The sequence below is a fragment of the Glutamicibacter sp. BW80 genome (assembly GCF_002332385.1).
GTDB lineage: Bacteria > Actinomycetota > Actinomycetes > Actinomycetales > Micrococcaceae > Glutamicibacter.
Map to the genome: position 1 here is coordinate 57,672 of NZ_NRGV01000032.1, position 55,938 is coordinate 113,609.

Here is a 55,938-nt window from a genome sequence, read left to right on the forward strand (position 1 = left end):
TCGAGAAGTAGCCGCACCCCACTGGGCGAGCAGCTGATTCGACGTAAATCAATCCACTCCATGACAACCGAGGCCGCAAATAACGCCGGTCTCGGGCAGCTCAAGCGCAGCTTCGGGGTGCTGCAGCTGACCATGATCTCCGTCGGCGCCACGCTGGGAACCGGCATCCTGGTGATCCTTGGCGATTCGGTACCCGTTGCCGGTCCGGCCATCTGGATCGCGTTCGTGCTCGCAGGCGTGACCGCGCTGCTTTCGGCGGTGTCCTATGCGGAAATGGCCGGCATGGTCCCGGTCTCCGGTTCCAGCTATTCCTATTCCTACGCCACCATGGGCGAAGGGGTGGCATGGATCTGCGGTTGGTGCCTGATCCTTGAGTACGCGGTATCCGCGGCCGCCGTGGCCGTGGGCGCTGGTTCCTATGTGAACCAGACGCTGGAGATCTTCGGCATGCAGCTGCCAGCTTCGCTGGCCAGCGGTCCGGTAGACGGCGGCGTCATCAACCTGCCTGCACTGATCACGGTGGTCCTGGCCACCCTGCTCTTGGCGCGGGGCGCCCGCGAATCGGCCCTGGCCAACACCGCCATGGTGATAGTCAAGATCGCGATCCTGGTGTTCTTCTCCATCGTCGCGTTCACCGCCTTCGACGCGGGGAACTTCGCTCCGCTATTGCCTATGGGCGCAGCCGGAGTGAGCGCCGCCGCCTCGATGGTGTTCTTCTCCTACATCGGCTTTGACGCCGCATCCACCGCAGGCGAAGAGGCAAAGAACCCGCAACGCGATATGCCGCGCTCAATCATCATCTCCATGGTTCTGGTGACCACCGTGTACGTATTGGTGGCGGTGGCCGCGGTAGGCGCACGCAACTGGCAGTGGTTTGAAGGTGCCCAAGCAGCACTGGTGATGATCGTTTCCGAGGTGACCGGGCAACGCTGGCTGGTGCTGCTCTTCGCCCTGGCCTCGGTGATCGCGATCATCTCGGTGGTGCTGACCACGCTGTACGGGCAGACTCGCATCCTGCTGACCATGGGGCGCGACGGACTGGTACCGAAGGCCTTCGCCAAGGTGTCCCCGAGGACCCACACCCCGGTGATCGGTACGCTCATCGTCGGCAGCGCGGTGGCAATTACCGCCTCGCTGATCCCGTTGGGCGAGCTGGCCGAAGCCACGAGCATCGGAACCCTCTTCGCGTTCGCGTTGGTAGGGGTCGCGGTCATCTTCCTGCGGCGGACCCAGCCGGACGCGCCACGTACCTTCAAGGTGCCGTTCTACCCGGTGACCCCGATCCTCGGAATCGCCGCGTGCTTGTTCCTGATGTTCAATCTCGGCACGAACACCTGGGCGGTTTTTGGCATTTGGATGATCGTCGGTTTTATCGTGTACCTCAGCTACGGCCGCAAGCATTCCCGCTTGGGGGCGCTGCACACCGATTCATATCGCGAGACACTGAAGTCGAAATAATTCTGCGGCGAGTTAGGCTGTGAGTTGTACCAGATTCTAGCCCTCATCGACCAGGAGCAACCATGCAGCAAGAAGCGATCAGCACCGCGGATCTCTACGACGAATTTGAAGAGCAGATCCAGTCGATTTCACTGCAGTTCCAGTCGTTCGGCGCCCGCGAAAGCTTTTCGGGCCCTGCAAAAACGATCAAGTGCTTTGAAGACAATGTGCTGATCAAATCCACGTTGAATACCCCCGGCGAAGGCCAGGTGCTGGTCGTAGACGGCGGCGGGTCGCTGCGCTTCGCACTTATGGGAGACATGATCGCCCAGGCGGCGGTGGATAACGGCTGGGCCGGAGTCATCATCAACGGCGCGGTGCGCGACCGCGTTGAGCTGGCAAAGATGGACCTTGGCATCAAGGCGTTGGGGAGCAACCCACGCAAAACCGTGAAACGCGGCGGCGGATTCAGCGATCTGAACCTCGAAATTGACGCGGTCACCATCCGCCCCGGCGCCATGGTGTACGCCGACGCGGACGGTGTGCTGGTCGAGCGCTAGGCGCCGGCCCTATTCCGAGAGGTGCTTTCCGCCTCCCGTATTTCCTTGGCCCCACTCTTCAACGAACTCAGCGGTGCTCAACTCCTCCAGATCCTTGCGAATCTGAACGATCAAGCGTTCGGCTTCTTCAAGGTTGGAGGTTTGCATGCGCAGCAGAATTGCATCATTTTTCAAGGAATGAACGACTACCTCGGCTCCGCGCGCTTCAAATTCCGCATCGCCGAGCGTTGCGGAGGCGATAGCTGCGGCCCACCGGCCGGCTGCCTTCAGCGGGGAATCCGCGCTGGCTTCAAGGCGTGCCTCATATTCTTCGGATGCGTGTGCTTCACCGGTCATGATCTGGCCTTTCGACTGCAACGACAGGATGCTCCTGTTATCCAATCATCTTAGGGTCGAAGCGATGGATAACGCGACTTATTTAGGCGTCAGTCTTTCGCTTTTCGTGCCCGGTATGCGCGAACATGCTCACGGTTGGCGCAGTTGCCGGTGTCGCAATACAATTTCGAGCGGTTGCGAGACAGGTCAAGCAGGGCGGCGCCGCAGTCGGTGGAGGCGCAGATGCGCAAGCGCTTGCGCCCGCCGGAGCGGATCACCTCGGCCAAGGCCATGGCTGCGTCCACCGCCATGCGGTCGTAGAGCGGGGCCCTGGTGGTGGTCGCGTGCAGGTGGTAACCCCATTTTTCGCTTTTGATGAGTTGCGGCTGGGCGTTGACGTTGCGCAGTATCTGATTGACTTTGAACACCGCGTCATCCTCATCGGTGGTCCAGATGCCTTTGAGCTGGGCACGCAGCTGGCGGATGGAACGCAGCTCGGACTGGTCCTGGGCATGGGGACCGCTGAAGTTCTCGGTGCGCAGGAACTGATCCAAATCCGGCACCGTGGAAAGCAAATCGACGAACGAGACCTCGGTGTTCAGCAGGTTCACGATGGTGTGCAGCGACGCTTCAATATCTGGCGCAAAGGTCATAAATCATTCCCGGGATGTTCGTGGATTGACGCGAGTTCAAGCGGATCCGTATTGTCATGATCATATAATCTTTTGCTCCTGAATCAGCTGCGTGTTCCTGTACCGCATGTCGTTCAGGAGCATTCGCAGCAAAGGCCTACCCGCTCATGTCACAGCCCCAAAAGCCACCAGTTTCCACGGCGTCGACGCTGAGCTCGCCGCGCGCTCACGGACAGCTGGCAGGAATCTGGATCGCGTTGGCTTCCTCGGCCGCATTCGGCCTGTCCGGCTCATTCGCCAAAGGGCTGTTCGAGGCCGGCTGGACCCCGGCGGCCGCGGTGGCGGTGCGCATGGCCGGCGCCGCCTTGGTGCTCGCGGTCCCTGCGCTTCTGGCGATGCGCGGACGCTGGACCTTGCTGCGCACCAACTGGGTTTCGATCCTGCTGTTCGGGTTCTTCGGGGTCGGCGCCTGCCAGCTGTGCTATTTTCTGGCGGTGGAACGACTCGATGTGGGTGTGGCACTGCTCCTTGAATACTTGGCGCCGGTGTTGATTGTGCTGGTGCTCTGGATGCGCCATAAGAAGCGCCCCTCGGCCGCGACCATTGGCGGCACCATGCTCGCTCTCGCCGGTTTGGTTGCGGTGCTGGACCTGAACGGAGCCTCTTCGCTGGATCCGATTGGAATTTTGTGGGGGCTTGGGGCTGCGGTCGGCTTGACCGTGTATTTCTTTGTCAGCGCCCGCGTTGACGGTGCATTGCCGCCGATTATCCTGTCGGCCGGGGGCATGCTCGTCGGTGCGCTTTCGCTGGCACTGGTGGGCTTATTCGGCATTCTGCCAATGCGTGCCGAATTCGGCAGTGGTTCCTTCGCCGGGATGCAGGTTCCGTGGTGGGTTGCCCTGCTGGGATTGATCTTGATAGCCACGGTGCTCTCCTACACCACCGGAGTGATGGCCGCCCGTGCGCTGGGCTCCAAGGTAGCTTCCTTCATTTCCTTGACCGAAGTGCTCTTCGCGGTGCTCTGGGCGTGGCTCTTGCTCTCCGAGCTGCCCGGAACGATCCAGCTTTTCGGCGGACTGCTGATCGTGCTGGGCGTGGTGCTGGTGCGCATCGACGAGTTGCGCTCCGCACGAATCCGCCGCTGAGGCTGACCGTCCGCTTCTTGGACTCGGATTTACACCATGGAAGATCCTCGGGGAATCGCACGCCAAGGAAAAGTGTGCGTGCGCTGCTGCCTCGCGGATTCACCCGTCCGGTGCCATAACTGGACCTCACCGAATGACTCTACGGCTCACGCTTCGCACGCAAAGACAAGGTCAGTGCACGCGATGACAAGAACCTGGCAGGCCCGCGACGCAGACTGGAAGAAAGTAGCGCGTATGCGTGATCGCGGTCACCGAGGATCGGTCCTGCGCATTGATATAGGAGAGCTCATGGACAATAAATCCGTCGTCGTGGTTGGAGCAGGTTCTGCAGGATCCGTGGTCGCTCGTCGGTTAGTGGACGCCGGCGCCAAGGTGACCTTGTTCGAAGCCGGGGGAGAAGACACCAACCCTGCGATTCATGACCTGTCCCGCATGGGTGAACTGTGGCATAGCCCAGATGACTGGGATTACCACACGGCTCCTATGCAAGGCGCCGCAAATAAGCCAATGCACCTGCCGCGCGGCAAGGTGCTGGGCGGATCCCACGCGCTCAACGCGACCATCTGGGTGCGCTGCGCGCCGCAGGACTTCGACGGCTGGGCCGAAGACTGCGGGGAACACTGGTCTTGGCGCAATGTTCTGCCCATCTACAAGTCCATTGAAAGCTTCTCCGGCGGCGCTGGCGAATTCCATGGCTCCGAGGGATTGGTTCCGGTGGACAACGACTATGAACTGGATCCGATCCAGCTCTCGATTATCGACGCTGCCGTGCAGACCGGGGTCGAATTCAATCCTGACTACAACGGCGAAAGTCTCGAAGGTGTCTCCAAAGAGCAGGTCAATATCGTTGACGGGGAACGCATCAATACCTGGAAGGCTTACCTGTTGCCGGTGCGCGAGCAGCTGGAAATCATCACCAACGCCGAGGTGCACTCGGTAATAGTCCAGGACGGTGCTGCCGTTGGCATTCGATACCAGCAAGATGGCCAGTTCAAAGAGCTTCTGGCAGATGAGGTGGTGCTGAGCGCCGGGGCGCTCGGCTCTCCGCAGATCCTGCTGCGTTCGGGCATCGGCCCAGGCGAAGAACTTGAACAGGTAGGCGTGAAACCGGTGCTGGAATCTCCGCAGGTGGGAAAGAACCTCCACGACCACCTGCTCGCACCGGTCATCGCCCAAACCACTACCCGGGATATTGACCCGCCACGAACCGGGGTCTCGGTGTCGCAGAGCCATCTGTTCGCCAGATCGCGGGCGGAACTGGAAATGCCGGACACCCAGCCGATTTTCTTCTCGGTTCCCATGTACTCGCCGGGGATGGACGCGATCGACGGAACCGCGCTGACCCTGCATTCCGGGATTGTCACGCCGGCCAGCCGAGGCGCGGTAACGCTGAGCGGACCGAATCTCGAAGACCCGGTAGTCATCGATTTGAATGCCCTGGACGATCCGCAGGATATGGAGTCCTTCTTGTTCTCCATCAAGCAGTGCCGGGAAATTGTGAAGCAGCCGGCGCTCGCGGAGGACTGGGGTGCCGTCGAGGTCTATCCGGGTCCCAAGGTGCAAAGCGATGCGGAGCTGGAAGCGTATATTCGCGAAAACGTGGTCACCTACCATCATCAGGTGGGTACCTGCCGGATGGGCAGCGACGACCAGGCCGTGCTCGACCCGCGACTCAAGCTCAACGGGCTGAGCGGATTGCGGGTGATCGATGCGTCGATCATGCCGACAATCACCACCGGCAACACCAACGCGCCGGCGATTCTGATCGGCGAGCTCGGAGCGCAGTTCCTCCTGGAGGATCTGGGGCTTGAGCCGCGCTAAAGCGTTCTAGCGGGGCTGCTGCTGGGCGCGTAATTCGCGGGCGATTGCGGCTAATCCGATGGTCAGCGAGCGCAGCTCATCGGCCGATATGCGGTAGAGGATTTCATCGGCGAGCTCTGGGCGATTCGCCACGAGTTCGCCGATGACCTCGCGGCCAAGACTGGTTGCCTTGATCCGCCGAATGCGCTGGTCCTTGGGATCGACGGTGCGTTCGGCGACACCGTGCGTGACCAAACGGTCCAGCATGCCCGACATGGAGGCCATGCTGACGTTGAAAAGCCTTGACAGCGATTGCACCGTCCCGCCCTCAAGGGTGGTGACCAGTATCGTGAGGACCTTCACCTGCTGTGCGGTGAGGTCCAGTTCCAGCAGCGGGATCACCGAGGCGGGAAGCGACACCGTGGAGATGTCTTCGGTCAGTGAGCGCAGTTCGTGGATTAGGCGCCGGTGCTCGCTGGCGTCATTCGTTTCGCTGGGCATGCTCTTATCGTAGTGCGGTTGGAAAGAAACCTTGATCTCTGATGGTTGCTCGGCGGTGGCCATTTGCCCTCCGATCCGTTGAATATAGCGCGCAGAATAGCCGATCAACCAGCGAGAATGCTGTTTTGAATAATTACTTAGGGTCAGGCTAAGCTTTTTGGTGGAAGGATCGACAGAGAGCAACCGAGAACCATGCAGGCGCGGATGATGGGGATCCCGCACCGGCACATCTTTCCCTGATGCATTTCTGGCGCAGGTCCTTCCGCCTAGTTCCCAAATCTGTTCAGGAAGACGAGGACCGCCCCGTGGGTCAAGTTCCATCCGCTCCCCAAATCAACGAATCCGAAATCGACGTCGAAGCGCTCCGCGCCAAGTATGCGCAAGAACGCCGGCGCCGCCTCCGCGAAGACGGCGCGGCCCAGTACCGAAAAGCTGCCGGAGAATTCGGCTACTACGCCAAGGATCCTTACACGCCGTTTGCCGCACGCGCACCGTTGGCCGATCGTGTTGAAGCTCTGGTCATCGGTGGCGGATTTGGCGGCCTGCTCACCGGAGCCAACCTGCGCAAAGCCGGCGTTGAATCGATCCGCATGCTCGATGAAGCAGGAGATTTCGGCGGAACCTGGTACTGGAACCGCTATCCAGGAATCCACTGCGATATCGAGTCCTATGTCTACATGCCTCTGCTCGAAGAGGTCGGCTACATGCCCACCCGGCGCTACGCACCAGGCGAAGAGATCCGCCAGCATGCGGTAGCCATCGCCAAGAAGTTTGACCTCTATGCCGATACCGCCTTCCATACCCGAGTCACCTCGCTGACTTGGGATGAGGAGTGCTCGGAATGGATCATCGAAACCGACCGCAATGACAAGATGCGCGCAAAATTCGTGATCACCTCCTCCGGTACGTTGACTCAGCCGAAACTTCCGGGCATTGAAGGTATTGAAAACTTCAAGGGCCACACCTTCCACACCAGCCGCTGGGATTACGACTACACCGCAGGGGATGCCAACGGCGGGTTGACCGGACTCGGCGACAAGCGCGTTGCGGTGATCGGTACCGGTGCCACCGGGCTGCAAGCCATCCCGCACGTGGCGGAAAACGCCAAGCACACCTTCGTCTTCCAGCGCACGCCATCAACCGTGGATATCCGCGCCAACCGCGACACAGACCCGCACTGGGCCGCGTCGCTGGAACCGGGCTGGCAGAAAAAGCGCCAAGACAACTTCCTGGATATCATCTCCGGTGAGGACTTCGACGAGGACCTGATCCAAGACGGCTGGACCACCGTTCCGCAGCTGCAACGTGCCATGATTACCGGCAAAATCGACGAGTCGCTCAGCGCCGAAGAGCGCGAGCGCGCCGAAGAATTGCTGGACTTCGCCAAGCTGAATCAAATCCGTTCCCGCGTGGATGAGATCGTGGAAGATCCGCAGGCCGCGGAGAAGCTCAAGCCCTGGTACCGCTACATGTGCAAGCGCCCGGGCTTCTCGGACACCTATTTGCAGAGCTTCAACCGGAAGAACGTCACCCTGGTGGATACCGCCGAATACGGCGGAGTGACCCGCATGACGGAAAGCGCAATCGTTGTCGGCGACACCGAGTACGAGGTCGACTGCGTCATCTTCGCCACCGGCTTCGACGTCGGAGTATCCGGTGTCCTTTCCGGAACCATGCCAGTGTACGGCCGGGGCGGATTGCCATTGCTGCATGCTTGGGCCCAGGGCCCCAAGACCCTTCATGGGTTCCAATCCCATGGATACCCGAACCTGTTCCACCTCGGCGCCTTGCAAAATGCGAATTCGGTGAACTTCGTGCATATCTTGCAGGAGCAGGCGGAGCATCTCTCGGCGATAATACAGGCCGGACGCAGCGCAGGAGTGTCCATCATTGAGCCCTCGGTCGAGGAGCAAGAGGAATGGACCCGCACCATTCATGGCTCGGCGATCGACAACAGCAAATTCCAGTTGGAATGCACCCCCGGCTACTACAACAACGAAGGCAAGGCGCGTCCGAACCTGAACTCCTTTGGCCCTGGCCCGGTAGCGTTCGCGAAGCTGCTGAAGCAATGGCGCGAGAATGAACTGGAAGCCTACATCGCCCGTCACATAGAGGTGAACGCATGAGCGCCCGCGGCCGTTTGCTCCAAACCGGCGGACTCTTAACCGCATCCCTGTTGCTGCTCAGCGGCTGTGCCGCCGGTGGCACCGCCACTTCCTCCGCAGCAACGCAGCTAGTGGCAGAGGAATTCACGCAAGTCAGCGAAGTCCACGAAGCGACGGGTATGGCATTGCTCGAAGGCCCAACCTTCGGCGCTGACGGCCACCTCTATTTGGTGGACGTCGTCTCGGGACCGGGCGAGCCGAAACTGCTGAAGGTGGATGTGACGAGCAAGGAAGTCTCCAGCCTCTATACGGATGATTCCGGAGCCTATTCGTCGGCGCAGTTTTCCCCGAAGGATGGAAAGCTGTACCTGAGCGACATCGCCGGCGGAAGAATCATCAGCATGAATGCCGATGGCTCGGAGGCCGAAACCTTCTTTGCAGGGCAAGTAGATGGCAGGCGGGTGAGCCCGGATGACATCGCGTTCAACGAGGACGGTGATCTCTTTGTCAGCGACTTCACCGCATTCCCGGGCGTTCCGCTAGAAGCGGCCCAGGCCGGTCGCATCATCCGAATCGATGCCGACAGTGCCAAGGGCTCGGTGGTGGCCGAGGATCTGCCATCCACCAACGGGATTTCCTTCAACGAGGATTTCACCGCGCTGTGGCTCAGCCAGTATGCCGCGAACCGAATCGACCTGCTAAAGCTCAACGCGCAGGGCACGCAAGCGGCCGCCATCCACCCGGCGGTCTACGTCGATGGGGGAGAAGCGCAAGTGGATTCCAATGCGGTGGACGCGGCGGGCAACGTCTATCAGATGTTCGAGCATGACACGCGAGTTGATGTGTACAGTCCCAAGGGGCAACTGCTCGCGCAGGTGAAAATGCCAGAAGCTGCGCAGGGACTGGACTCGGCGACGAATATTGCCATCAAGCCCGGAACTACCGAAGGGTTCATCACCGTCAGCGGCGCAGCGGGCGGATTCATTTACACCTTTGAATCCTTGGCTGAGGGCATCCGACAAACCAACGGCGGCTAGCGACGCGGTCTCGGAGTAAAAAATAGATCGGCACCGCACCCCAAGCGGGGTGCGGTGCCTATTTCAGTTAATCTATGGACACGGTTTGCTTTTCGGATTCACCGGCTGCCTCGGTGGCTGCCGGGCCGTGGATGCGGAAGGCCCCGGCGTCTTCCTTCTCTACCGCGACCTTTGCCACGTGCGCGGCACGAAGCGCCACGTGCCCCGGTTTGCGCCGCACCACGCGGTATCCGATGGCCAGGCCGATGAACCACAGCGGGGTGACCAGCAGGGCTGACAACGTATCGCTCTGCGTGGTCAAGGCCCAGAGGATGAATCCGAAGAAGGCCAACACCACATAGGGCATGAAGGTGCCACCGGGCATCTTGAACTTGCTCTGCGCATGCAGGTGCGGACGGCGCTTGCGGTACACGAGGTAGCTGACCAGGATGATCGACCAGACGAACATGAAGCACAGGGCCGCTACGGTGGTGACCAGGGTGAAAGCAACCATCACCGAATCGCCGCTGTAGAGCAGCACCACTCCGGCCAGCAGGAACATGCAGGAGAACATCAGTGCGTTGCGCGGCACCTTGTTTTCGGACAACTGAGCGAAGGCCTTCGGTGCGTCGCCCTCAAGAGCCAAGCCGCGGATCATGCGGGAGGTCGAGTAGATGCCCGAGTTCGCGCTGGACGTCGCGCTGGTGAGCACCACGAAGTTGATGATGCCCGCCGCGCCGGCCAGCCCGGCCAAGGCGAACATGCCCACGAACGGGGATTCTCCGGCGGAGAACAGGCGCCATGGCTGAACGGCCATGAGGATGATGAGCGCACCCACGTAGAAGATCAGGATGCGGATGGGAATGGAATTGATGGCCTTGGGGAGGGTCTTCTCGGGGTCCTTGGTTTCGGCCGCGGTGGTGCCGACCAGCTCTATTCCCACGAATGCGAATACTGCAATCTGGAAACCTGCAACGAAGCCCATGAAGCCGGTCGGGAACATTCCGCCGTCGGCCCAGAGGTTGTTGAAGGAAGCGGTAGCATCATTGTGCCCGAAGCTGGTGATGACCATGACCAGGCCGACGACAATCAGCGCGCAGATGGCCACGATCTTGATCATGGAGAACCAGAACTCGGTTTCGCCGAAGGCCTTCACCGTGGCCAGATTCAGCACCAGCAACAACGCGATGCATGCGAGTGCCGGGATCCAAAGCGGAAGGTTCCCCCACCAGAAAGCGACGTAGTGTGCAATGGCCACCACGTCCGCGATACCCGTGACTACCCAGCAGAACCAGTAGGTCCAGCCGGTGAAAAACGCGGCCCACGGGCCGAGCAGGTCGCCTGCGAAGTCCGCGAAAGTCTTGTAATTCAGGTTCGAAAGCAGCAGTTCACCCATGGCACGCATGACGAAGAACAGCATGAAGCCGATAACCATGTATACGAAGATGACAGATGGTCCGGCGACCGAAATAGTTTTACCCGAGCCCATGAACAAGCCGGTGCCGATGGCACCGCCAATGGCGATGAGCTGGATATGACGGTTAGAGAGCCCGCGTTCGAGTTTGGGTGAAGAGCTGGTATCGCTCATGCTGCTGCCTTCCAGGAGTGGTGAGGTGCTTCGATGAGGTGCCATGGCGAACCACTAGGGGTTTCGCCACGTTGCGGCAGATCTACGTTCGCACTCGAACCGTCGGACTCCGCGGCAAGATTCTCCGCACCGAAACGTAGCGGACGAGGCCCATCTAGGGATCGCCCTGCACGAAGGTGGAGATAGTTTGCCAAGGGGAGAACTTTCGAATCGGGTGCGTACGGTGCGGCACTGTTCTTAGTTCCTCCCCAATCTGTTTGAAGACCTGAGAGTTTTCACCTCGATCCGGTGGGGATCGGAGGTTTGCTCCGTCGGTGAGCAAGGACTAGTCCTTGCTGCTTTCCAGATTCGCCTCGTCGTGGCGGTACGGGTGCCTGAGAGTTTCCCGGGGAGGAATTGCTCCTACGGCGCCCGCCCTTGGCTTGGGCGGGACTCTCCCGCCACGCGTCAACGGCGTACTGCTTGTGATTGCAGTCACAGTATGCCCAGCTCTTTTCTGCTTGCGCAAACCGGCATGGAGTTTATTGCATGAGCAATCCATGGCTTGCTCATGCCTGAGCCCGGTATTGGGCGGTTTTGGGGGAGATGCCCGTTTTAAATATGAAGCGTTTTGTTGTCGAGTACGAGCGGCGCCACCGGATGATGACTTGCAGATACTTAGACGAGAGAGAAATTTACTGGTCAGAAAGCGGGGAGCATATTCGTGGATCAGCTTTAGGACGAAATAAGTATGAAAACTTTTGCGGCGGCTTCCTGAAAAATTGTTCTGGATGTTGGCTGCGCAAGCCGACGTTGTTTCGTTTTCATCCGATGCTGCGCGCGAAGCGGCGGCCTCGGTGCAGCCCTTGCCACCGTATTCTCCGGGCTTCGTACCTGGAGTCGAGGCGCCGGCCCGAGCAATCTGCAGGCAATTAAAAACCGGAGCCCAGCCAATGGCTGGGCTCCGGTTCATCACTCGCACCTTTGAGGAAGGTAGTTACCACTCTAGGGGCGGCAACTGTTTGGCTACTGTGTGCGCGGTGCCTATTCGCTTTGCATGCCGAGCGGTTATGCCACGGGCGCCGCTTCGTCGACGAAATCAGCCGGTGAAGGGAACGCGCTCCCAGCTGAGAATTTCTGCACCCTGTGCCGAGTTCGGCGCAACGCTCACGCGCAGCCACTCGCTTGAGGTTGCGGCACCCTCGACGGTGACCCGCTGCAAATTCGGAACCGGGTCGACACCGTAGACCTCTAGCCACGGTGAACCGGCGGCCAGCGGCGCATCTTCGTTGAACACGTGGCTGTCGCCATTGACCAGATACACCGGTCCGCCGAAGGCCGCTGATTCGTTGGCTAGGGCTTCGACAAACGACTTGAAGCCTGAAACGGATTCGGGGTTTGCCAGGGAATCATCCTCGAACCCCGGGGTGAACATATCTGCCTGGGTCATCACCACTACGGCGCGCGCCTGGGATCGTTTCGCATTGGCGAAGGTTTCGGCCAGTTGGTCGAGGTTTGCTTCGGTGCGCAGCGCGACTTCTTCCAGCTGTTCGGAAGTTGGTGCGGTCAGTCCGAGTCCAGCCCACGGGGCCAGGGAGTTATTGGATCCCTGGACGTTCACCACGGAGAAGGCGACACGGTTCTTCGTGAATTGGACGTTTTCCGGTAAACCGATGTCCGCCTGGGAATCTACCTGCATGGTGCCGCCCAGGGTCTTGTTTTCGACCGGGAAGAACATTTCACGCAGGGTATCCAATCGCTCCAGCGGGTTGTAGCCGCCGTTGTTGGCCCGGTGGCAGTCGACCCATTCGTTGTCGCCCGGGGTGAATACCAGCGGAGTTTGAAGCCGATCCAGTTCCTCCTTGACCAGGCTCAGGCGTTCGTCGGTGCATTTTTCGGAACCTGCCTTGATATCCCCGACATGGGCGATGAAACGAAGCTCGTCTTGCTCGTTAAGTTCGCTAACCATGTTGGGGAATTCGGCCAGTTGGGCTGCGCCGTAGGGGATGTCTCCAATGACGCCGAAGGTGTAAGCGGGGTCCGCGGACCCCGCGGAATTCGCAACTGCTGGGGCCGCTGGGGCGAGGAGAACTGCACAGGCCAAGGCGGCGAAGCCCTGAAGGAAACGAAAACGCATGAGGCACTCCTGTATTTCGGTGCGAGATGAGGCTGAAAGACCTCTGCCACACTATGAGGCAAGGGTTAATAGCCGGCAACGGAATCGTTGCAGGAGCGTGAAAACGAGCGCTCCTGGGCATGCGCTAGGCAGTCTTAACCAGCAGCGGCTACCGGACCCTACGGGGAATGTAGGAGCGGTAGCCGTTTGGCGCTTAGAGCAGCTGTTACCCGGGACTACTTCTTTTCCTGCGGGTCGGTCGCCAAGACTGCCTCGGTGTAGCGGCGCTCGAATTCCTCGGCGGAAACTGACTCGCGTTCCACTCGGAAAGAGGACTCAGGGATGCCAAGAACCGCCGCGATGAGGGTGCGGGTGTATCCGGCAATCTTGCGGGACTTCCGGGTGGAGGTGACGTGGTCCAGCTCCGGGACCCAGATGTTCCACCAGCCGGCTTGCTTGCCCACCACCGCGTGGAATACTCGTTGCTCGTTCATCTGTTGTCCTACTTTCATGGATGCACCAACCGTGAGTCCAGCTAGAGGTAATTGCTTAGAGCAGGCAGCCACCTGCACGCCGCCTGCTCTAATGTTCTATCATCGGTGGCCTCTGCGCCAAGACAACTTGCGCCACCTGGCAGCAATTGGCCTGTGGCTACTTCGCCAACGGCGCGCCGTCCTGGCTGACCGGGAAGGTCACCACATCGTCGTATACGCGTCGTTCGGTGCGTTCAAGCTGGTATTCCGAATCCAACTTCGGGAAGACGTATACCGGGGTCAATGTGAGCTCTGCTCCCTTGGCCTTCTTCGCGATGTCGATTTGCAGGTGTCCGTAGTGCAGACCGCCGGATACGAGCTGCGCTACGCCATTTTCGTCCTCTTCCCAGATCTCTGACTGGTCTGCCGGCGCTGACCACTGCGAGTGCGAGTTGAAGCGCAATGGTTCGTACTCGCCCTGGGCATTCTGCACCAGCTTTTCACCGCGCAGGCCGTCGGCGGCCACGCCCACATCATAGGAGTGGAAGCCTCGGCCGTCGCCGTCCGCGTCAACCCAAGAACGCTCGAACATCTCGTCATGGCCGGAGATGACCGCGGCGACCCCGTGTTCCTCGAACATTGGCGAGTACGCGCGCATTGTGGTGCCGGACTGGTTGTCGGGGTGCTCATGGTTCGGCGGGGTGCCGTGCACGCCGTTGGAATAGGCGGCATGGTGGAACTGGACGAGCACAATCTGGCCGTCGGCGCGGGCTTCGGCCAATTGCTTCTCGGCCCAGTCCCATTGGGCCGACCCGGCATCCATATTTGGCAGGTCAACATCTTGCTCGGTTGAGCCGGGGAATAGATCCTTGAAGCCCTGAACATAGGATTCAAAGGTGAACTGGCCTTGGGTGTCGGTGGACTGGTTCTCAGCGGTCAGATTGGTGTCGTCCCCAGAGAATTTTTCGCCGGACAAGGTGCCGGTGCTGGTGTTCTCATCGGGTCGGCCATTGGTGGAGTCCAAGGTCAGGACCGTGACCGGCCCATGATCCACCCGGTAGTAGGAACCCTTGTATTCGGGGTGCTCCGGGTCCTGCGGCAAGGAGAAATAATCCAGGAAGCGGTTGCGTGAAATTACCGCGGGGGTGCGGTCTGCGTCCGAACCGTAGCCACCGTTCAGGGCCGCATAGGTTTCCCAATTGCCCAATGCCGGAAGCAACGGAACGTTGGAGGCCAGATCCGAGTGTTCACCGGCAACATGTCCGAAGAACTCATCCCATGCCGGCTGGTATCCCGAGCCCTGCGTCAGGTCCCCGGCCATCATGACCAGATCCGGGTTGGCGGCCTGAACATGCCTGAGATTTTCGTTGAAGGCGGTGGACTGGTCCAGCGGATAGCGCAAGGTCGGCTGGCCATAGCGGGTGGTCATTCCAAAAGTCTCGGCCCACTTTGAATCGGTGCTCGGGCGCTGCAAGGACTCGGAGGTATATCCGTTGACCGGGGAAAGCTCCCATTCACGGTGCTCGGTGCGTCCGCGAGGTTCGGTCTCCGAGTCGGAGAAGGCAACAATGCGGATGTTCTTCCAGGATTTTCCATCTGGCGCTGTTTCGAAAGCGGCAGTATGCCTCTGACCCGATTGGGTGACCGTGTAGTCGTATTTCTTGCCTGGTTTGAGATCTTCGATGGTCACCGAGTGCTTGTAATTGGAATTCGACTTCAGCCAGGTGCCCTGTTCAAGTCCGGGGATCTGCTGCTCGAGTTCGGCCTGGGTGTACTCCATCAAGTCCAGGTATTCAGGCTCGCTGCTTTGGGCGCTGCTATTTCCTTTGCCCGGCTGGTTGCCGAGACCCGGCCCCTGGACTGAGAGGGTTCCTGGTTGGTCGGTTTCGCTGATCCAGTTGATGGTCATCGAGGTCGCGCCTGGAGCCTGCAGGTAGGGCAGAACACGAAATCCGGGTTCTGGAGATTTGGCGGTGGACGCCGGGAAGGACATGGGGGCGCTGGCTGGCAGGGCTGCCGCCGGTGTAGCAGGCGCGATGGCCAGCGGGAGCAGAACGGCGGCCGCGAGCGCGACGGCGGTGGGCTTGTGCATGAGCAATTCTCCTGTGCGAGTGTGATCGCCCGAGTTGGCGGGCAATACCTCGAGGATGCACAGCGCGAATGGACAAAACGTGCACGGAAGGAGTCGAAGAGGTGAACCTGCTCGGTGATCCTAGTCTCCGGACATTGAGTTGCTTTCCTGTCGCAGGGATTGGGGCAGCGCGCTGCCCCAATGAGACCGGCCGAGATCGGTTGCACGCCTTGCCGCGTAGGCCTCAAGCGTTGCCTCCACGAAATCGGCTCAGAGCAGATGCAGGGACTCTGCAAAGCAGCAGGTTCGAGTCGGCTTTTTACGTGGCGGGCTCCTCAGAGCTTGGATCGAGGCGCCCGGTCAGGCACCACGAGTCGCTAGCTGCCGACGGATTCGAGGGTGTACCCAGCTTCTTCGACGGCCTGGCGAATCGTCTCTTGCCCCACGGCGCCGCTGGTGCTGATGATTGCAGTTGAGACCCCCTTGGCGTCCAAGATGATCTCGACGCTCTGGACCTCGGGGATTTCTTTGAGTTCTTCGGTCACCGAAGAGACGCAATGACCGCAAGTCATTCCCGAGATCTTCAGTTCGGTCTGGCTGATGATGGGCGTAGCCTCCGGACGCGGAATGATCTGCAGTCCTTGGCTGGTGGGCTTTGAATTATCGGAACATCCGCAGTTGCAGGCATGGCTCATGTTTGGATCTCTTTCGTTGAAAAGGGTGGAAAGTCTTCGAGGATTAGCGCAGCAACCGGGAGATGGCTGCGGTGGCTTCGGAGATCTTGTCCTGAACGATGCTCGCATCCCCGGATTGGATTGACTCTTCGGCGGCACCCACCACGCAGTGGCCGATATGGTCTTCGACTAGTTGAAGGCTGACCTTGTGCAAGGCCGCGTTGATGGCTGAAATCTGGGTGAGAATATCAATGCAATATTTGTCCTCATCCACCATGCGGGCAACACCGCGCACCTGTCCTTCGATACGGTTCAGGCGCTTTCGCAACGCCTCCTTTTCGGGAGTGTACCCGTGGGGTGCCGTGGGTTGCGCCTGCTTAGTTTGAGAGTCCATACATCAATAATACCCCCGAGGGGTATTATTTGCACGTGACCTCGATGGTGACTTTCGGCAAGAAACTTACTTGCCGGACTGAGTCTCCGCATGAGTTCCTCTGGCTCGTTGCCTGCCCCTGGAAATCATGTGCCAAGGCTTGCCCTGTAAGTTCTGTCCGCTAGGGCTCACGTCTGCAACTGGTTTCCGGCAAGAACAGGTGTCCAATTGCTCACAGCCTGGCACCGCGCATCAGCTGGTCTGTGCCAATGATCCTGCGCGTGATCTTCGGCGCGATGGCCGCTGGCGGTATGTCTCATCCCGAGGGTGGTGCGTAAACCACGATAGGCTTCTACGTGTGAGCCACAATGAACTTCGCGTGCGTCCGATATCCAGCACCGAGCACTCCGCGTTCCTTGCTACCGCGCAAGATGTCAGCTTCCTTCAGCGTCCCGAATGGGCACAGGTCAAGGGAGGCTGGCGGGGGGAATCGCTCGGCTGGTTCGATAGCGACACCCTGGTTGGAGTCGCGTTGGTCCTGCACCGCCACGCGCCGGTGATCAAAAAGACCCTCGCCTACGTTCCCGATGGCCCGGTCATTGATTTCGCAACCTATGACCCGCAGGCTGTGCTTTCCATACTCGCTAGCTATCTGAAAGACCGCGGTGCCTTTCAGCTGCGCCTCGGCCCGGGGCTGACGGTGCGCACCTGGGGTGCGGCGGCTGTGCGAAAAGCATTTGGCAAGGAAGAGCTCGCTTCACTAGCGGACCTGGAAACCGTGTCGGTCAATGAAGAAGCCCATAAGCTCAACGAGGCACTCGGCGACTTGGGGTTCACCAAGCAGGACGTCGGAATGGACTTCGCCGCCGGGCAGCCGGAGTACGTGGCACGGGTTGCGTTGCAGGATCACGCGGGGAACCAGCTGGATACCGACCAGGTAATGGCTTCCTACTCCTCATCCACCCGCAACGAAACGCGCAAGTCGCTCAAGAGCGAGCTGAAGGTTGAAATCGGGGAAACCCAGGACATGGCACGCTTCCATGCCCTGTATAACCACACGGCCGAACGCCAAGAGTTCACCGGTCGCCCGCTGAGCTATTTCGAAAAGATGCACACGGTGCTTAATGCCGCGGTACCCGGCTCCTGCACCCTGTACATCGCCAGCCACGAAGGCGTAGACCTGGCCTCGGCTATCGTGCTGCGCTCAAGCAACCTCGCTTGGTACCTCTATGGAGCCTCGTCTTCGGAACAGCGCAAGCTCTTCGCCCCCAAGGCATTGATGCATCACATGATTTCGGATTCCACCGACGCCGGATGCCGGTACTTGGACCAAGGTGGCGTCAGTGCCACCTTGGATGGAGCGCACCATCTGGCAGGTCTGACCAAATTCAAGACCAACACCGGCTGCGACATTGTGCAAACCAATGGCGAATGGGATCTTGCGCTGAATAAGCCGCTTGCCTGGGCATTTGAGAAGTATATGAACTGGCGAAAGAAGTAGGAACCAAAAACCTTATGGCAATCGATAATTCTCAGCCTTTCGTTCCCGTTATCCTCGGCGGAGATATCGGCACCTATACCCTCGCCCGCGAATTCTATGAGGCGTACCAGGTGCGCTCGGTCGTGGTGCCTGCCTCAGGCAATGGCGTCATTGAGCACTCGGTGGCCATCGAACTGCATCCCATTGGGTCCATGGTTGATCAGGGGTGGGTAGTAGAAGAACTCATCGCCCTGGCCAAAGAGCTTAACGCCGAAACGGCTCGACCGCTGATGCTCTTTGGTTCCCTCGATTTCCATATCATGCTGATCGCCGAGCACCGTGCGGTGTTGAGCGAGTATTTTGTCATCCCTTACCCGGAATTGGGAACTATCGAAGGCGCCGCGCTGAAGGAAAACTTCTACGCGCTCGCCGACCGGCTGGGAATTGCCCACCCGCGGACCGCCGTCTACCGTGCCGGAGATGACCTGCAGGAGTTGGCGCAGTCGCTGACCTTCCCGCTGATCGGCAAGCCCTCGAGCTCGGGGGACTGGATTGCCGCCAAGTTCGAAGGCAAGCAGAAAATCCACACCCTGCAGAGCATCGACGAACTTGAGGACCTGCTGACTCGTATCGACGCGAGCGGCTACACCTCGGGATACATTCTGCAGGAATATATCCCCGGTTCGGATGATGCGATGCGTCTGTGCACTTATTTCGCTACTCAGGACAAGAAGGTCATCTTCGCCGGATACGGCGAGGTGGTGGTCGAAGAGCACGCGCCGCTGGTGCTGGGCAATTCCGCAGCCATCGTCACCGGGCAGCATGACCAGATGTCCCAAGATGGCGCCCGCCTGCTCGAAGAGCTCGGCTGGCAGGGGATCGCGATGATCGATGCCAAATACGACCACCGCGATGGATCCATCAAATTCTTTGAAATTAATCCTCGTCTGGGACGCAATCATTATTATCTGACGGCGGCCGGAGTCAATCCTGCGCGTTTTTACGTCACCGAATTCTTGGGCGCCGAGTTTGACCGCTCTGACCCGCATACCAATGCGGTCATTGATACGGGAATCGGAATCCTGCAGCTAAGCCGCCAGCAACTTTTTACCGTGCTCCCGCACCATTTGCTGCGGCGCTTCTTGGATAGCGAAACCGGGCAGAAGGCCGCCGCATTGCTGAAGGCGGGGAAGGTTTCCAACCCGCTGAAATTCAAAGCAGAGAAGCATCCTCGCCGGAAGTTCTATCTGCTGCTCAATGCGGTCAACCACTACCGCAAGTACAAGAAATTCCCGCCGCGTAGCTTGTAAGTATCTACGTTCGGCAGTTGTCAGCCTAGGCCTTGAGCCTAGGCTGAGCTCTTTAACGCCTTCTCGCGCTTGCGCGCGTACGCACGAGCAGCGCGGACTCGGTCCCCGCAGCGGGTCGAGCACCACTGCCGGCGTCCATGGGTCCTCAGCAAGAACCGCTGGCAGGGCTCGGCTTCGCATTGCGCCAGCAACGCTGACTCTTCCGAAGCTAAAAGCGCCGCGGCATCTTCGGCGATCACCGACATCGCATATTCCACCAGACGGGTCACCGGGTGCTCGGTCGATCGGTGGAACCCGGTGTCGGGGGAGTAGCGCAGCAGTGGAATATGCGGGGCCGCGGTGAGTGCCTTGTTCAGCCGATCCAGGATCTGCGGGTCGAATGACTGCCCCGCCGCGCAACTGGAGAAGGCTTCGCGCAAGTCTGCGCGCAATCCGCTGAGCCTGTTCTGGCAATAGGACTGCAAAGTGGCATCTTCGTCGACCAGCTCGCGTTCCTTGAGCCATGAGGTGGTTTCCTCTGGGGAGTCCAGCTCGTCGACAATCCTCCCGCCGGGTAGGTGGATCACGCTGTTGACCAGATCGATGCTCAGGTGCTTTTGTGTGCCGGGGGCTGGGGGTAGCAATGCTTCGGACATACTTCTCATGGTATCAGTAGATATTTATCGTGAGGGCGTGTTACCTTAGTATCACGCTATAAGTCGATTTTATCCGTGATAAAGAGGTTGTATTTTGTACCCCGCACCAAAGTTTGGATCCGCACCCTTTGCGCTCAATGCCCATACCGGTGGCAGCGTTGGAGTGGGACGCACCGCCCAAGAAGGCTTTAGCTCGCTGATCAAGCTCGCACGAAGAGCCGACGAACTGGGATACCACCGCTTCTGGATGTCCGAGCACCACGCGATGCCAGGTCTGGCGGTGTCCTCACCGCCGCTGGTGCTCTCGCGCCTGACCGCAGAAACCGAGCGAATCCGGCTGGGCGCCGGCGGCGTGATGCTCCCGAACCACGCACCGCTAGTCATCGCTGAGCAATTCGGAACGCTGGACGCGCTGGCCCCGGGCCGCATCGATCTCGGGCTCGGCAGGGCACCGGGCACCGATCATGCAACGGCCGCCGCGCTGCGCCGGGGCGAAGGAGCGAATGACAACTTCGCCCAGCAGGTTGCCGAGCTGATGGGATTCATGAATGACGACTTCCCCGAGGGGCATCACTACAGCACCGTCCATGCGGTCCCGGGTCCGTGGCAGGCCAAGGAAAACCGGGTTCAGCACCCGCAGCTCACTCCCGAGCTTTGGATGCTCGGCTCCTCGCCGTACTCCGCTCAACTGGCTGCAAGGCTTGGCCGCCCCTACGCCTTCGCCCTGCAATTCGGGGATGCCGACATCGATACCGCCATGCGCATCTACCGGGACAATTTCGAACCCTCCGAAGTGCTCGATGCGCCCTACTCCATGGTCAGCGTCACCGCGGTGGTCGACGAAGACCCGAACGAGGCCAAGCGCCAAGCTTCCAGCATGGCCATGGCAATGCTGCGCATGTTCAAGCGCGAATCCTTCACGCTGCTTTCCCCCGAAGAGGTCGCGGCCTTCGACGGAACACTCAACGAACGGTCCATCATCGAGATGTACACCGAACGCGCATTCACCGGCACCGCGGCCACCGTAGCAGGTCGCCTCGAAAGGCTCCAGGAGCAAACCGGAGTTGACGAGATCATGCTGGTCATTGGGACCTACTCGGCAGAGGCGGAGATCAACACCCTGGAACTGCTGGCCAAGCACTACGGCGCATAGGCCGCCTGCATCCGACTCAATCGCTTTACCCGACAGAATAACCAGGAGAAAATATGAACACCCCACGCCGTGCCCTGATTGTCATCGACGTCCAGCAGGAATACTTCGAAGGCCTGCTGCAGATCCAGTACCCGCCACGCGAACAGTCCCTGGCCCGCACCGCCCAGGCGATCGACGCCGCGCAGAGCGCCGGAATTCCGGTATATATCGTGCAGCACCAGCTCCCGGCCGAAGCACCCGTATTCGCAGATGGTTCGGCAACCTTCGAATTGAACCCGGAAATCGCACGGCGTGCAGACAAGGCCGCGAAGGTCTTCACCAAGGCCTACGCCAGCGTTTTTGCGGGCACCGAGCTGGAAAGCTGGCTGCGCGAAAATGAGATCGACACGATCGCGGTGACCGGATACATGACGAACAACTGCGTGCTCGGCTCCGTGGCCGCCGCAGAACCCCTGGGCTTCAAGGTTGAGGTGCTCTCGGACGCAACCGGCGCCATCAACATCAGCAACGAAGCGGGTTCCGCCAGCGCGCAACAGGTCCACGAAACCTTGATGGCGCTGCTGCACTCCAACTGGGCTGCGGTGGCAACCACCGAGGCATGGATCGGCGCGCTCGACGCGGGCGCAACGCTGGAGGCGAGCAACCTGGTCGTCTCGGCGATGGAAGGCCAGAAGCAGCACCGGCAGTAGCTTGGCAAACAGGCGGCGTGAACTTGACAGTTCACGCCGCCTGTTGCGTAAGAGGTCATCAAGGGCCAGCTACCCGATGTTCGCTGGCTAGGATGAAGCCATGGACTCCAAACACCCGGTACTGCCCAAGGGCTTCGGCGCGCTGCTGATCATCGCCCTGGTATTTGCGGCATTGAACCTGCGCCCGGCGGTCACCTCACTTGGTTCGCTGCTGGACCCGGTCATTGACGGTCTGGCCATGAATGGCTTCGTCGCCGGGCTCATCACCGGAGTTCCGCCCCTTTGCTTCGCGGTGCTCGGGCCGCTGGCACCCAAGCTGGCCGGAAAACGTGGCCCAGAAGTAGTCGTGATCGCCGCAATGCTGGCAATTCTTCTTGGTCTGGCTTTGCGTTCTGTGGCGCCCAATACCTGGGTGTTCTTCATCTTTACCGCGGTGGCGCTGGCCGGCATCGCGGTCGGAAATATCCTGATGCCGGTGCTCGTCAAGCGCTGGTTTCCCACAAAAATCGGCATAGTCACCGGTGCCTACACCACCGCGGTGGCCCTCGGCGCCTCGGTGGTCGCAACCGTCGCGGTGCCTGTCAACGATGCAGTGGGCGGCGCCTGGCGAAGAGGACTGGGGATTTGGGCGATCCTTGCGATGATTGCGGTATTCATCTGGGTCGTAGTCTTTTTCGGGTTGCGCAATCAGATCGCGCAGCGCCAGCTGCCTTCCTCGAACCTATCCGTCGCCGCCTCGGAGATCGGGCCGATGAGCCGCAACGCCACCGCGTGGTGGGTGGCACTCTTTTTTGGTGCGCAATCCACCGTCGCCTATATCCTCATGGGGTGGGCGCCGAAGATTTTCACCGACTTCGGCGTGGATCCAGCGTATTCCGGGGCACTGCTCGGGGTAATCCTCGGCGTCGGGGTGCCGCTGTCCTTCGTCATGCCGGCGCTCGCAGCAAGGTTCTCGCATCAGGGGCCGCTGGTGATTATCAATGGCATCGCCGGGATACTTGCGGTGATCGGCATATTCATCGCGCCGGTGCAGGGAGCCTTTATTTGGGCGGCGCTTTTAGGCATCTGCGGTTCGAGCTTCCCGCTGGCGCTGACCATGATCGGGCTCAAGGCGCATACCGCCGCTGGGGTGAGCAAGCTTTCCACCTTCGGGCAATCGGTGGGCTACCTGATCGCAATTCCCGGGCCCTTCCTCGTCGGGGCCCTGCACGAGGTGACCAATTCCTGGACCACGCCGCTCTTGCTGATCGCTGCGGTGATCATTTTCCAGACGTTCACCGGCATCATGGCGGGCCGGCCTCGATTCGTCGAGGACAACGGAACCCCAATTCGCATCGATGCCTAGCCCGCCAAGAGCTTTCCGGATCGGTTGACCTGCCATCGGCGACTTGGATCCCGAGGTTTGGGCGGGAGAGACATAGACTGAGGCAGTGGAAGAAAACGGCAGCCTGCGCATCAGTAAGAGTCTCTGGGCAGCGGCCATATTTCTGGCCGTCATGCTCCTCTGCCTCGTTGGCGATCCCGCAGGGTGGGGACAATCTCCTGACCCTGCAGGCTTAGTCGCCGCCGGTATTTTTGCCGTCGGGTTCGCCGTCCTTTCCGTACTGCAAGACGGTTTTCCGCGTGTGATCATGTTCATCGCAGCTCTGGGGATCTGTGCCTGGCTCACGCTTGAACTGCCGCATATCGCACTAGTGATCCCCATGCTTTATTTTCTCGCGGGGACAGCTCGCGCCGGGCACCGCACCTTCGCGTTGCTCAGCGCGACGGGCATCCTGATCTTCGGCATGACGCTACAGCTGATCCAGCGGCAGGCGCCCGCAGAAATCTTCGGCTATGAGCTGCTGGCCTTCGCCGCGCTGGCGCTGCTGGCCGTTGCCTTCGGAGAACTGCGGGAAAACCGCAAGATCCTGGGTGAGCACATGGAACAGCTCGAGAACGTCGCCCGCCGGGCGTCGAACGCGGAAACAGAACAGCAGCAGTTGATCAAACGCGCACGGGTGACCTATCAGCTTCATGACGAGATTGCCCACAATCTCGCGGTGGCTTCGTTGCATACTAATGCGGCCCTCGACTCCGAGCTGACCGATACCAGCACGGCATTGCGCCTGATCCATGTGCGCCAGGCGGTGACCGGGGCGTTAACGGCCCTGCGCCGTACCTTCGATGCCTTGGGGCATCAAGAACTTCCCGAGGAATTATCCGCCACCCTCGAGGATGTCGAACGCATTGCCACATCCCTGCGCGACGCCGGAATCGAGGTGAGCATCCATAGCTCCGGGCTTGGGCACACCGCGAATTTCCCGCAGCTAGCCATGCGGATTATCCGCGAGGCCGCCACAAACGCGGTTAAGCATGCGGATCCGAGCGAAATAGTTATTTGGATCCGCGAAAATGATGATGAGAACCAGACTCCGCATTGGACCGTGTCGGTGCGCAATAACGGTGTTCCTAGGCCCAATCCGCAAGCCCGTCCCGGGCAGGGCCTGACCCGATTGCGTACGGCAACCGAAGAGGACGGCGGAACCATAGAGTGGGGACGGCTGGGTTCGAACTACCTGCTCTCGGCAACCGTGCGCAAAGAAAATGAGCAGAAACCCTAGCCTCCAGGCCCGCCAATGGAAGCCAGTAGTTCGCCGGAATGCCGCCACCTGCCTTTGGGCAGCTGCACCTGGATCTTCCCTAGTGAAGCCCGAGCCAAAGTAGCTATAGCCGGGTTCGAAAACCGGGCGTAGAGTGAAGGCACCAAACGATGCGGCACTTGCGACAGCGCGGGGCTCGCACAAACTATGGGAGGTCGAGATGGGCGATTTTCGGGCATACACCATGGAGGAACGGGCCACATATTTGGCACCGTCTTGCGCGCGCTGCGGGCAGCACCGGCATGTGGTGTGGGAGAAGGTCAAGGACACCGAAACATATCTTCCACGCGATGCCGGGTGCTCAAATGAGGCCTGCACCGCCTAGCGGATGACCATTCGGTGCCTCTCCGCAGCGCCATTTCGTGCCGCCGCGGGGCTGTGGGCACCCCATTGCCTTGCCGGGCCGGCAAGTTTTCCCGGCCCGGGGCATCTTGCACGATCATTTATAGGCCACCGGGGCTGGGGCCTGCGGGCGGCTCGGTCCGCTAGCCCGCCAGCGCCGCTCGGCACGGGCGCCCCACCAGGTGGCAAAGAGCAGCACCGCGGCACCAGTGTATCCGAGTGCGCCGATGCGCTCGCCTGCAAGAAGCACCCCGACCAGCAGCGCCCATCCGGGTTCGGTGCCAAGCAGCATGCCCGCCCGTGATGCCGAGGTGTGCTTTGTCGCCCACAGCTGCCCGAGGAACGCGAAGATGGTGCAGCCGAGGCAGAGATAGCCAATGGTGAGCCAATTTGCGGCACTGAAGTCGGGTAGATGCTCCAGCAGCGAACTTCCGCCCCACGCGGCAAAGATGGCCGCGCCAAATACGATCTCCATCGTGGTCAAGCCCAGCACGTCGGCGTTCTTGCCGACGGTGAACCGCGCCTCGGCCACACCGAGCAGGGCGCGGGTTGCCGCCGCGGCGAGCATCAGTCCGTCGCCGAGGTTGAACTCGGAAAAACTCTGCCCGCCCACGAGCAGCATGATCCCGATCAGGGCAAGCAGAATGCTTGCGACCAGCGAGGGGGAGAGCCGTCTTTTGGTGAGTGCGGATTCGAGGATCGGGGTGAGCAGGATGGACAGGGCGATGATGAGCCCTGCGTTTGTGGCGCTGGTGAGCGTGACCCCGATGGTTTCCAGTGCGATGGTCGCCGCGCGAAGCGTGCCCAGCATCATGCCAGGAAGGGCCGAATCCCGGAGTCGGAATTGGGGGCGGGCCAGATGCACGCACAACAGGATCGCGGCCGAGGGGAGGAACCGGGCGCACATCACCGCGGCGGCCGAGGAGGCCGCCGCCAGGTCTTGGGTTGCCAGATAGCTCCCGCCCCACATGATTGCGACGATCAGGAGCACCAGGTCGGGAAGGGCGCGGCGAAGGCGGGGAAAAGCGGAGGTCATGCTTTTACGGTAGAGCGGCATTCTATGCAGAACAACGGGCAGTATCTTCACCATCGCGTAAGCTGAGCTTCATGGAAGTGCATCATCTTCGAACTCTTCGGGAGCTCAGGGACCGGGGCTCGGTCACCGCCGTGGCGCAGGCGCTGCATCTGTCTGCCTCCGCCGTGTCCCAACAGCTCGCTTCGCTGCAGCGAAGCGTTCAACTGCCGCTGACCGAGCAGCGCGGACGCGTGCTGGTGCTCACTCCCGCGGGGGAGCGGCTGGCGGATGCCGGCGGCGAGGTGCTCGAATCCCTGGCTCGCGCGGAGAACTCGGTGGCGGACTATCTCCTGGCGCGCCGCGAACCGGTTTCGGTCACCGCCTTCCACAGCGCCGGCCTGGCCTGGTTTCCGCCGCTGATCGCCAGCAGCCTGGCCGACCCCGAGGGGCCGGCGGTGCGCTGCCGTGACGAGGATGTATCGATCAACGGTTTCATCGATTTGGTCGGCGACCACGATGTGGTGATCGCCCACCGCCCGCTGGCCTCGGATCCCTGGCCGGGCCAGCGGGTGCATGTCACCCCGGTGCTGCAGGAGCCGATTGACTTGGCGATCCACCGGGAGCATCCGCTGGCGAAGCAGCAGACGGTGAGCCTGGCGGATCTGGTGGGGGAGACCTGGGTCGCGGCCCATGAGGGCTTCGCGCTGGAGCCGCTCCTCGTCCAGGCGATGTTTGCCAGCGCGGGTACGCCGATCCAGATCACGCACCGGGTGAATGAGTTCAATCTGGTGGCGGCCATCATCGCCGAGACTCGCATGGTGGGACTGCTGCCGCGGTACACCGGATTGATTCCATACTTCCGGGAGCACGTGGTGCTGCGCCCGATCCGGTCACTGGCCCTGGGTCGGCACATCGATGTGCTGACCAGGCCGGAGGCGCAATCCCGGGTGAGCACGCGCAGCGTGATCGAGCGCATTGTCAAAATTGCCGAGGAGACCCGCCGCCAGGCCGAGAGCCGCTAGCGAGCTACCCCGGCCCCGGGCGGAGCCGGGAAAACACGCTCGACGCACCGCGGAATCTTGACGCGCAGTTTAGCGCTGGGTGCCGCGTCGCATAGAGTTAAAGCTGCGGTTAACGAAGGGACGCACCATGGCCAAGAAACGCTCAATTTGGGCCCGTATTTTCGGGATCGGCAAAGCCAACGCCAATGCGGCACTCGACGCGCTCGAAGATCCGCAGAAGATGCTGGACCAGCAGGTCCGCGACTACACCAACAACATTGCCCAAGCAGAATCGGCGGTGGCTCAGACCATCGGCAATCTGCGCATGGCCGAGGACGACCAGGCCAAGGCGATGGAAGAGGTCAAGTCCTGGGGCAAGAAGGCGCTTGCGGCCTCGAATAAGGCCGAAGAGTTCTCCACCGCCGGGGACTCCGCCAATGCGCAGAAGTTCAATCAGCTAGCCACCGTCGCGATTCAGCGCCAGATGGCGGCGGAGAAGAAGGTCAAGGACCTCGCTCCGCGCATCGCCTCCCAGCGTGAGGTGGTGGCCAAGCTCAAGGACGGACTGAACACCATGGGCGCCAAGCGCGTGGAACTTGTCGCCAAGCGTGATGAGCTCGTCGCCCGTGCCCGCAATGCGAAGACCCAGGGCCAGATGATGGAGACCCTGAAGGCCTTGGACTTGAATGATCCGACCTCGGAGATCAGCCGCTTCGAAGATAAGATCCGCCAGGACGAGGCGAAGGTCCGCGGTGCTTCGGAACTTGCGGCCTCCTCGCTCGACTCGCAGTTCGCCGCGCTGGAAGATTTGGGTGAAGAAACCGAGATCGAGGCCCGACTTGCGGCGATGAAGGGCGAGCAGAACGTGCTCGATGAATCCCCAGCGCCGCAAGCCGTTGAATCCCAGGCTCCGCAGATGTCTGAAATCGAGGCTCGGCTGGAAGCCATGAAGAAGAACCAAGCATAGTCTTAAAATGAAAGCTGGCCTCGGGCCGACGCGGATATCCGCGTCGGCCCGAGGCCAGCTTCGTCTTACCGGAAGATAGCGCCTATTTCGTTGGCGTTGTCGCTTCCGCCCCGGGGCGCAGGACCACGTTCCCGGCCGAGACCTCAACCTGAACCTGGTGCTCCGAGGCGGAGTTGACGCTCAGGCCGTTCTCCACGCCGCCGGCCGAAACATCCTGGAGCACGTTGTATTCGGTATCCGGCAGGGTCAGCTGCAGCATCCCCGCGCTGACTTCTGCCTGGACGCTGCGCGGCGCGCTGCCGGTGAAGGTGCTGTCGATGCGGCCGGCCGAAACATCGAAGTTCGCGCTCTGCACGTCAGCCATGTCGATATCGGTTTTCCCGGCGCCCAGTTCCACGCTCAAGCCCTTGGCCGAGCCGGTAGCATCCAGGGTGCCGCCGCTCATCTCCATGACCAGGTCGTTGAAGTTGCCATTGACCGAAAATTCTCCGGCGGACATCTTCAGGTCCGCATCGAGCGTGCCTTCGTTGAGCGAACTAGGCAGCGTCAGCGTGACCTCGTTTTCATCCCAGTCGCAACCGGTGAAGCACCAGTCGCCCCAGTCGTTGGGCGAACTGACCAGCAAGGTGCCGGCGTCGCGGCGGAGTTTCCATTCGCCGCTGCGTGCGCTGCGCACCTCCAGCGTTGCCTCGGGAACGTTGGCGAAGAGCACGGTGAACCTTCCGGCATCCGCGTCTACCTCCAGTGCGGTGACGCCCGCGGCGCCGACGCTCTGCGAGCTGCTGGAGTTGGCGAGGCTGTGTGAAGCACGCCAAGCCGAGGTGGCGATCACCCCGAGGATGACCAGTGCGCCGATGAGGCCCAGCACCAGGGTCAAGGTTTTCTTCGAACCGGCGGGTTGCGGATTCTGCGGTGCAACCGGCGCGTTGAGGGTTGGGGAGTTCATGGGTTTGTCCTGTCGCTGCGAGTGGTGCCCAGAGTTTGGATATGAGCCAGGGCGGCGAGCACACGCCGGTTTCCCGTCCCGTCTGCCTCGAGTCCAAGCTTCTGGAAGATCGAGGTAATGTACTTTTCAACGCTTGCCTCCGAAAGGAACAGCAAGGCGGCAATGGCCTGATTCGATTTGCCTTCGGCCAGCGCCGTCAGCACGCTGCGTTCCCTATCGGTCAACCGCTGCATCCGGTCATCGTGATTGCGTCTGGTCAACAGCTGTGCCACCACCTCTTGGTCGAGTACCGTGCCGCCGTCCGCGATCTGCTCCAGGGAAGCAATGAATTCGGTGACATCCGCAACGCGGTCCTTGAGCAGGTAGCCCAGGCTTCCGGACTGCATGGAGATCAGCTCCGAGGCGTAGCGTTCCTCCACATACTGGGAGAGCACCAGCAAGGGCAGCTGCGGGTAGTTCTTGCGTACTTCAAGCGCGGCGCGGATTCCCTCGTCGGTGTAGGTCGGAGGCAGCCGCACATCCAGGATGCAGATCTGCGGGAATGCCGAGGCCTCGGCTTGGGCCAGGAAATCCATAAGTCCGCCGGTGTCGGGCAGGTCCGCGACCACCTGATGCCCGGAGTGGTCCAGTAGCCTGACCAGGCCTTCGCGCAGGAGCACCGAGTCTTCGCAGATCAGGACGCGCATGGCACGTTCACCTCCACCGCGGTCGGGCCGCCTTGCGGGCTGTCCAGGCGCAGTGTGCCCCCGGCAGCCAGGACGCGGTTGTTGATCCCATCCAGTCCGCCGCCGGGCAGGATCTGTGCCCCGCCCACCCCGTTGTCCTCGATGCGCGCGAAGAGCCAGCGCCTGCCGGCCTCCTCGCGTTCGCGCACCGTCACGCGGCAGGTCGCCGCCCGGGAATGCTTGGTCGAGTTGGTCAGCGCCTCGGCAATCGCGAAGTACACCGCCGATTCGCTGTCCCGCGGGTAGCGTCCGGAAAGCTGCACATCGAGTTGCACCGGAATATGGCTGCGTCCGGCCACCGCGGACAGGGCCGCATCCAATCCGCGGTCATCGAGCACCGAGGCGTAGATCCCGCGGGTGAGCTGGCGCAGCTCGGTGATCGCCGACTTGGTCGAGGCATGCGCCTCGGCGATCAGCTCCTTGGCCTGCGCCGGGTCCTTGTCGATCTGCTGATGGGCCAGGCCCAGGGTCATGCCCACCGAAACCAGCCGGGGCTGGACCCCGTCGTGCAGGTCGCGCTCGATGCGGGTGCGTTCTACCTCTGCGGCACGCACCGCGCCTTCGCGCTGGACCGAGCTGGTCCGCACCCGTTCGGTCATGGCCGATTCACGGGCAATCGCGCCGATGATGGCGCAGGTGACCGCTCGGTGCAAGAAGGCCAGGCCGACTATCACCGCCGCACCCAGGAGGGTGAAGAGGAACAGCCAGGGGGCCTGGGAAGCCGGAACCAAGAGTCCGAAGGGACCGGATACGGTGTCGGCATCGCTCAGCGGAGCGAAGCCGACGATGGCGGTATGCACCGTCCACTGCAACGCGCCGATCATCAGCGAGCCGAAGATGCAGGAGAGCACGAAGCTGCCGAAGGAGGCCCACATGCGTCCGCTGGCGAGGTTGCGCCCCAGCGAGCGGAGATATTCGCCGAAACCTTCACGGCGTCGTGGACGCCAGGATAAGGTGGCGACGTTCAGGTCATAGAGCCCGGAGACGCGCTGTATTTCGAGCCAGGAGAGCCCGAAGAGCGCGTAGAGCAAGCCGATGAGCACGATGATGCCGAATCCCAGCAGGAATATCAGCGCAGCACCCGCTGCGAGCCAGCCGAGCAAGAGCCAGGAGATGGCGGTGCCGACGCTGCCCAGAACTGCCAGGTGAAGAATCGTCAGTCCGATTCTCAACGGTGGCCGGACGGTGTTCTCGTCCGGGAGAAGCTTTGGTGATGAAGTCATAGCTCAACAGTATGCTGACGTGGCTTCCGGCAACATCGAGAGATCCGGAGAAGAAGAGTAGGGAAAACCCGAATGATTCTCTTGGGGTATCGCCAAAGCACCCGGGGGTGCAGGATAGATTCATGGAAGCCAATGCGCAGAGTCCGGCAGCAGGCAAAGCCAACTGGGAAGTGCTGCCGCTGACCGCGGATCGTTTTGCGGATTTCGCCGCAGTGGTCAATCCCGGCGGACGCGAGAAGCATTGCTGGTGCCTTTCGCATCGCCTGGGAGCCAAGGAAATTGAGCTGCTCGGTGCCGGGGACCGGGCAGCGGCGATGCGCGCCCTGAGCGCCGAACCCATTGCCCCGGGAGTGGTGGCTTACCGGGATTCGGTACCGGTGGGCTGGTGCAGTATTTCCCCGCGCTCGCAGATCCCCCGGCTGGAGCGTTCAAAGCTCATTCGCCCGGTGGATGAGCTGAAGGTGTGGAGCATTATCTGCGTGGTGGTCCGCAGCGGTTACCGCCGGCAAGGGGTGAGCACCGAAATGCTAACCGGTGCCCTGCGCTACGCCCAGGCGCTCGGCGCGCCCGCGGTGGAAGCCTACCCGGTGGATCCCGAAGGGCGCATGGATCTGACCATGGCCTTTGTGGGGACGCGGAAAATGTTTGAGCGCGTGGGATTTGAGCTGATCGGGAGCACGGATGCGGTGGCCAGTCGAATGCCGCGGCTGATCATGCGAAAAGACCTCACCGCGCATTGAGCCCCACCTGCTAGGCGGGATTGACCAGCGCCTGCAGGCCGCGCAGGCCCTCTTCATCCAGGCTGTGGTTGAAGTAGGAAGAGATGGCCGTCTTGGCCGCGTTCCCCGCGGCGGCGGGCTCGCCGGCGGCGATGGCCTCGAAGATGGCGCGGTCCAGGGCCACGACCTTTTTCATTTCACGCCGCTCATTGTCCGAATGGCTCATTTGCTCATTCATGACGTTGAGGATGGCTCCCGATACCGCCTCGCCGCAGATCCGCAGCAGCGCGTTGCCGCTGGCCTCCCAGACGGCCGCATGGAAATCCAGATCGGCCCGGTTGAAGGAATCCGATCCGGTTCCCGCTTCCACCTCCATCCGCTCGATGGCGTCGCGCATCGCGGCCAGCTGCTCGGCATTGTGCATGACCGCCGCCAATTGGCAGGCCGAGCTTTCCAGCACGATGCGGAACTGGACCAGTTCGGAAAGCGACAAGGAGGCAATCCGCGCCATATTGGCAAAGGAGCGTCCGAGATTATCCGGGGATACCGGCAGAACTATCGGGCCGCTGCGGCTGCCGGGCCGAGAGGCGATAAGCCCCTGGCTTTGCAATACGCGCAGTGCTTCGCGCACCGTTGGCCGACTCACGGAGAATTGCACCATCAGCTCGCGTTCGCTGGGTAGGTGCTGCCCGGGTTCGATTTCCTTGGAAAGAATCGCCTCTTCGATTTGCTGCACAACTCGCTCGTAGGTCAATGTCGGCACGGCCGGCGTGAAAGTCAGCTTGCTCATGTGGAGCCTTCCTTTGATTGCGAGGATGAGTGCGTTATGGACAAAGCTAGCGCAGCTGCCCCGGCCGCGCGGTCTCCACCAAATATGTCGTTTACTGGTAAGACCAGAAAACTTAGTAGAAATATCAGCATATATGGTGTTGTATGGATCACATCACTCAGTTGTCACTTTGACCCAATGGAGATCTCATGAGCGCGAAAAAGAACTACTGCCGATTGGCTGCGGCCGTCATGGTCGGTTCCCTGGCCCTGACCGCCTGCTCGGCGGGATCCGGCGGAACTTCTTCGGAAGGCTCGGCGGAGAACACCTCGGTCACGGTGGCGCTGACCGGCGAACCGGTCAACCTCGACTTCACCACTACCGCAGGCGCCGCCATCCCGCAGGCCCTGATGTCCAACGTGTATGAAGGCCTGGTCGAGATCGACCAGGCAGGCAAGATCCAGCCGCTGCTCGCCGAATCCTGGGAGCTGAGCAACGGCAACAAGACCTACACCTTCAAGCTTCGCGAGGGCGCAACCTTCTCCAACGGCGAGGCCTTCACCGCCGAAGACGTCAAGTTCAGCATCGAACGCGTCCAATCCGACGCCTGGGTCTCCAGCCTGAAGAAGAAGATGGATATCGTCGACTCGGTGGAGGTCAACAGCGACACCGAGGTCGCCGTCACCCTCAAGCAGCCAAGCAACGCCTGGCTGTTCGATATGGGAACCCTGGTCGGCGCCATCTTCGATCCGAGCGGAGTCGATGACCTGGCGGGGACCGCCATCGGCACCGGCCCCTACGAAATCGACGCATGGAATCGCGGCCAGTCCATCGAGTTCGCGACCCGCGAGGACTACTGGGGCGAAGCTCCTGCAGTGGAGAACGTCTCGCTGCGCTACTTCGCCGATGCGGTGGCCACTACCAACGCGCTGCAGTCCGGAGACGTGGATGTCGTCTACAACATGCAGTCCCCGGAGCTGCTCTCCAGCTTCGAGTCCGATGACACGTACCAGGTACTCGACGGCACTTCAAACGGTGAAATCGTGCTGTCGATGAACAACAACATGGCCCCCTTCGACGACGTGCGGGTGCGCCAGGCGGTGATGCATGCCATCGACCGCCAGGCCGTGGTGGACACCGCCTGGAACGGCTACGGCACGGTGGTCGGCGGCCCGGTCCCGACCACCGACCCGTACTACGAAGATCTCAACGACGTCTACCCCTACGATCCGGCCAAGGCCGAGTCCCTGCTGGCGGAGGCCGGCGCCCAGGACCTGGACATCACCTTCACCGTCCCGACCCGCCCCTATGCCACGGCGGTCTCCGAAATTGTCGTCTCCCAGCTGGCAGACGTGGGAATCAACGCGAAAATCGAATCGGCGGAATTCCCTGCCGTCTGGCTGGACGAGGTCTTCACCAAGCAGGACTACCAGATGTCCGTGGTGCTGGCCGTGGAAAGCCGGGACGTGCTGGCCATGTTCAACAACCCGGACTACTACCTCGGCTATGACAACTCGAAGATCAAGGACCTCGCCGCCGAGGCCGACGCCGCCGATGAAGCCGGCTACGTGGACGGGATGAAGCAGGTGGTGCGCACCATCGTCGATGACGCGGCGGCAAACACCCTGTTCATCTTCCCGAACATCGTCGTTGCCAAGGCGGAGGTCAGCGGAATCCCTGCGAACTCCGTCACCGAGGCGCTGGATCTGACCAACCTCGGCTGGAAGTAATCCGCAGCAGCGCTTCGGCAGAGAGGAACGCACTTGGGTATCCGATTACTGACTAACCTTGTGAGATTTGCTGTCACCTACGTGATTGCGACTGTCGCGGTGTTCTTCTTCATGCGCGCAATTCCCGGGGACCCGGCGCAGATCGCCTTGGGCGTGAACGCCAGCCCGGAACTGCTGGCCAAGACGCGAGCCGAGTTCGGCACCGACCGTCCGCTGATTGTGCAGTACTTCGACTGGGCGCTCGGGTTGCCGGCGGGGAACTTCGGCACCTCCTACGTCACCCGGCAGGATATCAGCCCGCTGATCATCGACCGGGTCCAGGTGAGCCTGATCCTCGTGGTGCTGGCGATGCTTGTCGCGCTGCTGATCGCCGTGCCTTTTGGCACCTATGCGGCGGTCAAGCACCGCAACCCCAGCGGCATCATCATCAGCGGGGTCAGCCAGCTTGGCGTCGCGATTCCCAACTTCCTTGCGGGCATCTTGCTGGTGGTCGTCTTCGCCGTCGGGCTCGGCTGGCTGCCGGCCAACGGCTGGACGCCGCCGGGCGAGGACTTCGGCGATTTCCTGGCCCGCGTGCTCCTGCCCGTGCTCGCCCTGGCCTCGGTGCAGGGCGCGATCCTGACCCGCTACGTCCGCTCGGCGGTGATGGAGGTGATGAGCGAAGACTACCTGCGCACCGCACGGTCCAAGGGGCTGGGCAAGCTCGAATCACTGGTCAAGCATGGCTTGCGCAATGCCTCCATCCCGGTGCTGACGGTGACCAGCGTGCAGCTGGCCGCGCTGATCATCGGCGCCGTGGTGATCGAACGGGTCTTTGTCATCCCCGGATTGGGATCGATGCTGCTGGACGCGGTAGGCAACCGCGACCTGCTCACGGTCCAGTCGGTGGTGATGGTGCTGGTGGCCATCACGCTGATCATCAACCTGGTGGTGGACGTGCTCTATACGATCCTGGATCCCCGCATTCGAAAGGGAGCGTAATGGCTGCCGAACAAGTATTAGTGGAGAAAACCCGCCGCAAGCTCTCGCTCACGCTCATCGTGGGCGGATCATTGGTGGCAGTTGTGGTGCTCGCCGCCCTCGTCTCATTCTTCTGGACCCCCTACAACCCGGTCCAGGCATTTCCCGCGGACCGCTTGCAAGGTTCCAGCGCCGCGCATCTAATGGGCACCGACCGCTACGGCCGGGATGTGTTCTCCGGGGTGCTCTACGGGGCGCGCATCACCTTGCTGGTCGGGCTGGTGGCCGTTGGCATCGCGCTGGTCATCGGCACGCCGCTGGGGATCCTCGCCGGCATGCGCGGCGGGATCACCGAAGAGGTGACCATGCGCGGCGCGGATATCCTGCTGGCCTTCCCCGCCCTGCTGGTGGCCATCATGTTCGGCGCGGTCTTCGGCGCCAGCACGCTCACCGCGATGCTCGCCATCGGCATCGGCTCGATCCCCGGGTTCGCCCGCGTGGCCCGCAGCGGAACCCTGCAGGTGATGAGCACCGAATACATCATGGCCGCCAAGGCCGCCAGCCAGAGCGGCTGGAGAATTGCCCGGCGCCACGTGATGCCCAATATCGTGGGCATGGTGGTGGTGCAGTGCTCGGTTTCCTTCGCCATCGCGGTGCTGGCCGAGGCGGCCTTGTCATTCCTCGGCTTGGGCACCCCGCCACCGGTGCCCTCCTGGGGGCGCATGCTGCAAGAATCCCAGCAGTTCCTAGGCACCTTCCCGATGCTGGCCGTCTGGCCCGGTGCCGCGATCGCCGTCGCGGTGCTCGGCTTCACCCTGCTCGGCGACGGGCTACGCGACCGCTTTGACCCGAAACTGAACGGAGAGCGCTGATGATGGCGAAGCATGCAGAGGCCGCCAAATTGCTGGAGGTCAAAAACCTGTCCATCGGCACCAAGACGCGCACCCTGGTCAGCGACTTCAACCTGAGCATGGCGCCCGGAGACCGGGTGGGCCTGATCGGGGAGTCCGGCTCGGGCAAGTCCATAACCACCTCGGCGCTGATGGGATTGCTCCCCGAAGGGGTCACCGCGCAAGGCTCAATTCACCTCGCGGGCTACGCGGGAAACCTCCTCGAGGCCAGCGACCGGGAATTGCAGAAGATCCGCGGCAAAGACATGGCCATGGTCTTCCAGGAGCCATTGACCGCGTTGAATCCATTGATGAAGGTCGGCCCGCAGGTCGCCGAGATCATGAGCAGCCATAGGACCGTGCCTTCAAAGGCCGCGGCCCGCGCGCGGGCGGTGCAGATGCTGGAATCGGTGAAGCTCCCGGACCCGGAACGTGCGGCGCGCTCCTATCCGCATCAGCTCTCCGGCGGCCAGCGCCAGCGCGCCATGCTGGCGATGGCGCTGGCCAACAACCCGGGCCTGCTGCTCTGCGACGAACCGACCACCGCCTTGGACGTCACCGTGCAACGCCAAGTGCTTGACCTGATCCTGGAATCGGTGACCGAGCGCGGCACCGGGCTGCTGTTCATCACCCACGACCTGTCGGTGGTGGCCAACGTCTGCGACCGGGTCCTGGTCATGAACGACGGACGGGTGGTGGAGGAAGGAAGCACCGAAGAGGTCTTCAGCAATCCGCAGCACCCCTACACCCGGGGACTTCTTGCCGCCTCCGATCTGGACGCCACCGACGCCCAGGGGCGTCTGTACACCGTGGCCTCGGCCGCCGCCTATGTGCCGCCGAACGTGCGGGAGGAGCCGGCCCCGGCGGAAGCTGCCCAAGTAGCGCCAGAGCCTGCCGCCCAGGAGAAGCCTGCCGAAAAACCGGTGATCAGCGTTAAGGACCTGCATCGGATCTACCCGGTGAGCCGTTCCACCCTCTTCGGCAAGCCCTCCGAGGTCCACGCCCTGCGCGGAGTGTCCTTCGAGGTGGCCGCCGGCCAGCGCTTCGGGGTAGTGGGCGAATCTGGATCGGGCAAGTCGACGCTGCTTCGCATTCTGGCGGGCCTTGACCAGCCTTCCTCCGGTAGCGTGCAGGTCGCGGGAAACCAGGTCTCCGGTGCGAAAGAACGCGATCTGCTGCAATTGCGCCAGCAGCTGCAGATCGTTTTCCAGGACCCCATGGGATCCCTGGATCCGCGGATGCGGGTCCGCGACATCATCGCCGAGCCGCTGCTCGCCCCGGGGCAAAAGGTGGACAGCGCCAAGCTGCGCAAACAGGTGGCCGAAATGCTCGGAGCCGTGGGGCTGCCGGCCGACGCGGCCGAACGCTTCCCGCACCAATTCTCCGGCGGGCAGCGCCAGCGCATTTCGATTGCCCGCGCGCTGATCTGCGAACCGCGGGTGCTCGTGGCCGACGAACCGGTCAGCGCCCTTGACGTCTCGGTTCGGGCGCAGGTGCTGAACCTGCTCTCCGACCTGGTGGATGACTACCAGCTCACCCTGGTCTTCGTCTCCCACGATTTGGGGGTGGTGCGTTATATCTGCGACAACGTGGTGGTGATGAACGAGGGGCAGATTGTCGAAAGCGGCACTACCGAGCAGATCTACGACAACCCGCAGCATGACTACACCCGGACATTGGTGAACTCCTCGATGTCCCTCCAAAACGAGCTGGCACTGCGCTAGAAGCGCTTGTGCTTTTTGAAAGGTCCAGATGTCTCAGCTATCGAACCGCACCACAGCGCTGCACCAGCTCTCCGCCCGCGAGCTCGGCCAGGGGTATGCGGCCAAGGAGTTCTCCCCGGTCGACGTCGCCCAGGCGGTGATCACCCGGATCCAAGAACGCGAACCGGTGCTGAATGCCATGTATCAGTTCGATCCGGAAGACATTCGCTCCCAGGCCCGGTTGAGTGAAAAACGCTGGGCAACCGGGCGGCAACGCGGTGCCCTGGATGGGGTGCCGGCCACGGTGAAGGAGAACGTGGCCCGCGCGGGAATTCCCATGCCTTCGGGGACCGCACTGGCCAACCCGAAGGTTCCGCGCGCCAACGCGCCGATCACCGACCGAATACTGGAAGCCGGATCGGTGATCCTCGGATCCACCACAATGCCGGATTGGGGCATGCTCTCCTCGGGAGTCTCCAGCCTGCACGGCATTTCGCGCAGCGCCTGGAATCCGGCCTGGACCACCGGCGGCTCCAGCGCCGGGGCCGGGTCGGCGGCCGCGGCCGGGTACGGTCCGCTCCATGTGGGAACGGATATTGGCGGCTCGATTCGGCTGCCCGGCGGCTGGCAGGGGCTAGCCACGCTCAAGCCGAGCGCCGGACTGATTCCGCTGGATGCCCCGTACATCGGACGGGCCGCGGGACCTATGGCGCGCACGGTGGATGACCTCGCGGCGTTCATGGCCATTCTCGGCCGGCCGGATATCCGCGATTATTCCGCGCGGCCCTATGCGCCCATGGACTTCGAAACCGCGCGGGATAACGTGCGGGGGTTGAAGGTCGGGCTGCATACCGAGGCGAACGCGGGAGCCGAGGTCGATCCCGAGGTTCTTGCGGCCGTGCAAGCGGTCGCGGAGACCTTTGCGGAAGCCGGGGCCAACGTGCAGCGGCTGGATCCGTTTATCGATCAGGGAATGCTGGACCGGCTGGACAGGTTCTGGCGCACCCGCTCCTGGGCCGACTACCGCGAGCTTTCCGAAGCAGAGCAGGGGAAGGTCCTGGACTACATCGTGCGCTGGTGCGCCGGCGGCTCCGGATTTGATGGTGCGGACACCATTCGGAACTTCGGCGCGATCGACCAGATGCAACGAGCCACGATCGCCGCAACCGCGGGCTTCGACCTGGTGATCTCCCCGGTCTCGCCGATGGCCGCCTTCCCCGCAGAGCTGCCGATGCCGGTGGCGGATCCGGATGAGACCATGAGCCATATCGCCTTCACCGTTCCATACAACATGTCTGGCCAACCTGCGGCCACGGTCAATTGCGGGTTCACCGCCAACGGGCGGCCCATCGGGGTACAGCTCTCCGGCCGGGTCGGCGCCGATGCCGACCTGCTGCGCGCGGCCCGCTGGTATGAGGGGCACCGCCCGGCGCAGGCAACGCCGAATTGGCTGGCCCTGGACTAAGCCCAGCGGGCAAGGCGGAGCCTTCCTGAGGTTGTCTCAAGGCACACTTGGGCTGCCGAAGGACGCCAAGGCCGCCAAGGCTTCGCGCTCTTCGGTGCCCAGCAGGTGCCCGTAGTATTCGAACAGGCTGCTGCGCGCCAGATGCTCCGCCAGGTGGGCATCCTGGTTCTGGATGGCCGCGAATACCTCGGCGTGATGATCGATAGTGCGCAGCATGAGCGCATGGTCATCCGAGCTTTGCTCGATGCGCGAGGCGATGAGCTGTTCAATAGACTGCCTTACGGCTTCACCGGAGATCTGCAAGAGCGCGTGGCCGCTGGCCTTGGCGACCACATCATGGAAATCGAGGTCAGCTTGGCTGAAGGCCGTTTGGCCTTGCAGGCGTGCGGCCCGCATGCGCGCCATCGCCTTTTCCAGCTGCAAGAGGTCGGCATCCGTGCGCCTGGTCGCGGCGAGCGAGTTCGCCGAGGACTCCAGGGTCATGCGGTAGATGAGCAGATCTGCGAGGCTGGAGGCGGAGGTATGGGTGAGCCTGGTGATCATTTTGCGCAGCGGCGTGGCCGTAGGGGACAGCACCACCGCTCCACGGGGATCACCCGGGCGGGAGGCGATCATGCCGCTGCTTTCAAGCACCCGCATGGCTTCGCGCACCGAGGAGCGGCTGACCTGAAATTGGCTAACCAGTTCGCGCTCGCCGGGCAGATGGTCGCCGATTTTCAGCTCGCCGGCAAGCACCTGATTTTCGATATGGCTGACAATCGCCTCGAAGGCGCGGGTTTTCACCGCGGGCGGCGCTTCGGGAGTCTGCGGCATCATGAATTCCTTTCCCGGAGAGCATTCAATGCTCAATTCGCATTGGGCCGGCTTAGTTTGGCGGGGTGAAGCGTCCGTCGATCGCGGTCCAACCACCGTCGACCGTCAGCACCGAGCCGGTGACAAAACTCGAGGCCGCCGAGGCCAGATATACGATAGCCCCGGCCATTTCCTCGGGTTTGGCCCAGCGCCCCAGTGCGCTCTTCTCGGAATAGGCGTTGTACCACTGTTCATTCGCCTTGATCTGGCTGGTCAACGGGGTCTCCACGACCCCGGGGGCAATGACGTTAACGCGCACCGACTGAGCGCCGAACTCGGCCGCGGCGGTGCGCACCAGCTGGACCAGCGCCGCCTTGGTGGCCGCGTAGACGCTCTGCCCGGGCTCGACGACCGTGGCACGGATGGAGGCGATGCCGATAATCGATCCACCCCCGTTGTCCGCCATCCGCGGTGCGAAGGCCTGGAGCAGCGCGAAGGAGGCGCGCATATTCAGATTCACCACGCGATCAAATTCCTCCATGGAGTAGTCCACGATCCGCTTGCGAACGTTGGTGGCTGCGGTGAAAACCAGCGCGCTGATGTCGCTGTATTCGGCGGCCGCCGCCCGTACTGCCTCGAAATCCAGGACATCGAGTTCCACCGCGGAAGCGTTCGCGCCGAGTTCGCTGGCGGTGACCTGGACCGCGGCCAGATCACGATCGGCGCAGATGACGGTGGCGCCATGAGCGCCGAGGGCCAGTGCGGCCTCGCGGCCAATGCCGCTGCCGGCGCCAATCACCAGGACGCGGCGGCCGGAGAACTGAAACAACTGCGTGTAATCCATCGGTAAATCTTTCTCTGCTAACGGTTGGTTACGGCCTGATAATGGCCATGCGGGTGACGGTGAATTCCTCCATGGCGAAGCGCGGACCCTCGCGGCCAATGCCGGAATCCTTGACCCCGCCATAGGGCATGATGTCTGAACGGAAGCCAGGAATTTCATTGACCACCACTCCGCCGACTTCCAGCTCCTCGATTGCCCGGAACGCGGTCTTCAGGCTGGTGCTGTAGATCGCCGCCTGCAGGCCATAGCGCGAGTCATTGACCAGTTCGAAGGCGGTGTCCAGATCCGGGACAGTGCGCAGGCAGATCACCGGCCCGAAAATTTCCTCGCACCACAGCTGCGCATCGGTGGGCACGCCGCTGAGCACCGTGGGCAGGATGGCCCCGTCGCGCACCTCGCCGCCGCTAAGCACCTGCGCGCCGCGTTCGACGGCGGCGTTGATCCAATCCATGATGCGTTCGGTGGAGGCTTCGTTGATCACCGGCGCCACCCGGGTGTCGGCCGAGCGGGGGTCGCCCACGATGACCTCACAGATGCGGGCGAGCAGTTGCCGTTCAAACTCCTTGGCGATTTTCTGATCGAGGAGCACGCGCTGCACCGAGATGCAGGCCTGCCCATTGGCGTAAAAGCCACCGCGAAGCACCGCATCCACCGCGTCCGGGATCACCGCGTCTTCGGCCACAATGAAGCCGGTGTTGGAGCCCAGTTCGAGCACCGCCTTGCGTGGTGCCGCGTTTTTGGCGATCTGGTGGCCCACCGCGGCCGAGCCGGTGAAAGAAACGACGGCCGAGCGCGGGTCGCCGACGAGTATCTCCCCGACGTCAACCCCACCGGTGACCAGCTGCACCGCCGCGGCACTGACCCGATGCTCGGCAAGCGCCTCGCGGATCAGATGGACCGCCCACAAAGTGGCCAAAGGGGTGTTGGGAGCGGGCTTGAGAATGATGGGGCAGCCGGCCGCGAGGGCCGGGGCCAGTTTGTGGCTTGCCAGCAGCAGCGGGTAGTTGAATCCGGCGATGCCAATGACAATTCCTGCCGGCTTGCGGGTCCAATAGCCAATCATTCCCGCACCGGATGGCTGAAGATCTAGGGGAACCGTTTCGCCATGGGCGTGGGCGACCTCTTCGGCCGCCGCAGCCCAGGTCGTCAGCGTCCTTGCGACCTCAACGCGGCAATCGACCAGCGGCTTGCCGGTTTCCAGTACCAGCAGATTTTCCAGCTCTTCGCGATGGGCGGCAAGTTTCTCGTGGACCGCAAGCAGAATCGCCCGTCGGATTCCGGTGCTCAGCCGCGCGACTTCCTTGGCGACTGCTTGCGCCGCATCGAGTGCTCGGCTCGCATGCTCGGCGGTGCCCACAGGTGCCTGGGCAACGAGCGATGAATCGTAAGGGAAGACGACTGGTGCGGAGCTTTCGCACGGAACCCACGCATCACCAATGGGCAAGCCATCCGGGAAGGCCTTTGAATAAGTGGACACCGTTCCTGCTTTCGCGTCGTCGATTATCAGAAGCTCTACTGGTCTGACCAGTAGATGACCAAAGCTAATCAGTGATCTACCTCGCAGTCAATGGATTTTTCCTAAAAGGCACCAACTATTGCGAAAACTGCTGAATTCATTGACATGTGGTGGTGCACCGGGAACAGTGATTCTCACCAAATAACTTCTGGATACCAAAATTGCGGGGGACCGCCGGAGTGCGAGGCGGTGATGATGACGTCCGACTGGCGGAGCAATGTCTCTCTGGCCCGGGAAACCGCGGGAGTAATCAGCGAACGCGTATTCTCCGGACGCTACCTCCCCGGACAGGTTCTTGCGCAGAGCAAATTGTCCCAGGAGCTGGGCTTGAGCCGCACTCCATTGCGGGAAGCCTTGAGCCTGCTTGAGCGCGAGGGAATCATCTGCATCGACGCTGCCGGGCGCGCAATGGTGCGGATGATGGCCGGAAGCCAACTCCTCGAGGCGCTGGTCTTTCGCGAAGCGCTCGAGTCGGCGGCGTGCAAATTGCTGTGCGGCCAGCTGCCCGAAACGGTGCTGGATGAACTTCAGCGGCTGATTCAACAAGCCCGCACCGGTGATCAACGCTCGATGTCCAGATTCCATCTGGTGCTTCTCGATGCTTCGAACAACAGCTACCTGCAAAGCTTTTCAGGCTTGGTGCGGATGACCGAAGAGGTTATCCTGCCCGGCCACGGACGGCGTGGGCAGGCACTTCAAAATTCGCTAATCGACTTAACGGAGCTTGTCCTCGCTCTACGCGAGGGTGCTAGCGGCAAGGCTCTGCAGCATCTCTCCGAGTACTTCGATAAACAACTAGCTCTCCTGGACAATCCTGAAAGGCATTCCTTATGAAAACCTACAATATTGCAGCGATTCCCGGTGATGGCATCGGTCCCGAGGTCATGGACGGGTCGTTGAAGGTATTGGCGGCGGCTCAGCAGGCGTTTGGGTTTGCGCTAGAGCTGACCAAATATGAGGCGGGGGCACAGCATTACCTGCAGACCGGAGAATTGTGGGGCCCTGAACTTGCCGAACAACTTCGCGGTCACGAGGCAATTCTTTTCGGCGCCATGGGTGACCCCGCGGTGGAACCCGGGATCCTTGAGCGCGGCTTCATCTTGGCTATGCGCCAGGAATTCGAGCAAGCTGTGAACCTGCGTCCGGTCAAGCTCTATCCGGGTGTGGCAACGCCCATTGCGGGGCTGACTCCCGAACGCTGCGATCTGGTGATCGTCCGGGAGAACACCGAGGGCGCCTACGTAGGCCAGGGGTCCACCATTCATGCAAACACCGAGCACACCGTGGCAGTGCAAGAATCGGTCAATACCCGTGCAGGCATCACCCGAGTCGTCGAATACTCATTCAAACTAGCCGCCAGCCGGCGCGGAAAACTCACCCTGTGCCACAAGAAAAATATCCTGATCGAAGCCGGCAAGCTGTGGCAGGAAGTGGTCACTCAGGTCGGTGCACGCTACCCGCAGGTCGAAGTGGACTATGTGCATGTAGACGCAATGTGCTTCCACCTGCCGGTATCCCCGGAACGATTCGACGTGGTGGTCACGGATAACCTGTTCGGCGATATCATTACCGACTTGGGCGCGGTGATCCAGGGCGGACTCGGTGTGGCAGCCAGCGCGAATCTCAACCTCGACGGATCCGCCCCAAGCATGTTCGAAGCCATCCACGGTTCGGCCCCGGACATCGCTGGCAAGGGGTGGGCTAATCCCGTCGGCGCAATTTTATCCGCCGCTATGCTGTTGGCCCATCTGGGCGAAACTCAAGCGGCACTGGCCATCGAATCCGCCGCGGTGCGCGTGCTCGGACAGCTCCCGGTGCTCGCCGGCCCGGATATGGGAATGGATACCACAGGGATCGCCGAGGCGATTGCGCTTCAGGTATCGCAGGACTTCGAGCAGGTGGGCGGCCAGTCGGTGATGAAATGTTTGGCCGAGGTGCGCTGAACGAGCTGTGCGGACCCGCGCTGTTCACCCGCCCGGAACGGGCCTGCTTGGCGATTCCCGCGCACCAAGGTGAGCCCGAACGACATGTGGCGGTAAGGATTCGTTTGCCGCTAAGTCATTGGCTGGTCAATTGCCGAGAGTAGCGTAGCCAGTCATGAGTCGGCTATTTGTAGCAATCGGGGATTCGTTCACCGAGGGTGTGGGGGACTGGGAACCTCGCCTGCCCAACGGTGTGCGTGGCTGGGCGGATCGCGTGGCCAAGCAGCTCTCCAAAGAAGATCCCGGGTGGCGCTACGCCAATCTTGCTATCCGCAGCCGCCGGCTGGACCGGATCATCGAAGAGCAGATCGAACCTGCCCTTGCCATGAACCCGGATGTCATCAGCTTCTATGCCGGTGGAAACGACATTCTGGAGTTCCGCAAGGACCTGGATGTGGTGTTGGCAAATTACACGGCCGCGGTCGAGCGGCTGGCAACCTCTGGCGCCCAAATTTTGCTTTTTACCGGCTTCGATATCCCGGTGCACCCGATGCTTGCTCCGTTTAAGCGGCGTAACTGGAAATTCAACGATCGTGTCCGGGAACTAGCACGTCAGCACGGGGATATGGTCACGTTGGTGGACTACTGGGAATGGGAGGTCTACAGCGATCGGCGCATGTGGGACGTCGACAAGCTGCATATGAACCGGGCCGGGCATCGTTACATGGCCATCAGGGTGCTAGAGATCCTAGGGGCCAATCACCAGCTTGCATTCGAAGACTTCGGCGATATCGAGCGGGTATCTCCGGTGCAGGCGGTGCGCCGCGACGTGGAGTGGCTGCGCCAGTGGGTCCTGCCAATGTTCGGTCGCAGGCTTCGTGGGGTGACCTTGGGTGATGAGCTCGAACCGAGATGGCAGCAACCGATCCGTCCGGCGGACGGCATGAAGAAGCAATACCGCAAGGAGCTGCAGAAAAGGACCAGGCAGCACTCCAGGATGCCGGATTAGCGAGATAAGCAAGCAGGGATCCCGTCGAGGCCCTCACGGACCAGCGACAGAACCCCGTCTAGCTGATTGTTGAACTAGCCGCCAGGGTTCTCCATGGCTTCTGGGCTCATCCATGCGATTTCCCAGACGTGTCCGTCGGGGTCCTTCACGGCTGCTTGGTACATTCCCGGGAACGGTTCGTCTGCCGCGCGGTAGATGCTCCCGCCGCCGGTCTGGGCATTGGCTACGAACTCGTCCACGCCCTCCCTGGTCTCAGCCGAGATGGCGTTGAGCGTCTCGCGGTGCGGTGCGCCCAGTGCGGGCACGTCTCCATCGACGAGGAAGCTGGCAAAGAATTCCTGGACCAGCACCATCACGGTGATGTTCTCGCTGATCATCCAGGAGGAAGCGTTCTCGTCAGAGAAGACCGGGTTTTTCTCGAACCCCAACGAAGCGTAGAAAGTGTCCGCTTTGGCTAGGTCAGCGGTGGGTAAATTGACGAAGATCATCCGGCTCATACTCAATACCTCGTTCGGTTGGGGGGAAGGCGCTTAATGCGCCCGGCATTTACTTTGCCCTACCAGGCCACGCGGAACAAGAGCCAAAGTATGCAAATTTTCGGGACGCAATTAGAGCCTTGATGCGAAACGGCCCCGATCCTCGTCACGAGGATCGGGGCCGTTTCCACACCGTCAACCGGGTAATGGCTGAAGGCATCCGCCGGAAGCTAGACAAGTGCCTTGGTGATTTCCAGGGGAATGCGGTCGCGGGTGTAGGTGATGTGGTCATAACCGTGTGGCTCTGGTTTGCCGTCTTCACCGATGTTCACGAACACAATCTTCTCGATGGTCAGGATGGATTCCTGCGTGAAGATGTTGCGCACCTCAGCACGCAGGGTGACCGAGGTGCGACCGAAGTCGATAGCAGTCAGGCCCATCTCGATGAGGTCGCCCTCCTTGGCGGAAGCGATGAAGTTGATCTCGGACATGAATTTGGTGACCACGTGCTTGTTGCCAAGTTGGATGATCGAGTAGATTGCCGCCTCTTCGTCGATCCAACGCAGCAAGCTTCCGCCGAACAGCGTGCCGTTTGCATTGAGGTCTTCGGGGCGAACCCATTTGCGCGTATGAAAAGTAATACCTTTAGCCATACTGAAAATGCTAGGTCAGAACGGGAGTTAACGCTGTAAGGCCGTGCACATTGTCACCGAAAACACACTTTGTTCCACGGTCAAAGCATCTGCAGCCCCACCGCGGAATCGATCAGCTGGGACCCTCGGTGCTGCGCAGCCAGTCGCACTCCGAATTGAAAGATGCCAACTGAGGTCGCTGTTGGTAGTCTCAAAACACGTAGTAGGAAACTAATGGCGCCATAGGCAAAGGCAGGTGAAGATGAACTATCCTTCGGAAGGGAATAATGAAACTATTCCTACCGACTTTGATGATGTCGAACAGCAGGTATCCACTGGTGACTTGGAGCATCAGCGCATCGACGAGCTCCTCAAAGAGGCCCATGAGCGCTATGCCGACGCAGATGACGGTCTGCTGGCCCACTACATCCCAGTTCTCGGCCAAGCCGATCCGAACCTGTTCGGCATTGCCATGTCCCACGTTCGCGGATCGGTGCATGAAGTTGGCGACTGCCGGCATCTCTTCTCCATCCAGTCAATTTCCAAGATGTTCGTCTACGCGCTGGTAGTGCAAGAGCATGGGCGCGAAGTCGTCCGCGAACGCATCGGAGTGAACAACACCGGAATGTCGTTCAACTCGGTGATGGCCGTTGAACTGAACAATGGACACCCGATGAACCCCATGGTGAACGCCGGAGCCATCGCCACCACGGAAATGATTCCCGGCAAGACCGCAGCTAAAAAGTGGGAGAACGTCAGAGAAGGGCTTTCGGCCTTCGCCGGCCGCGCGCTGTCCCTGGACGACGAGGTCTACCACTCCGAGTCGCTGGCCAACGAACGAAACAAGGCTTTGGGCCGTTTGCTCAAGAGCTACGGGCGGCTCGAGGGGGATCCCTTGGATGCCGTGGATACCTATACCAAGCAGTGCTCGCTGAATGTCACCGCCTATGATCTTGCCGTCATGGGAGCGACCCTCGCCGACGGTGGGGTTAACCCGGTGACCGGAAAACAGGTGGTGGATGCCGATGTCTGCCGTGACACCTTGGCCGCGGTGGCGTCCAATGGCCTCTACGAACGTTCGGGCGAATGGCTCTTTGAAATCGGCATACCGGCCAAATCCGGAGTTTCCGGAGGCATCGTGGCTGTAGCGCCCGGCAAAGGCGCCATCGGCGCATTTTCGCCGCCCTTGGATATGGCTGGCAACTCGGTTCGAGCGCAGCTGGCCATTGGACAGCTTTCGCGCGCCATGGGCTTGAACCTCTTTGCTTCTGCGCCGAATCTGGAACGCTGACTTTAATTATTCAACGCGATGGTAGCTCTATGTGGAGTTGTCTACTCGTCTAATAATTTTTAGACGATCGGTTCAAGACAGCCAGGCAATAGTCGGCGAATGGAGCTTGACGATAAAAGTTGCTATTTCGATATCCGCTAAATGCGCTACTCAGCACCGAATAAAACGAAAATAATTGTTCGTGATTCAGGAGGCGGCAGAAAACCTCACGAGAAATCTTCGATCTCGACCGAAGCCAAGAAGTCCTCGCGCTAAAGGCAGGTTGAATTTGCTCCTAAATACGCTTTACTGAAAGTAGGTGCCATCACAGGCACTCTTATTTTGAGGATGCGGAGCATATGAAGAAAGTAACTAAGGCGACGATAGCGGCCGTTGCCGCGGGTGCCCTATTGCTCGGCGGTGCCAGTACGGTGGCCCGCTGGCAATCACAGCAGACGGTAGACGCAGGCGTGGTTGAGACCGGCCATCTGAACCTGACCCTGGGCGCCGACGGCGTTTGGCAAGACATCAGCAACACGGAAGCGCCGGAGCCATTCGATCCTGAAACGCAGCAGCTTGTACCCGGGGATACGGTGACCTATGGCCAAACCGTCGCTATTGACGCCGAGGGCAAGAACATTGCCGGTGTCTTGAGCATTGCCGAAGCCGAGACCGTGCTGGGCGCTTTGGATGGTTACGTGACGGTGGGGCTTGAAGTTGACGCCTCGGCTGCTGGTATTACGGAAGAACCAGACGGCACGCTGAGTTTTGCCGAGCCAGGCACCTACAATGTTCCGGTGTTGATTACCGTTGCCTTTGCTGAAGGCGCCGTAGGCGACACCCCGCCATCGACCTATGACCAGCCTCTTGACTTGGGCGACCTGACCTTGACTTTGGATCAAGTCCGCTCCTAGGTAACGAACGCGGGATAGCCCCTATATGCCCAAGCCTCTGAAGTTTGCGTTGATAGCGGCCGTGCTTTTGGCGCTCGGACTGGGCGCCCAAGGTACGGTCGCTTCGTGGCGCGCAGAAAGCAGCGTGGATCCCGGAACGCTTCAGACCGGTTCCTTGATGTTGCTTGCCGGCGATGGCGAAAACGCTACGCAGCATTTCCAGTTCTTGGAGCTCGGCAGCGACAACCTTGTCCCGGGGCAATTCACGCAGGCGCCACTGGTTATCAGCAATGGCGGCACCAGCGATCTGGGCTATCGGCTGGACGGAGCGGTCAACGCGGCAACCTCACCAACTGCCGCCGATATTGCCTTGTCCGAAGCAAGCCAGCTGCGCATTCACGCCGGCATGTCTGCCTCCGCTTGCGAAGCTGGGCAGCCGCTCGCTGGCGAGCAACTCTATGCAGGTTCGCTAGGGGATGCCGCGGAGTTTGCAGCGCCCAGGGCGTTGCCAGCCGAAGGCGCTGGGGGCGAAGAAACACTATGCGTGCGAGTCTCGCTTCCTGCTGGCGCCTCCCAGGCAGCAGCCGGCGGAAAGCTGGAACTCAGGCTGGGCTTTGTCGGGCAGCAGCGATGACCGCGCAAACACGAGCGGAACTCAAAAAAGAACGTGAAACGACGGGCCTGTTGTGGTGGAGCGGGCAAGTTGCATCTTGGCTTGCCCTCTTCGTTGTGCTGGCTTTGATCGCCGTCATGATCGTAATTCCAAAACTTGGCGGTGCCACGGCCTATACCGTGTTGACAGGTTCCATGAGGCCAGAGTTCCCTCCGGGATCGTTAATCGTAGTGCGGCCTGCAGATATGGAAGAGATCCGGATTGGCGATGTGGTGACCTACCAGCTGACGTCCGGTGAGCCTGAGGTAGTTACCCACCGGGTCGCCGCCGTTAGCTCTACCTTGTCGGGTGAAACGCAATTCACGTTGCGCGGGGATGCAAACAACACCGATGACGATCCGGTAAGGCCAGAGCAGATCAGGGGCAAACTCTGGTATTCAATGCCATTGCTCGGTTTCATCAATTCGGCCATTTCCGGCCAGCAACGCACTTGGCTGACCTGGGCTGCTGCAGGGAGCCTCCTGGTCTACTCGATGATCATGTTCGCCGGAGCTTGGCGTGAGAAGCAACGAAAGGAACGGACATGACTCTTCGTCTTCACCCGGTCCTTTTGAAGGCCTCGGCCGCTGCACTCATTGCATGTCTGAGTGCAGCTCCCGTCCATGCTCGGGGTGATCAAGATATTGCCGCTGGCTTGAGCTATAGCAGTGATGGCAGGAATTTTTCACAGGCCCCACCGCCGTTGTTCAGCGGGGAGCCCGTTCTGGTGCCAGGCGATGAAATCATTGGCGCGCTGTGGATTCGAAACGACCGCGGCCAAGAGGTTGAAGTTAGCGTGCGACCCAAGGCATCAGCAGCGCACACCCAGATCTATTTCGAGACCATCGGCTTGTCGCGCTTCCGTCTGGAACCGGAGGAAACGGTCAAAGTGGGACTGCGCATGGGGCTGCCGGGGTCCGCGACGAACGGGTCGCAAGATCAGGAAAAGCGTTCCCTGCAGGTGCAGATCAACGCGGTCGAAACCGGCATAGGCAAGACACCGGAGCCCGAACCGTCGCAACCACCACGAGAAACCCACGCGCCCCCAGAAGATTCCCCCGAAAACGAAACGCCGGATCAGCGGGATCAGCTCAGTGATACCGGGTTCAGCGGAGGGGTAATCGTCTTGGGGATCGGTGCATTGGTAGTTGGATGCGCGGCCGTCATGCTCTCGTGGAGACAGAATCGAACTGAAGCAACAAAGGCTGGTGGCAAACGATGAGCACCCGATCTATTCGTATCAAGGCGATCCTGTCCATGGGAATCCTTGTGGGCTTTGGCGCGGTTTCTACGTTGGCTGCGTGGACAGGCACCGCCACCGCGACCTCCAATATCAGTTCCGCGACCGTGGCGCTTGGAGTCGGCGCAACGGCAGGTGCAGCCAATGCAACTACCTATCAGATGCCCATTACGGGCAATAATCTATATCCGGGCACCAGCTCCGCGTCTACGGTGGTTGTGAAAAATACGGGAACCATATCGGCTCCGTACACGGTTCAGGGAAAGATCACCGAATCAAGTGCTTCGACCTTGGGCGCGGGTCTGAACATCTCCGTAAAGATCGGCGCAACCGTTAGCGGCAGCGGCTCCAACGTCACGTGTTCAGGCGGGACGACCATAGTCTCCAAGAGCGCCGGTGCGCAGTTCAACGGTTCCTCGACTCCACGCTCTTTGGATTCTGGCGCTTCCGAGTTGCTTTGCATCCAATATTCATTGCCGACAACGGCTGCCAACTCACTGCAAGGCGCAACGACAAGCATTGGCCTGACCTTCACCTCAACGGTTGGTTCCTAGTATGAGTCTGCGAAAATCACCAACCGTTGAGAACAAGAACAAGAACAAGAACAAGAACAAGAACAAAATCGCGTGCGGATGGCAAGGCTTGGTGCTTAACCTAGGTGCCGTACTTGGTTCTCTTTGCATTCTCATGACAGCGATGACTCTAATCTTCGGGTTCAAGCCACTGGTTTTTGCTTCGGGGTCGATGGCGCCGGAGATCCCGACTGGATCTTTTGGTCTAGCAGTCCCTACTCCGGTCAGTGAACTGGATCCGGGCCAGGTGGTTTCCGTCGTAGCAGCAGACCAAATGCGGGTTACCCATCGGATCCTGGAGAATACGCCGCTGGGACTCATTCTCAAAGGCGATGCCAATCCTGTAGCGGACCTGCAGCCGTATGCGGTGGAGAGCGCCGACCGGTTATTATTCAGCGTTCCAAATCTGGGGTACGTGATTAGTTGGTTTGGCCAGCCTTGGGCCTTCTTCGCTGGAGGGCTACTATGCGCGTATGTATTCTATCTAGCTTTCATTCGCCGAGGTGCGAATGATGGCGATGACTTGGATGATATCGATAGTCGTATTCGGCCTAGCGCGACTGGGAAACCAGACGATTCTAGGGATCGAAATTCTACATTGTTTACCTGGACCGGGCTAGTGGTCGTCCTTGCTTTAGCCGTGTCAGTGGGCTGGGCGGGCAGGGTTGAGTCAACTACGGCTGCTTTTGGTGCCACTGCGCAAGGGTCGGCTGCAGTAGCTACAGATGTAATGTCTGCTCCAGCGGGAACCAACTGCGCGCAATCAACGGTAGGAAACACCAATACGAGGAATCAGACGATCGACTTTACTTGGTCTGCGCCTTTGTCTGGATCGGTAGCACCTACCGGCTACTTGGTGAGTGTGCAGGTCAACAATGCTGATGGGACCCCGTCGAATACGAACCAAATTACGAATATTCCATTAGGAGCATCTGTTAGGCAACAAAGTCTCACTACGGTGGGCAGCTCCAGGATCCTCAATACGTTGCTCTCGCTCCTCGGGGATCTTCTAGGGTACGATCGCACGATCACGGTGAAAATATCTGCCACATATCCCTCAGGGTGGACGTCTGTGCCAATCGTTTTCAACAAGGTCCATGCGACGGCTGGGTTGTTGGGAACCTCGAAGAAATTGACTTGCACGCTGCACTAGGAATCCGCTTTTTTCTGTTTGCCGGTCAGGCCTCGGAGTATGAACGTAAGCCCGTGAAAGAACGTCTGCTCGGCGCGGTTTGGTTCCTGTAGTCCCGCTGCTAGCGCCTCGGTGAATGCATGGGAGGACTGGGTGTCGGCCTCCCATACAGCGCGCGGCGCTGTAGCGTCCAGGGCCGAACCCAGGACGAACGAATCGATGATGGTGATCGCTTGCAGGCGTTCCTTCGGCTCAAAACCAGCCACGGCAAAAGCTTCAGCCAACGCGTCATAGACTCGCAGCGTTGTTTGATCCCGGACCGTATGGCTGGTGAAGAGTGGAATCAATCTTGGGTGCTTGGCGTAGGAAGCCCAATACTCCATGGCGATCTGGCGAACAGCCTCCTGCCAGTCAACCCGATCCAGATCGGGTAGCTGGATTTCTGACATGGCCCGCCCACGCATCAACTCAATGATCTCGGCCTTGCCCTCTACATGGTTGTAGAGCGAAGATGCAGTCACCGAGAGTGCTTTGGCCAGTTGCGGCAGAGTGAACTCACCGTGTGCGTCGACAAGCGTGAGCGCGGCGTCGGCAATCGCAGTGGTGCTGAGCTTTGGTTTCGACGGTCTAGCCATGCGGACTTCCTTTGCTTCGAGACTCTTTGACTAGAGCATACACAGACTAAACGAAAACCATTCGTTAAAATCCTTGATTTTGGCGATGGGCTAGGTCTAATCTGAAAACGAATAGCATTCGTTAAATATCCCGAGGTGAACCAAATGCAAGAAGTCCTCGCCCTGAACGCACCGGTCTCCCCGGCGCGTGCCGGAGAAAAAGTGCGTGGTGACATCACCGTTGCCCTAGTGCAGCACCGCTGGCATGAAGACCGCCAAGCCCTGGAAGCGGAGCTTGAAGATGGAATCCGGCGAGCTGCGGGCCATGGCGCACAAATTGTCTTCCTACCGGAGCTGACGCTGAGCAAATACCCGGCCTTCGTAATCCCGGATACGGCCGCCGCCGATGTGTCCGCAGAAGAGCTGTTGACCGGTCCAACATTTATCTTTGCCGCGCAGATGGCAGCCAAGCACCAGATCCACGTACATATTTCCTTGTTCCGCAAGGCGCCATCACGTGATGGACTGGGGCTGAACACCGCGATTGTCGTGTCTCCGGAGGGCGAACTGGTGGCGACCACCAATAAGCTGCATATTCCGCGGACCGCAGGCTACTACGAGGACAAGTACTTCCGCGAAGGCCCCAACGAGGAACCCTATCCGGTGCACCGCTTCTCGGGCCTGAAAGACCTGGCCATGGGACTGCCTACCTGCTGGGACGAGTGGTTCAGTGAACCGCCGCGCATCTACTCGCTGGCCGGGGCCGACCTGCTGGCCTATCCCACAGCCATCGGATCCGAACCGGACCACCCGGATTTTGATACCGAACCGCTGTGGCGCCAAACCATTCTCGGCAATGGCATCGCCAACGGACTGTTCATGGTCGTCCCGAACCGCTGGGGCGACGAAGGAGCGTTGACCTTCTACGGCTCCTCTTTCATCTCCGACCCCTATGGCCGGATTCTGGCCCGCGCCCCACGCAACGACTCAGCGGTGCTGGTCGCCAGCCTGGACCTCGATGCCCGCCGGGACTGGCTGACGCTGTTCCCATTCCTGCGCACACGCCGCCCGGAAACCTACGCAGCCCTGACCGAAGCGCGCGTTGAGAGCGGACTCGGGGAAGAGGAGCAGACCAGTGCCTAACTACTTCATGCCCGCTGAAACCGCAGCCCACGAGCGGATCTTCATGGCTTTTCCAAGCGGAGGATACACCTTGGGACAGAGCGAGGCGGAGGCGGAAGCCGCTCGCACCGCATGGTCCAACGTGGCCCGCGCGGTTGCCCGGTTTACCCCGGTGACGATGATCGTTGATCCAAGCGCACTTGCCGATGCCCGCCGCCATCTCGGGGAATCCGTGGACTTCGCGGTACGCGAGTTGGATGATGCCTGGATGCGCGATATCGGTCCAACCTTCGTACGTGATGCCGCGGGTGAACTCTTTGCGGTGAACTGGAATTTCAACGGTTGGGGCGCCCAGGCATGGGCACACTGGGGAAAGGACAGCAAAATCGCCAGCGAAGTTGCTGCCCTGACCGAAACCAAGGTGCTAAGAGCGCTGATCACCAATGAAGGCGGCGGCATTCACGTGGATGGGGAGGGCACCGTTTTGGCAACCCGCAGCGTGCAGCTGGACCCGGGACGCAATCCGGGGAAAGCGGAAGCCGATATTGAAACGGAATTTGCCCGACTGCTCGGTGCCACGAAGACCATCTGGCTGGAACGAGGGTTGACCCGCGACAACGAAGAATTCGGAACCCGCGGACACGTAGATATCGTGGCCTGTTTTGCCGCACCCGGTGTGGTGCTCTTCCACGACCAGCAAAACCCCGAGCACCCAGACTTTGAGGTATCCGGGCAGGTGCGCAAGCAGCTTGAATCTGCTGTTGACGCCAAGGGGCGCAAACTTACGCTCATACCGGTGCCGGCCCCGACGGTGCTCACGGACACCGAGGGATGGGTTGATTACTCCTACATCAACCATCTGGTCACCAACGCCGGAGTCATCGCCTGTACCTTTGGTGATCCGATGGACGCCCAGGCCCTGCAGATATTGGCGGAGGCCTATCCCGGGCGGGAAGTGGTGGGGGTTGATGCCCGGGAGCTATTTGCGCGCGGTGGTGGAATCCACTGCATCACTCAGCAGCTGCCAACTTAAGGTGGCGTGCTGGACGCAGAGAGTTCGGGTAAGTCGCAACGCAATTGCAGGAAAGACTATGTTGCGTAGGCTTCATATATTCTCTCGCAGTCCGGACAAATTTTCATATCTGATACGTCTTGCGATGGAACGAAGTTGAATCCGCAAATAGCTTGGCTGACTATTCCATAGACGTATGCGTCAGTGAGAATTCTCTGCCTAGCATAGTGCGCGTAGTGTGTGCGCGGCACTTCGGGTTTGTGCGTGTACGTGTCGATCGATGCGTTAGCTAAAGTTTCAGCAGCGAGGAGTTGTTGAATCTTCACTTCGGTGGTCTGAACAAGGTAGACCATATCTTTGCCGTTGTGTTCAATTATCTCCCAGTGTTCTTGAACTGGATCAATAAGACCAATCATGATGGGAACGACAACATCACGAAGCGTCGAGTCGGACCAATTTTTAGTATGGACGGTTAAAAATATGTCTGCGGGCAGCTCGTGTGGTGCCTGTTGATCTTCGACGCGTTCCACGTGGAAATCAACCACTAGCTCAGCGCCCTTGTGCGAGGGGTGGAGTGGGAGCGTAACTTCGACCTTATGATTTAAAGTAATCGACTTGCTGACTGAAGAGAGTATGGAAGCGGCGCAGCTGGCCTCCCAAGCTTTCTCCGTGGCATTTGCAACTTCAAGTTTTTGGAGTGTGTAGTCATCTGACGTCGGGTAAAGCGCTAAGAGAGCATGCCGTTTCATCAAATCTAGTTTTCGGTAAACGTTCGACTCGTCGCCTGCACGGCGAAGTCCAGCGAACAGTATCCACCATTGGGCATCCTGCTTGGGTTGAGTCACGAGTCCTCGCCATTGACCAGGTTTTAGCTCGCGCCAAGGAGTTGGCATTCCACAGGTAACTGCATGTTTGTAAACTATGTGCGAGTTGGCACATTCTGGATCACTTGTTGCCCAGTTTCCTGACTGGATAACGGGATGCTGGAGTTGGGAGAGTGGGCCGGCGTCTTTGAAGCGACCTTGTTTGACGGCTCTATATTGCTCCGGGTTTGCCCAATCATCTGGGGCCGATAGGCATTCATGCAGTAC

The 55,938-nt window shown here is 60.7% G+C and carries 55 protein-coding genes and 1 riboswitch (1 of these 56 cut by a window edge); of the genes, 33 read left to right on the forward strand and 22 right to left on the reverse strand.

The window, feature by feature from the left end:
• The first annotated feature begins 60 nt into the window (after positions 1 to 60).
• Positions 61 to 1,458, forward strand: a complete 1,398-nt coding sequence (locus CIK76_RS10495; protein ID WP_096286167.1) for an amino acid permease — start codon at positions 61 to 63, stop codon at positions 1,456 to 1,458.
• 62 nt (positions 1,459 to 1,520) lie between these two features.
• Positions 1,521 to 1,997: a ribonuclease E activity regulator RraA gene (gene rraA, locus CIK76_RS10500; protein WP_096286169.1), complete on the forward strand. Its 477-nt coding sequence runs from the start codon at positions 1,521 to 1,523 to the stop codon at positions 1,995 to 1,997.
• 9 nt (positions 1,998 to 2,006) lie between these two features.
• Here rraA and CIK76_RS10505 read toward each other — a convergent pair whose 3' ends face one another.
• Both CIK76_RS10505 and CIK76_RS10510 read right to left on the reverse strand, forming a co-directional pair.
• Positions 2,007 to 2,333 (reverse strand): hypothetical protein, encoded by a 327-nt coding sequence (locus CIK76_RS10505; RefSeq protein WP_105552695.1) that lies wholly within the window; start codon positions 2,331 to 2,333, stop codon positions 2,007 to 2,009.
• Between the two features lie 89 nt (positions 2,334 to 2,422).
• Complete coding sequence (locus CIK76_RS10510) at positions 2,423 to 2,965, reverse strand: CGNR zinc finger domain-containing protein (protein ID WP_096286173.1); 543 nt, start codon at positions 2,963 to 2,965, stop codon at positions 2,423 to 2,425.
• Between the two features lie 146 nt (positions 2,966 to 3,111).
• Here CIK76_RS10510 and CIK76_RS10515 point away from each other — a divergent pair, with 146 nt between their 5' ends.
• On the forward strand, positions 3,112 to 4,089 hold the full coding sequence (locus tag CIK76_RS10515) for an EamA family transporter (RefSeq protein WP_096286175.1): 978 nt from the start codon (positions 3,112 to 3,114) through the stop codon (positions 4,087 to 4,089).
• 288 nt (positions 4,090 to 4,377) lie between these two features.
• On the forward strand, positions 4,378 to 5,910 hold the full coding sequence (locus CIK76_RS10520) for an FAD-dependent oxidoreductase (protein ID WP_096286331.1): 1,533 nt from the start codon (positions 4,378 to 4,380) through the stop codon (positions 5,908 to 5,910).
• 6 nt (positions 5,911 to 5,916) lie between these two features.
• On the opposite strand, the gene CIK76_RS19400 is transcribed toward CIK76_RS10520, so the two are convergent.
• Complete coding sequence (locus CIK76_RS19400) at positions 5,917 to 6,390, reverse strand: MarR family transcriptional regulator (RefSeq protein ID WP_176484168.1); 474 nt, start codon at positions 6,388 to 6,390, stop codon at positions 5,917 to 5,919.
• A gap of 305 nt (positions 6,391 to 6,695) precedes the next feature.
• Here CIK76_RS19400 and CIK76_RS10530 point away from each other — a divergent pair, with 305 nt between their 5' ends.
• Both CIK76_RS10530 and CIK76_RS10535 read left to right on the forward strand, forming a co-directional pair.
• The gene (locus CIK76_RS10530; protein ID WP_255248435.1) at positions 6,696 to 8,516 is read left to right on the forward strand and encodes an NAD(P)/FAD-dependent oxidoreductase; all 1,821 of its coding nucleotides are present in this window, start codon (positions 6,696 to 6,698) and stop codon (positions 8,514 to 8,516) included.
• Positions 8,513 to 9,532, forward strand: coding sequence for an SMP-30/gluconolactonase/LRE family protein (locus CIK76_RS10535; RefSeq protein ID WP_096286179.1), 1,020 nt, complete (start codon positions 8,513 to 8,515; stop codon positions 9,530 to 9,532). Before CIK76_RS10530 ends, CIK76_RS10535 begins: the two co-directional genes overlap by 4 nt.
• Positions 9,533 to 9,599: 67 nt before the next feature.
• Here the strand turns inward: CIK76_RS10535 and cycA are convergent, their stop codons facing one another.
• From cycA to CIK76_RS10565, 6 genes are all read right to left on the reverse strand, one after another.
• Complete coding sequence (gene cycA / locus CIK76_RS10540; protein WP_096286181.1) at positions 9,600 to 11,099, reverse strand: D-serine/D-alanine/glycine transporter; 1,500 nt, start codon at positions 11,097 to 11,099, stop codon at positions 9,600 to 9,602.
• A gap of 352 nt (positions 11,100 to 11,451) precedes the next feature.
• Positions 11,452 to 11,549: riboswitch (glycine riboswitch) on the reverse strand.
• A gap of 628 nt (positions 11,550 to 12,177) precedes the next feature.
• Positions 12,178 to 13,215: a metallophosphoesterase gene (locus tag CIK76_RS10545; protein ID WP_096286183.1), complete on the reverse strand. Its 1,038-nt coding sequence runs from the start codon at positions 13,213 to 13,215 to the stop codon at positions 12,178 to 12,180.
• A gap of 215 nt (positions 13,216 to 13,430) precedes the next feature.
• Positions 13,431 to 13,688, reverse strand: coding sequence for a hypothetical protein (locus tag CIK76_RS10550; protein WP_096286185.1), 258 nt, complete (start codon positions 13,686 to 13,688; stop codon positions 13,431 to 13,433).
• A 157-nt stretch (positions 13,689 to 13,845) separates the two neighbouring features.
• On the reverse strand, positions 13,846 to 15,759 hold the full coding sequence (locus tag CIK76_RS10555; RefSeq protein WP_096286187.1) for a metallophosphoesterase: 1,914 nt from the start codon (positions 15,757 to 15,759) through the stop codon (positions 13,846 to 13,848).
• Positions 15,760 to 16,115: 356 nt separating this feature from the next.
• On the reverse strand, positions 16,116 to 16,433 hold the full coding sequence (locus CIK76_RS10560) for a heavy-metal-associated domain-containing protein (RefSeq protein ID WP_096286189.1): 318 nt from the start codon (positions 16,431 to 16,433) through the stop codon (positions 16,116 to 16,118).
• 43 nt (positions 16,434 to 16,476) lie between these two features.
• Entirely contained in the window at positions 16,477 to 16,806 is a 330-nt protein-coding gene (locus CIK76_RS10565; RefSeq protein ID WP_096286191.1) for a metal-sensitive transcriptional regulator, read from the reverse strand.
• A 337-nt stretch (positions 16,807 to 17,143) separates the two neighbouring features.
• Between CIK76_RS10565 and CIK76_RS10570 the strand changes: the two genes are divergently transcribed.
• Together CIK76_RS10570 and CIK76_RS10575 are read left to right on the forward strand one after the other, a co-directional pair.
• Complete coding sequence (locus tag CIK76_RS10570; protein WP_096286193.1) at positions 17,144 to 18,286, forward strand: peptidoglycan bridge formation glycyltransferase FemA/FemB family protein; 1,143 nt, start codon at positions 17,144 to 17,146, stop codon at positions 18,284 to 18,286.
• A gap of 14 nt (positions 18,287 to 18,300) precedes the next feature.
• The gene (locus CIK76_RS10575; RefSeq protein ID WP_096286195.1) at positions 18,301 to 19,575 is read left to right on the forward strand and encodes a carbamoyl-phosphate synthase; all 1,275 of its coding nucleotides are present in this window, start codon (positions 18,301 to 18,303) and stop codon (positions 19,573 to 19,575) included.
• 38 nt (positions 19,576 to 19,613) lie between these two features.
• On the opposite strand, the gene CIK76_RS10580 is transcribed toward CIK76_RS10575, so the two are convergent.
• Positions 19,614 to 20,210, reverse strand: coding sequence for a CGNR zinc finger domain-containing protein (locus CIK76_RS10580; protein ID WP_096286197.1), 597 nt, complete (start codon positions 20,208 to 20,210; stop codon positions 19,614 to 19,616).
• 94 nt (positions 20,211 to 20,304) lie between these two features.
• Here CIK76_RS10580 and CIK76_RS10585 point away from each other — a divergent pair, with 94 nt between their 5' ends.
• The 5 genes from CIK76_RS10585 (at position 20,305) to CIK76_RS19405 (ending at position 25,019) form a co-directional block, all read left to right on the forward strand.
• A complete protein-coding gene (locus CIK76_RS10585; RefSeq protein ID WP_096286199.1) occupies positions 20,305 to 21,363 on the forward strand; it encodes an LLM class flavin-dependent oxidoreductase in 1,059 nt (352 codons plus the stop codon).
• A 53-nt stretch (positions 21,364 to 21,416) separates the two neighbouring features.
• The gene (locus CIK76_RS10590) at positions 21,417 to 22,052 is read left to right on the forward strand and encodes a cysteine hydrolase family protein (protein ID WP_096286201.1); all 636 of its coding nucleotides are present in this window, start codon (positions 21,417 to 21,419) and stop codon (positions 22,050 to 22,052) included.
• A gap of 100 nt (positions 22,053 to 22,152) precedes the next feature.
• Positions 22,153 to 23,397: an MFS transporter gene (locus tag CIK76_RS10595; RefSeq protein ID WP_096286203.1), complete on the forward strand. Its 1,245-nt coding sequence runs from the start codon at positions 22,153 to 22,155 to the stop codon at positions 23,395 to 23,397.
• A gap of 85 nt (positions 23,398 to 23,482) precedes the next feature.
• On the forward strand, positions 23,483 to 24,655 hold the full coding sequence (locus CIK76_RS10600; RefSeq protein ID WP_096286205.1) for a histidine kinase: 1,173 nt from the start codon (positions 23,483 to 23,485) through the stop codon (positions 24,653 to 24,655).
• Between the two features lie 199 nt (positions 24,656 to 24,854).
• Positions 24,855 to 25,019: a hypothetical protein gene (locus CIK76_RS19405; RefSeq protein WP_176484169.1), complete on the forward strand. Its 165-nt coding sequence runs from the start codon at positions 24,855 to 24,857 to the stop codon at positions 25,017 to 25,019.
• Between the two features lie 114 nt (positions 25,020 to 25,133).
• On the opposite strand, the gene CIK76_RS10610 is transcribed toward CIK76_RS19405, so the two are convergent.
• Positions 25,134 to 26,072 carry a DMT family transporter gene (locus CIK76_RS10610; RefSeq protein WP_176484170.1) on the reverse strand — a complete coding sequence of 313 codons (939 nt, stop codon included), beginning with the start codon at positions 26,070 to 26,072 and terminating at the stop codon, positions 25,134 to 25,136.
• Positions 26,073 to 26,143: 71 nt separating this feature from the next.
• Between CIK76_RS10610 and CIK76_RS10615 the strand changes: the two genes are divergently transcribed.
• On the forward strand, positions 26,144 to 27,073 hold the full coding sequence (locus tag CIK76_RS10615) for a LysR family transcriptional regulator (RefSeq protein ID WP_096286211.1): 930 nt from the start codon (positions 26,144 to 26,146) through the stop codon (positions 27,071 to 27,073).
• A gap of 127 nt (positions 27,074 to 27,200) precedes the next feature.
• Positions 27,201 to 28,019: a PspA/IM30 family protein gene (locus CIK76_RS10620; RefSeq protein ID WP_096286213.1), complete on the forward strand. Its 819-nt coding sequence runs from the start codon at positions 27,201 to 27,203 to the stop codon at positions 28,017 to 28,019.
• 82 nt (positions 28,020 to 28,101) lie between these two features.
• Here CIK76_RS10620 and CIK76_RS10625 read toward each other — a convergent pair whose 3' ends face one another.
• From CIK76_RS10625 to CIK76_RS10635, 3 genes are read right to left on the reverse strand one after another with little or no spacing between them, the layout of a single operon-like run.
• On the reverse strand, positions 28,102 to 28,965 hold the full coding sequence (locus tag CIK76_RS10625; protein WP_096286215.1) for a hypothetical protein: 864 nt from the start codon (positions 28,963 to 28,965) through the stop codon (positions 28,102 to 28,104).
• Positions 28,962 to 29,651, reverse strand: coding sequence for a response regulator transcription factor (locus CIK76_RS10630; protein ID WP_096286217.1), 690 nt, complete (start codon positions 29,649 to 29,651; stop codon positions 28,962 to 28,964). The genes CIK76_RS10625 and CIK76_RS10630 overlap by 4 nt, the downstream gene beginning before the upstream one ends.
• Positions 29,639 to 30,913 (reverse strand): histidine kinase, encoded by a 1,275-nt coding sequence (locus tag CIK76_RS10635; RefSeq protein ID WP_096286219.1) that lies wholly within the window; start codon positions 30,911 to 30,913, stop codon positions 29,639 to 29,641. Before CIK76_RS10635 ends, CIK76_RS10630 begins: the two co-directional genes overlap by 13 nt.
• Positions 30,914 to 31,035: 122 nt before the next feature.
• Between CIK76_RS10635 and CIK76_RS10640 the strand changes: the two genes are divergently transcribed.
• Positions 31,036 to 31,653 carry a GNAT family N-acetyltransferase gene (locus tag CIK76_RS10640; protein ID WP_096286221.1) on the forward strand — a complete coding sequence of 206 codons (618 nt, stop codon included), beginning with the start codon at positions 31,036 to 31,038 and terminating at the stop codon, positions 31,651 to 31,653.
• A 10-nt stretch (positions 31,654 to 31,663) separates the two neighbouring features.
• Here CIK76_RS10640 and CIK76_RS10645 read toward each other — a convergent pair whose 3' ends face one another.
• On the reverse strand, positions 31,664 to 32,422 hold the full coding sequence (locus CIK76_RS10645) for a FadR/GntR family transcriptional regulator (protein WP_096286223.1): 759 nt from the start codon (positions 32,420 to 32,422) through the stop codon (positions 31,664 to 31,666).
• A gap of 188 nt (positions 32,423 to 32,610) precedes the next feature.
• On the opposite strand from CIK76_RS10645, the gene CIK76_RS10650 reads away from it, so the two are divergent.
• Genes CIK76_RS10650 through CIK76_RS10670 form a run of 5 tightly spaced genes read left to right on the forward strand, consistent with a single transcriptional unit; the run spans position 32,611 to position 39,149 of the window.
• Positions 32,611 to 34,131: an ABC transporter substrate-binding protein gene (locus CIK76_RS10650; RefSeq protein ID WP_096286225.1), complete on the forward strand. Its 1,521-nt coding sequence runs from the start codon at positions 32,611 to 32,613 to the stop codon at positions 34,129 to 34,131.
• A 33-nt stretch (positions 34,132 to 34,164) separates the two neighbouring features.
• Entirely contained in the window at positions 34,165 to 35,112 is a 948-nt protein-coding gene (locus CIK76_RS10655) for an ABC transporter permease (RefSeq protein ID WP_096286227.1), read from the forward strand.
• A complete protein-coding gene (locus tag CIK76_RS10660; RefSeq protein WP_096286229.1) occupies positions 35,112 to 35,963 on the forward strand; it encodes an ABC transporter permease in 852 nt (283 codons plus the stop codon). Before CIK76_RS10655 ends, CIK76_RS10660 begins: the two co-directional genes overlap by 1 nt.
• Positions 35,963 to 37,705 (forward strand): ABC transporter ATP-binding protein, encoded by a 1,743-nt coding sequence (locus CIK76_RS10665; protein ID WP_096286231.1) that lies wholly within the window; start codon positions 35,963 to 35,965, stop codon positions 37,703 to 37,705. The genes CIK76_RS10660 and CIK76_RS10665 overlap by 1 nt, the downstream gene beginning before the upstream one ends.
• 28 nt (positions 37,706 to 37,733) lie before the next feature.
• The gene (locus CIK76_RS10670) at positions 37,734 to 39,149 is read left to right on the forward strand and encodes an amidase (protein WP_096286233.1); all 1,416 of its coding nucleotides are present in this window, start codon (positions 37,734 to 37,736) and stop codon (positions 39,147 to 39,149) included.
• A 36-nt stretch (positions 39,150 to 39,185) separates the two neighbouring features.
• Here the strand turns inward: CIK76_RS10670 and CIK76_RS10675 are convergent, their stop codons facing one another.
• From CIK76_RS10675 to CIK76_RS10685, 3 genes are read right to left on the reverse strand one after another with little or no spacing between them, the layout of a single operon-like run.
• A complete protein-coding gene (locus CIK76_RS10675; RefSeq protein ID WP_217990375.1) occupies positions 39,186 to 39,965 on the reverse strand; it encodes a FadR/GntR family transcriptional regulator in 780 nt (259 codons plus the stop codon).
• A 49-nt stretch (positions 39,966 to 40,014) separates the two neighbouring features.
• On the reverse strand, positions 40,015 to 40,785 hold the full coding sequence (locus CIK76_RS10680; protein WP_096286237.1) for an SDR family oxidoreductase: 771 nt from the start codon (positions 40,783 to 40,785) through the stop codon (positions 40,015 to 40,017).
• A gap of 28 nt (positions 40,786 to 40,813) precedes the next feature.
• Positions 40,814 to 42,262, reverse strand: coding sequence for an aldehyde dehydrogenase family protein (locus CIK76_RS10685; RefSeq protein ID WP_096286239.1), 1,449 nt, complete (start codon positions 42,260 to 42,262; stop codon positions 40,814 to 40,816).
• A 231-nt stretch (positions 42,263 to 42,493) separates the two neighbouring features.
• Between CIK76_RS10685 and CIK76_RS10690 the strand changes: the two genes are divergently transcribed.
• The 3 genes from CIK76_RS10690 to CIK76_RS10700 all read left to right on the forward strand — a co-directional run bounded on the left by CIK76_RS10690 (position 42,494) and on the right by CIK76_RS10700 (position 45,232).
• Entirely contained in the window at positions 42,494 to 43,135 is a 642-nt protein-coding gene (locus CIK76_RS10690) for a GntR family transcriptional regulator (protein WP_217990376.1), read from the forward strand.
• Complete coding sequence (locus CIK76_RS10695) at positions 43,132 to 44,244, forward strand: 3-isopropylmalate dehydrogenase (protein WP_096286243.1); 1,113 nt, start codon at positions 43,132 to 43,134, stop codon at positions 44,242 to 44,244. Before CIK76_RS10690 ends, CIK76_RS10695 begins: the two co-directional genes overlap by 4 nt.
• Before the next feature lie 154 nt (positions 44,245 to 44,398).
• A complete protein-coding gene (locus CIK76_RS10700; protein ID WP_096286245.1) occupies positions 44,399 to 45,232 on the forward strand; it encodes an SGNH/GDSL hydrolase family protein in 834 nt (277 codons plus the stop codon).
• Between the two features lie 74 nt (positions 45,233 to 45,306).
• On the opposite strand, the gene CIK76_RS10705 is transcribed toward CIK76_RS10700, so the two are convergent.
• Together CIK76_RS10705 and CIK76_RS10710 are read right to left on the reverse strand one after the other, a co-directional pair.
• Positions 45,307 to 45,729 carry a VOC family protein gene (locus tag CIK76_RS10705; RefSeq protein WP_096286247.1) on the reverse strand — a complete coding sequence of 141 codons (423 nt, stop codon included), beginning with the start codon at positions 45,727 to 45,729 and terminating at the stop codon, positions 45,307 to 45,309.
• Positions 45,730 to 45,938: 209 nt separating this feature from the next.
• Positions 45,939 to 46,361 carry a hotdog domain-containing protein gene (locus tag CIK76_RS10710; protein ID WP_096286249.1) on the reverse strand — a complete coding sequence of 141 codons (423 nt, stop codon included), beginning with the start codon at positions 46,359 to 46,361 and terminating at the stop codon, positions 45,939 to 45,941.
• Positions 46,362 to 46,602: 241 nt separating this feature from the next.
• On the opposite strand from CIK76_RS10710, the gene glsA reads away from it, so the two are divergent.
• The 7 genes from glsA (at position 46,603) to CIK76_RS10745 (ending at position 52,120) form a co-directional block, all read left to right on the forward strand.
• Positions 46,603 to 47,631, forward strand: coding sequence for a glutaminase A (gene glsA / locus CIK76_RS10715; RefSeq protein WP_096286251.1), 1,029 nt, complete (start codon positions 46,603 to 46,605; stop codon positions 47,629 to 47,631).
• Between the two features lie 338 nt (positions 47,632 to 47,969).
• Positions 47,970 to 48,524 carry an alternate-type signal peptide domain-containing protein gene (locus tag CIK76_RS10720; RefSeq protein ID WP_096286253.1) on the forward strand — a complete coding sequence of 185 codons (555 nt, stop codon included), beginning with the start codon at positions 47,970 to 47,972 and terminating at the stop codon, positions 48,522 to 48,524.
• A gap of 25 nt (positions 48,525 to 48,549) precedes the next feature.
• Entirely contained in the window at positions 48,550 to 49,137 is a 588-nt protein-coding gene (locus CIK76_RS10725; RefSeq protein ID WP_096286255.1) for a SipW-dependent-type signal peptide-containing protein, read from the forward strand.
• Positions 49,134 to 49,703: a signal peptidase I gene (locus CIK76_RS10730; protein WP_176484172.1), complete on the forward strand. Its 570-nt coding sequence runs from the start codon at positions 49,134 to 49,136 to the stop codon at positions 49,701 to 49,703. Before CIK76_RS10725 ends, CIK76_RS10730 begins: the two co-directional genes overlap by 4 nt.
• Before the next feature lie 179 nt (positions 49,704 to 49,882).
• Positions 49,883 to 50,377 (forward strand): hypothetical protein, encoded by a 495-nt coding sequence (locus tag CIK76_RS10735; protein ID WP_141393528.1) that lies wholly within the window; start codon positions 49,883 to 49,885, stop codon positions 50,375 to 50,377.
• The gene (locus CIK76_RS10740) at positions 50,374 to 50,949 is read left to right on the forward strand and encodes a hypothetical protein (protein WP_096286261.1); all 576 of its coding nucleotides are present in this window, start codon (positions 50,374 to 50,376) and stop codon (positions 50,947 to 50,949) included. Before CIK76_RS10735 ends, CIK76_RS10740 begins: the two co-directional genes overlap by 4 nt.
• Before the next feature lies 1 nt (position 50,950).
• A complete protein-coding gene (locus CIK76_RS10745; RefSeq protein WP_096286263.1) occupies positions 50,951 to 52,120 on the forward strand; it encodes a hypothetical protein in 1,170 nt (389 codons plus the stop codon).
• On the opposite strand, the gene CIK76_RS10750 is transcribed toward CIK76_RS10745, so the two are convergent.
• On the reverse strand, positions 52,117 to 52,734 hold the full coding sequence (locus CIK76_RS10750) for a TetR/AcrR family transcriptional regulator C-terminal domain-containing protein (RefSeq protein ID WP_096286265.1): 618 nt from the start codon (positions 52,732 to 52,734) through the stop codon (positions 52,117 to 52,119). The genes CIK76_RS10745 and CIK76_RS10750 overlap by 4 nt on opposite strands.
• Positions 52,735 to 52,878: 144 nt before the next feature.
• Here CIK76_RS10750 and CIK76_RS10755 point away from each other — a divergent pair, with 144 nt between their 5' ends.
• Positions 52,879 to 53,856, forward strand: coding sequence for a nitrilase-related carbon-nitrogen hydrolase (locus CIK76_RS10755; protein WP_096286267.1), 978 nt, complete (start codon positions 52,879 to 52,881; stop codon positions 53,854 to 53,856).
• Positions 53,849 to 54,868, forward strand: a complete 1,020-nt coding sequence (locus tag CIK76_RS10760; protein WP_096286269.1) for an agmatine deiminase family protein — start codon at positions 53,849 to 53,851, stop codon at positions 54,866 to 54,868. Before CIK76_RS10755 ends, CIK76_RS10760 begins: the two co-directional genes overlap by 8 nt.
• 56 nt (positions 54,869 to 54,924) lie before the next feature.
• Here the strand turns inward: CIK76_RS10760 and CIK76_RS10765 are convergent, their stop codons facing one another.
• Positions 54,925 to 55,938 carry the 3' portion of a DUF3039 domain-containing protein gene (locus CIK76_RS10765; protein ID WP_096286271.1) on the reverse strand. It continues 42 nt past the right edge of the window, so 1,014 of the gene's 1,056 nt are visible here — the last part of the coding sequence; its start codon lies beyond the right edge, outside the window — the gene reads right to left on this strand; its stop codon occupies positions 54,925 to 54,927.

Coding starts and splice junctions, on each gene's coding strand:
- CIK76_RS10495 (WP_096286167.1), top strand. CDS start 61: ATGACAACCGAGGCCGCAAATAACGCCGGTCTCGGGCAGCTCAAGCGC.
- rraA (WP_096286169.1), top strand. CDS start 1,521: ATGCAGCAAGAAGCGATCAGCACCGCGGATCTCTACGACGAATTTGAA.
- CIK76_RS10505 (WP_105552695.1), bottom strand. CDS start 2,333: ATGACCGGTGAAGCACACGCATCCGAAGAATATGAGGCACGCCTTGAA.
- CIK76_RS10510 (WP_096286173.1), bottom strand. CDS start 2,965: ATGACCTTTGCGCCAGATATTGAAGCGTCGCTGCACACCATCGTGAAC.
- CIK76_RS10515 (WP_096286175.1), top strand. CDS start 3,112: ATGTCACAGCCCCAAAAGCCACCAGTTTCCACGGCGTCGACGCTGAGC.
- CIK76_RS10520 (WP_096286331.1), top strand. CDS start 4,378: ATGGACAATAAATCCGTCGTCGTGGTTGGAGCAGGTTCTGCAGGATCC.
- CIK76_RS19400 (WP_176484168.1), bottom strand. CDS start 6,390: ATGCCCAGCGAAACGAATGACGCCAGCGAGCACCGGCGCCTAATCCAC.
- CIK76_RS10535 (WP_096286179.1), top strand. CDS start 8,513: ATGAGCGCCCGCGGCCGTTTGCTCCAAACCGGCGGACTCTTAACCGCA.
- cycA (WP_096286181.1), bottom strand. CDS start 11,099: ATGAGCGATACCAGCTCTTCACCCAAACTCGAACGCGGGCTCTCTAAC.
- CIK76_RS10545 (WP_096286183.1), bottom strand. CDS start 13,215: ATGCGTTTTCGTTTCCTTCAGGGCTTCGCCGCCTTGGCCTGTGCAGTT.
- CIK76_RS10550 (WP_096286185.1), bottom strand. CDS start 13,688: ATGAACGAGCAACGAGTATTCCACGCGGTGGTGGGCAAGCAAGCCGGC.
- CIK76_RS10555 (WP_096286187.1), bottom strand. CDS start 15,759: ATGCACAAGCCCACCGCCGTCGCGCTCGCGGCCGCCGTTCTGCTCCCG.
- CIK76_RS10560 (WP_096286189.1), bottom strand. CDS start 16,433: ATGAGCCATGCCTGCAACTGCGGATGTTCCGATAATTCAAAGCCCACC.
- CIK76_RS10565 (WP_096286191.1), bottom strand. CDS start 16,806: ATGGACTCTCAAACTAAGCAGGCGCAACCCACGGCACCCCACGGGTAC.
- CIK76_RS10575 (WP_096286195.1), top strand. CDS start 18,301: ATGGCAATCGATAATTCTCAGCCTTTCGTTCCCGTTATCCTCGGCGGA.
- CIK76_RS10580 (WP_096286197.1), bottom strand. CDS start 20,210: ATGTCCGAAGCATTGCTACCCCCAGCCCCCGGCACACAAAAGCACCTG.
- CIK76_RS10590 (WP_096286201.1), top strand. CDS start 21,417: ATGAACACCCCACGCCGTGCCCTGATTGTCATCGACGTCCAGCAGGAA.
- CIK76_RS10595 (WP_096286203.1), top strand. CDS start 22,153: ATGGACTCCAAACACCCGGTACTGCCCAAGGGCTTCGGCGCGCTGCTG.
- CIK76_RS19405 (WP_176484169.1), top strand. CDS start 24,855: ATGGGCGATTTTCGGGCATACACCATGGAGGAACGGGCCACATATTTG.
- CIK76_RS10610 (WP_176484170.1), bottom strand. CDS start 26,072: ATGACCTCCGCTTTTCCCCGCCTTCGCCGCGCCCTTCCCGACCTGGTG.
- CIK76_RS10615 (WP_096286211.1), top strand. CDS start 26,144: ATGGAAGTGCATCATCTTCGAACTCTTCGGGAGCTCAGGGACCGGGGC.
- CIK76_RS10620 (WP_096286213.1), top strand. CDS start 27,201: ATGGCCAAGAAACGCTCAATTTGGGCCCGTATTTTCGGGATCGGCAAA.
- CIK76_RS10625 (WP_096286215.1), bottom strand. CDS start 28,965: ATGAACTCCCCAACCCTCAACGCGCCGGTTGCACCGCAGAATCCGCAA.
- CIK76_RS10630 (WP_096286217.1), bottom strand. CDS start 29,651: ATGCGCGTCCTGATCTGCGAAGACTCGGTGCTCCTGCGCGAAGGCCTG.
- CIK76_RS10635 (WP_096286219.1), bottom strand. CDS start 30,913: ATGACTTCATCACCAAAGCTTCTCCCGGACGAGAACACCGTCCGGCCA.
- CIK76_RS10640 (WP_096286221.1), top strand. CDS start 31,036: ATGGAAGCCAATGCGCAGAGTCCGGCAGCAGGCAAAGCCAACTGGGAA.
- CIK76_RS10645 (WP_096286223.1), bottom strand. CDS start 32,422: ATGAGCAAGCTGACTTTCACGCCGGCCGTGCCGACATTGACCTACGAG.
- CIK76_RS10650 (WP_096286225.1), top strand. CDS start 32,611: ATGAGCGCGAAAAAGAACTACTGCCGATTGGCTGCGGCCGTCATGGTC.
- CIK76_RS10660 (WP_096286229.1), top strand. CDS start 35,112: ATGGCTGCCGAACAAGTATTAGTGGAGAAAACCCGCCGCAAGCTCTCG.
- CIK76_RS10665 (WP_096286231.1), top strand. CDS start 35,963: ATGATGGCGAAGCATGCAGAGGCCGCCAAATTGCTGGAGGTCAAAAAC.
- CIK76_RS10670 (WP_096286233.1), top strand. CDS start 37,734: ATGTCTCAGCTATCGAACCGCACCACAGCGCTGCACCAGCTCTCCGCC.
- CIK76_RS10675 (WP_217990375.1), bottom strand. CDS start 39,965: ATGATGCCGCAGACTCCCGAAGCGCCGCCCGCGGTGAAAACCCGCGCC.
- CIK76_RS10680 (WP_096286237.1), bottom strand. CDS start 40,785: ATGGATTACACGCAGTTGTTTCAGTTCTCCGGCCGCCGCGTCCTGGTG.
- CIK76_RS10690 (WP_217990376.1), top strand. CDS start 42,494: ATGATGACGTCCGACTGGCGGAGCAATGTCTCTCTGGCCCGGGAAACC.
- CIK76_RS10695 (WP_096286243.1), top strand. CDS start 43,132: ATGAAAACCTACAATATTGCAGCGATTCCCGGTGATGGCATCGGTCCC.
- CIK76_RS10700 (WP_096286245.1), top strand. CDS start 44,399: ATGAGTCGGCTATTTGTAGCAATCGGGGATTCGTTCACCGAGGGTGTG.
- CIK76_RS10705 (WP_096286247.1), bottom strand. CDS start 45,729: ATGAGCCGGATGATCTTCGTCAATTTACCCACCGCTGACCTAGCCAAA.
- CIK76_RS10710 (WP_096286249.1), bottom strand. CDS start 46,361: ATGGCTAAAGGTATTACTTTTCATACGCGCAAATGGGTTCGCCCCGAA.
- glsA (WP_096286251.1), top strand. CDS start 46,603: ATGAACTATCCTTCGGAAGGGAATAATGAAACTATTCCTACCGACTTT.
- CIK76_RS10720 (WP_096286253.1), top strand. CDS start 47,970: ATGAAGAAAGTAACTAAGGCGACGATAGCGGCCGTTGCCGCGGGTGCC.
- CIK76_RS10725 (WP_096286255.1), top strand. CDS start 48,550: ATGCCCAAGCCTCTGAAGTTTGCGTTGATAGCGGCCGTGCTTTTGGCG.
- CIK76_RS10730 (WP_176484172.1), top strand. CDS start 49,134: ATGACCGCGCAAACACGAGCGGAACTCAAAAAAGAACGTGAAACGACG.
- CIK76_RS10740 (WP_096286261.1), top strand. CDS start 50,374: ATGAGCACCCGATCTATTCGTATCAAGGCGATCCTGTCCATGGGAATC.
- CIK76_RS10745 (WP_096286263.1), top strand. CDS start 50,951: ATGAGTCTGCGAAAATCACCAACCGTTGAGAACAAGAACAAGAACAAG.
- CIK76_RS10750 (WP_096286265.1), bottom strand. CDS start 52,734: ATGGCTAGACCGTCGAAACCAAAGCTCAGCACCACTGCGATTGCCGAC.
- CIK76_RS10755 (WP_096286267.1), top strand. CDS start 52,879: ATGCAAGAAGTCCTCGCCCTGAACGCACCGGTCTCCCCGGCGCGTGCC.